The sequence below is a fragment of the Pseudomonas sp. FW305-3-2-15-E-TSA4 genome, assembly GCF_058787295.1.
The window spans coordinates 8,646-65,722 of the sequence record NZ_JBYSZP010000015.1; the positions used below are offsets into that span (position 1 = coordinate 8,646).

Here is a 57,077-nt window from a genome sequence, read left to right on the forward strand (position 1 = left end):
CTGCTCGCGAATGCGATCTGTCAGCCAAAGCGATGGCGACTGACACGCCCTCTTCGCGAGCAGGCTCGCTCCCACATTGGATTTCTGGCAGCCGCCAATCCTGAGTCCACCCAATAACCCTGTGGGAGCTGGCTTGCCAGCGATAGGGCCGTTTCAGCCAACATCATTATCGGTGCCGTCAGCGTTTGCACTGCGCCTGCACCACCTGGCAAGTGTTCGGCGTGCCGCCGGAGCGGCTCGCATAACGCATGCAGTTATTCATCGATTTCTTGCGCGCCATGCTCAAGGTGTCGCCCCAGGCCAAACCGCCTTCGCCGGAAGTGGGCACGGCTTTGGCGTAGCAGTTCGAGCCGTTGGTGGCGTAGCGTTTGCTCGAACAGCCGACTGTCAGCGCCAGGGTGGTGGCGAGCAGGGTAAGTAGCACCCAGGAAGAGCATTGGCGTGCGGTGATTGTGGTCATCTGGGTTCCTCGTTGGGTCATGCGCCTCAATTGCCTCGCCGACAGGCGTTGGGCATTATCCAGCAATCGACATAAGGAAGCGTCCCCAATGCGTGCACCCACACTACACCTGATGTGCGGCAAGATCGCCTCGGGCAAATCGACACTGGCCAAATCACTGGCTGAGGAGCAGCGCGCGCTGGTGCTCAGTGAGGATCAGTGGCTGTCGCGGCTGTATCCGGAGCAGATCAAATCCGTGGCGGATTACCTTCGATGTGCGCGGCAGATTCGCGGCGTGCTGGGGCCGTTGGTGATTGATGTGCTTAGCGCGGGGGTGAGTGTGGTGCTGGATTTTCCGGCCAATACCGTGGCGGATCGGCAGTGGCTGCGAGGGCTGGCGGATACTGCAAAAGTGCCGCATTGCCTGCACTATCTCGCGGTGGATGACGATACTTGCCGCGCCCGGCTACATGCACGCAACGCGCTGGCCGAACATGAGTTTGCGGCGTCGGATGCGGAGTTTGATTTGATCACCCGTTACTTTCAGGTGCCGGAGGTGGGCGAGGGGCTGGAGATTGTCATGCACCGCAATCGGCAACAGGGCTAGTTCCCACAATGATCTCAGTCTGCCAACCTGCTGCATGACCCTGTAGGAGTGAGCCTGCTCGCGATGGGGCCATGTCAGGCATCCCGCACGCTCTGCTGCACAAACCGCTCGATCAACCACCGCGCCGCCGGTCCCGGTGGCAGGTCGGTGCGGTAGATGACGTCGAACGGGTAGATGCCGCTCTGGTACTCCGGCAGGTTCAGCCGCACCAGTCGGCCGGACTGCAAATCTTCCTCGACCATCGGCAACGGCATGTTCCCCCAGCCAATCCCTTCGCGCAGCAGCATGTGCTTGGCACCCAGATCCGCCAGGCGCCAGGTGCGGTTGCTGAGAACGGCGAAGTCGCGATCCTTGGTCAGTTGCGAGCGATCGGACAACACCAGTTGCGTCAGTTCACGCCCGGCCCCCGGTGTGTTCGCTTCACCCGAAGCCAACGGATGATTCGGTGCCGCCACCGGAATCAACTCGACATTGCCGGCACCGATACGCTCGATCGCATCGATGCCTTCGTTCATTGGCCCACTGACGCCAATGATCGCCCCGCGATTGATCACCCGCTCAGTCACTGCCCCCAGCGCCTCCATGTGCAAATGCAGGGCGACGGTGGGAAACGCCTCGCGAAACGACTTCAACGCATCCACCACCCGCTGCGGCGGCAGCATCACGTCCAGCACCACATGCACCTCAGCTTCCAGCCCCTGCAACAGGCCTTTGACCTTGGCGCGCAAGCCATGCACCCCGTTGGCGATGGTGCGTGCCTCGGCCAGTACGGTCCGGCCAGCCTCGGTAAGTTGCGGTTTACGCGTGGTCTGGCGATCGAACAGCGTTACCCCCAGCTGCAATTCCAGGTTGGCCATCGAATAGCTGATCACCGATGTTGCGCGGTGCAGCTTCCTCGCGGCGGCAGCGAAACTGCCCAGTTCCACCACCGTCAAAAACACCCTCAGTTGATCCAGCGTCGGCGTGCCTGGGTCGGAAATCATGGCTGTTTCCTCGTCATATTCAGCGTAGCGATATCCTCGCTGAGGTCTATCAGCTTGTCTATTTTATAGAACGTAATGATCGAAATTAGTCGGCTATTCAGATTAGCTGGCCAGGCGCACCATTTCCTCACTTGGACGATTCATCTCGGATCGCCGCACCTTTGAAGGAAATGCCGTCATGACCACTGCCGCAAACATTGCTCCAACCGCTACTGAACAAACCCGCAATGACGTCACCCAGTCCTCGGCCTCGTTGATCGGGCGCATTCTGCTCAGCGCGATCTTCATCCTCTCCGGTTTTTCGAAACTGGCGGCGCCGGCGATGATGATCGGCTACATCGGTTCGGTCGGTCTGCCGCTGCCGCAAGTGGCGCTGGCACTGGCAATCATCGTAGAAATCGGTGGCGGCCTGGTACTGATCGCCGGCTACCGCACCCGAACCGTCGCCGCTGTGCTGGCCGTGTTCAGCGTGGTCACTGCGCTGGCGTTCCACAACGCCTTGGGCGATCAGAATCAGTTCATCCACTTCTTCAAGAACATCGCCATGGCCGGTGGCCTTCTGCAAGTGGTCGCGTTCGGCGCCGGTCGTTTCAGCCTTGACGCTCGTCGTCACTGATCACGCGCTACCCACTCCAATCGATCGAGGTCTCTCATGAAAGCCATCCGTGTGTACGAATACGGCAACCCCGAAGTGTTGCAACTGGAAGACATCGCCGACCCTGTAGCCGGCGAAGGTGAAGTGTTGATCGAGGTCGCCGGGGCAGGGGTCAACCCGATCGACTGGAAGGTGCTGTCCGGCGCGATGAAAGCGTTCATTCCGCTGCCACTGCCGTTCACCCCGGGCGTTGAAGTGTCCGGCAAAGTAATCGCCACTGGCCCCGGTGTGACCCAATTCAAGCTCGGTGATGAAGTGTTCGGCTTCATCAACATCGTCGGTGGCTATGCGAGCAAAGCCGTGGCCCCGGTGAGCAAACTGGCGCTGAAACCGCAATCCCTCAGCGCCTTGCAGGCTGGTGCCGTTCCGGCCACCGCGCTCACCGCGTGGCAAGCGTTGACCGAGCACGCTGGCGTGCAGCGGCGGCAGAAAGTGCTGATCCACGCCGCAGCTGGTGGCGTGGGCAGCATGGCGGTGCAGATTGCCAAGTATCTGGGCGCCGAGGTCATCGCCACCGCCTCGGCCAGCAATCATGCGTACCTCAAGCAATTCGGTGCAGACTACGTTATCGACTACACCACGCAGGCGTTCGATGAGCTGGTATCTGAAGTCGACGTGGTGCTCGATCTGGTGGGCGGTGACACCCAGAACCGTTCGTTCCGCGTGTTGAAACGCGGAGGCTTACTGATCTCGCCGGTCAGCGCGCCGAGCATCACGCTGGCCAATGACTACGGCGTAACCCCGATCAACTTCGCCACCCGCTCCGACGGTGCGCAGTTGTCGTTGATCGCCGAACTGTTCGATCGCGGCCACCTCACGGTCGACGTCGAAGTGTTCCCGCTGAGCGAGGCGCAACGTGCGCTCGAGAAAAGCCTGAGCCGCCGTGGTCACGGCCGGCTGGTCCTCGATCCCACGAAGTAGTTCGTCGCTCACAATTGCACTGCAGAGACCTTCCTGCTCTTCATCGGGCAAATACTGAAGTCGGGTCAAATGGTCGACCCGGCCTCAGCACGCCATCAGCAAAATCAGCACTTTGCCCGCATCAGGGCAAAACGGTTGGGTGGTGATCAGTCAGTTGGCGCACGACGATCTCCACCGCCTGATCCACGCTGACATTCGCAGTGTCGAGGCAAAGAATCGGCTGCGCCCAGGCTTCATATTCATGATTCGCCACGGAGGACCATGTCGGTGGCGTCAGCCCCATGATGTCTGATTTCCGCTGCTCAACCCGACGACGATGCTCACGTCGATCCGAGCAAATCACTTCGATGTTGAGCAACGGCGCTCCCGAGCGAGCCGCGATGTCGGCCCACGCTTGCCGGCTTTCAGCGACCGGATTAACACAATCAACCACGACACTGTGGCCAGGACGCAGGTTGTTCGCGGCCAACTCGTTGGCGACCCGGTAACCGCTGGTACCCACATCATCCGCCAGAACCCCGGCGTTGCGGATGGCTTGTTCGATCGTGTCGATACGCAGACAGGTTGCATCCAGCCGGGTCGCGAGTGATCTGGCGATGGTGGTCTTTCCGGTTCCCGGCAGGCCGCTGAAGACAATTAGCATTGGCAGTCCTTGTTCGCGGTGGTCCAGGTCGCGTTCAGAAGTGGATGAAGACCTGACTTACAAAGCCCACATCCGAACCAAGGCAAATTGCAGATCCACAGTGACGCATGTCCGGCCATCCACCCATTCATCTTCGCGAAGGCGACGTCCGGTATTGGTTTCGCGCTCGCCTTTGGCGATGACCAGGACGAACAGGCGGGTGGGGCATTCGAAAGAGCGCAACCGATCAACATCAGCCCGCACTGACCAATCGCCTTCCAGGCACTTGGCCTGCGAGACATCGCCCAGGCATTTGATTTCGGCGACCATCCTCGGCGCGCCGTTGTCGTCCAATGAGTACAGGTCCGCTTTGCGTCGGTCGCCTATCGGCAGATCCGTCCAGATCTCGATCTCATCTTCGAACCAGGCTTGCAGACTGATCTGGGCTTGAATCCAATGCTCGCGGCAACTGTTGAGTTGCAGCACTTGCTCAAGATTCTTCTCCATGCCTTGAAAGGCGCGCTCGAACAAACCGAGCCATTGAGCGGTGTCCATTTCACATTTCCTGTGTCAGTCCATTTGGGGGAGGGATTATGGACGGAATCGCCTTCAACCGAAAACTCCACATTCATCACCGAACCCTGTAGGAGTGAGCCTGCTCGCGATAGCGGTATATGTCTGACATTTACGTTGTCTGACCCACCGCTATCGCGAGCAGGCTCACTCCTACAGTGGCTCTCCGGCAGATACGGACAAAAAACGCAGCTCACGGCCCAATCGCGCAGGCATTTGCGTGCGCAGTCGTTCTGTCATATTCGGTATCAGTTGATTGCAGATAGTAGCCAGCCCAACGCTAATTCCAATGAGGCTGCACTGTGTTTCAACGTCTTGTGTGTTCGCTGTCCGTTCTGAGCCTGTCCATCGCCGCTGCCCACGCCGCCGAGCCTTTGGTGCTCGACACGCCGCGTCTGCAAAGCATCGACAACTTCCGTGATGTCGCCGGCCTGACCACTGCGTATTCCACCGCCCACGATGGCACCATGCGTAGCGGCGTGTTTTACCGCTCCAACGCGATCACGCCGTCGGCAGCGGATCTGGCGACCCTCAACAGCCTCGGCATCAAAGCCGTCTACGACCTGCGCACGCCGAGCGAAATCGCCGGCACGCCGGATACGATGCTGACCGGTGCGACCTACCAGAACATCGACATCATCGGCAGCACCACCTCCGGCGCGAACATCACCACCGTGTCGTTCAAAAGCGCCGCCGACGCCATCGCCATGATGGAGCAGACCAACCGCGCCTTCGTCAGCGACGCCGGGATGCGCGGTCAATTCGGCAAGCTGTTCAACGAACTGGCTACCACCGACGGCGCACAATTGTTCCATTGCACCGCCGGCAAGGACCGCACCGGCTGGACCGCCGCTGTGTTGCAGAGCATCGCCGGGGTCGACAATGCGACCATCATGGCCAACTACCTCGCTACCAACGACTACACCGCCGCCCGCGTCGCCGCGACTCTTAAAGCAATGCCGCCAAGCATGGCTTCGGTCTACGCGCCGCTGCTCGGCGTGCAGGCCAGGTACTTGCAGGCCGGTCTGGATGAGGTCACCGCCGAATACGGCAGCATGGACAACTACCTCAAACAAGGCCTCGGCCTGTCCCAGGAAACCATCTACGTGTTGCGCGGCAAACTGGTCGAGTACAACAGCCTACCGGGTCAGGCCGGATTGATCGGCAACGCCGCTGCCGGTGCCGAATTGCTGCGTCAATTGCAGAACAGCAACCTGTCCAGCACCTACAGCGCCTACAACTACTACCTGCAATCGGCGATTGATGCCGGCACCCTCGACGGTGTCGAGTCCCAGGTCGGTGGCCAGGTTCACGCCGACGCCGCCAGCTACCTGCTGCGCCAGAATGCAATGATCGAGCAAGCCGCCGCGTCCTATGCCAGCGGCACCGATCTGAAAGTCGGCCAATACCGTTTGTGGATCACCGCGCTGGCTGGTTACCTCGGCACCGACGGCTCGTCCCACGCCGAAAGCAGCAACGAACACAGCCAGGGCCTGATGGTCGGCCTCACCCAGCGCTTCTCCGAACAACTCAGCGCGCGCGGCGGCTTCGGCTACAGCAAAGGCACCGTCGGCGGCGCGGGTGGCGAGGCCGATACCGACTTCACCTTCTTCAACCTCGGCGCGCGCTACGGCTTCACCAGCCTGGAACGCGGGCTGTTCGTCGACGCCAACGCCAGCGCCGGCTACGTCGATTACGACAGCAAACGCGAACTGGGCGGCGGTCTCGGCGCGGCCAAGGGCGACACTCACGGCAACCTCACCGGCGCGACGTTGGCGCTGGGTTACCGCGCACCGGTCAACGGCATGATCCTCGAACCGAGCCTCGGCGTGCGCATCAGCCACCTCGACCTTAAAGGCTTCAAAGAGAAGGGCAGCGAACTGGCACTCGACATCGACGACAACACCGCCACCCGCCGCAGCGCCGTCGCCAACCTCAACGTGGCATTTGCCCCGGTGGCGATGGGCGCCTGGCAACTGGTGCCGGGCGTACGAGTCGGCTATGAACGCACCCTGGGCAACAACGACGTCAACAGCCAGGGCCACCTGCTGGGCCTCGACATCGAACAACGCGCCGCCTTCGACAACCGCGACCAGTTCAGCGGCGGCGTCAACCTGATGGCCAGTCTCGGCGCGGTCAGCGTCGGCGCAGAAGTCGGTGCCAGCGGAGGCGGTGACAGCTATGGATTCAGCGGCAGCCTCAAGGCCAGTTACGCGTTCTAAAGCAGGGATAACAACGCAAGGTCAAGGATGACCAGAATGCAAAAAGTCCCACCAAACCCGTTGGAACGGCCAACCGCCAATCCTGAGTCCACTGCATATTCCTGTGGGAGCGAGCTTGCTCGCGAAGGCGTCATGTCAGCCAACATCACCATCAACTGACCCACCAGCACTCTTGCCGATAAACCAATCAACCCCGCCCCCTCAGTTGCGCCGGACTGACCCCATACGCCTGCTGAAAATACTGACAAAACCGCCCGACATTACTGAAGCCAAAACGCAACGCCACCTCCGTCACCGACGCCGAATGCCGCTGTCCCAGCGCCTCGAAAGCCCGCTCCAGCCGCACCTGCCGCTGATACGCCACAATCGACGTCCCGACAAACCGCCGAAACCCATCTTGCAACGCGCGCTGACTGACATTGCTCAACCGCGCCAACTCAACCCCACTCACCAACTGTTCGGGATGCGCCTGAATAAACTCCACCGCCAACTTCACATGCCGCGGCGCCACCCTCGGCGCGGGCTGGCGCAACGCCTCGGTAAAATTGTGCGGCCACGCCTCCAGCACCGCATCAATCAACATCTCACGCAACCGCGACGGCATCAGCGTCCCGCTGTTGAGCAACAGATCAAACTCCGTCCCCGTCGCCAGATCAATCAACGCCTTGATCCCCTGGAACGCCGACGTGTGCAGATCCACCACCGGCTCAAACACAATCTTCTGCACAATCGGCCGCCCCAACAACGCCGCCAACCGCTCAGTCAGTTGCCCCCGATTCACCGAAATCCCGTGCTGCGCATGATTGTCGAGAAACCGCATCGAACGGATATCCGCCTTATCAATCGCCAACCCCACCTGCGCCACACCGACGGACTCGGTACGGTGGTTGAACACAATCTTGCCCGCCGTGGGAATCACGAAAGTTATCTCGTCCTGCGGGTCGGGGAAGGTCACGGTGAAATCGCCGTGGTAATGCATGCGACGGAAACTGACGCCATCGTGCCTGCCGTAAACGCCGCCGATAATGATGTTGGAGGGGATCGGCGGGGTGTCGGCGTAGCGATTGCCGAAGAGCCGGGAGAAGAGGGCGCCGAAGTCTTCGGAGTGGAGGTTTTCGGAGCGGAGGATGATTTTTTGGCGGGGGTTTGGGGACACCTTGAGGGCACCTTTGGTTGGGGCTCTTGGATAGGGGGATTGCTAGTCGCAGGGGAGGTTAGCAGCTTGGGGTGACAGGTCTGTGACGGGAATTGAGTCGAGGGAGGGGCCGCATGCTGATGCTGCTTCGTTCGCAACTTGGCCGTGGTCTAAAAAACTATTCAGGGCGCTCATGGAATTCAGCAAAAATATCCGCCATGAAATCCATGAAAACGATGGCTCGCTGAGGCAGCAGCCGATTAGCCAGGTAGACAATTTGGATCGGGACGGGGGGCGCCACGTATTCGTTAAGCAGCAATTGAAGATTGCCACTTCTCAGCCCTTCCTCATAAAGCCATTGCGGCCCCTGCGCGATGCCCAACCCTGCATTGACGTACTCACGGATCGCCTCAGGCGAGTTGACACGCAGTCGTCCGGAGATCGGGACATCCGTATCCTTGAACCGCCAGTTGGTTCCAGTGGATAGAAGGGTATAAATGAGACAGTCGTGTTTCTTCAGGTCATCAGGCGAAGAGGGAGTGCCACGTTTTTCCAAATATGCACGGCTGGCAACGCACACACGCTCGAACCAAGCCAGTGGCCGGGCTCGCATTGCACTGTCCTCCAGGTGACCGATACGAATCGCGAGTTCTACCCCCTCGTCGACCAAATTGACGTAGCGATCATTGATTTGAAGATCGAGCGACAGTTCGGGGTAGCGGCTTAGAAAACTCGCGACGTGCGGTACGATGAACGTGTGAGCCAATGCGGTCGGGCAAGCGACGCGCAGCAACCCGGACGGCGCTACGTTTCCTCTCAGTGAGGACTCGGACTGTTCCACTGAGTCCAGGATACGCCGCGCATCTGCGTAGTACCGTTCACCCTCGGGCGTGAGCATCAGCTTTCGTGTGGATCGGTGAAGCAGCCTGGTTTGCAAATGGTCTTCAAGCGCAGCGACGTAACGACTGACGCTCGGTTGCCCTAGTCCCAGATCACGCCCCGCAGCAGAAAAACTGCCTGTCTCGACAGCGCGCACAAAACAGCTCATCAGTAACAACCGGTCCATCACACCCCAATTCATGCGGATTTCGCATGAGATCTATTCTATTTGTCCATCTTATCAGTGCACTGGCATGAATACATAGTTGCTCTCAGAGGGCCAGTCGTCCATTTGGCGGCCCAAAAAGAGAGGAAATTCAGATGTCCCGTTTACAAGGCAAGCGTACCCTCATCACTGGCGGTACAAGCGGCATCGGTCTAGAGACCGCGAAGCAATTTCTCGCCGAAGGCGCACGTGTGATCGTCACCGGTGTCAATCCTGAGTCCATGGCAAATGCTCAAGCAATTTTAGGTAGCGAAGTCCTGGTGTTGCGCGCCGACTCAGCTAGCGTCGCAGCCCAGAAGGAGCTGGCGCAGGCCGTTCAGTCTCATTACGGGCAACTGGACGTTGCCTTCCTCAATGCTGGCGTATCCGTCTGGAGGCCAATCGAAGACTGGAACGAGGAGATGTTTGATCGCTCCTTCGACATCAATGTCAAAGGCCCTTACTTCCTTCTGCAAGCACTGCTGCCGACCTTCTCTAATCCTGCGTCGGTGGTTCTTAACACCTCGATCAGTGCACATCTGGGCGCCGCGAACTCATCCGTTTACGCCGCAACCAAGGCTGCCTTCCTGAATATGTCGAAAACGCTCTCTGGCGAGCTGCTACCGCGTGGTGTTCGAGTCAATGCGGTCAGCCCTGGTCCCATCGACACGCCGCTGTACGGCAAGGCGGGTATACCCGATGCCTACCGCGAGCAGGTCAATAAGGAGATTGTCGCGACTATCCCATTTGGCCGTTTTGGCACGCCTGAAGAAGTAGCCAAGGCGGTGCTGTACCTCGCGTCGGACGAGTCTCGCTGGACGGTGGGAACGGAAATTATTGTTGATGGTGGTCGCGCGCTTTAACGAAATAGGCGCGTCTTCGAGTCTGTACATCCCGCTTCCTGCCCGGAAGCGGGAGTTGTCGAAATGACAGTGTTGATGTCCATTAGGCAATACCCTCCGTGGCACCAGGCTAGCTAGCGGCCACAGAGGCCTTACGAGTTACTGCATCGGCACAACATTATCCAACGCCTGATTCACCGCCAACTCCCCGAGCATCACCACCTGCGCAATGCCCAGCAGCGTCTTGCGAATCGGCCCCTCAACCAGCGCAGCCACGTCCCCCAACATCACCGTCGCTGAACCCAGCGATTCACTGGCGTTCGCCAGCAGTTCCTCGGTGGCGATTTTGGGGTTGGCGAGGAATATGGCGTTGGGTGTGTAGGGCGTGGCCATGATCTGGCTGGAGGGGTTGAGGTAGTGGTCGAGGGCGCGTTCGGCGGCTTCGCTGAGTTTTCGGGAATCGGGGGATTCGTAGGGGGAGACCGTTTCGGTTTCGGGTGGGTTCGGTGTGACTTTGAACATGATGATGCTCCTGGGAAAACGATTAGGGAGCCATCACGCTTCGCTACCAAACGAAGGGTGGCGGCCATGCACAGGTTGGTAGACCGGCCCAGGAGCCCGGCGCGCCCTAAGACGCCCTACGCATGACCACCATAAAACAGGGACGAGAAATCGACCTCTGCATAAGGGGAGCTATGCGACCTGGAAGTGCCGGGCTACCAAACCCGATCGCTGCTTTTCAGCGACCGACCCACGATAGAACCCGCACTCTGGGCGCACAAGCCGGCGGATTCTGGCGTAGTCGTAGGCAATGGCGCAAGGCGTTGTAGCCTGGGATGACGTAACACTGGGTGTCTTTAAACGGCTCTGGCAAAACCTTAAACACGAGCGAGAAACTGACCGATGCGCGGCTTGAGCATTTCGATCGCGGTGATACGATCGTGGCGCGCCACCCACGCCAAAGCGCAGAATCGATCACCATGAAACCCAGTTTCGAAAAAATCCCCACCGAAGCCACTGCCTCGTGGACACTGCTGAACCGGCGTTTGCCGGAGGCGATTCCGTTCGAATGGCATCACCATCCCGAGTACGAGCTGACGCTGACCTTGAACAGTCGTGGCCATCGCTACATCGGTAATGATGTCGAGCCTTACGATGACGGCGATCTGATTCTGGTCGGACCGAATGTGCCACATAGCTGGTCGTCGGCGGAGCGGGTCGATGCCGGGCAACCGCATGTGGCGTTGGTGATCTGGTTTTCGGCGGCGTGGGCGGAGTCGCTGGTGACGTTGTTTCCGGAAATGGGATCGGTTCGGCAATTGCTCGCGGCGGCGCGGCAGGCGTTGAGTTTCAGTGCGGCAGCGTCGCGGGAGATTCGCCCGCTGATCGAGGCGATGGTCGAGCAGGAGCCGTCCGAGCGGTCGATCGCGTTGCTGGTGGTGTTGAACAAACTGACGCGGGACGTCGATGCCAGGCGAATTCTCTCTGCCTCGGACTCGCAGGCTGGCACTCAGATTGTTGAAGACCCGCGCATCCATCGGGTTCTGGATTACGTGCATGGTCACTACACCGAGGCCATCAGCATTCCCGCGTTGGCCGAGATGGCGTGCGTCAGTGTGTCGGCGTTCCATCGGATGTTCCGCCGTCATACGCGCTGTACGGCGCTGGACTACATCGTGCGGCTAAGAGTCGGACACGCCTGTGCGCTGTTGATGCAGGGGCACTCGACGGTTTCGTTGATTGCCGAGGCAGTGGGGTATTCGTCGCTGGCGCTGTTCAATCGCCAGTTCAAGGCGTTGAAGGGGCTGACACCTTCAGAGTTTCGGCGTCAGCACGGTCATCACTTTCAGTAAGCGGCGCGCCGCTACAACGCCACAATCGTATTAGTCGACGCGGCAAATCAGGCTGCCGCCGCCACCCTCGGAAGTGGTCCCATACCTGCACCAACAATAAGGTCTGCAGGTCCCCCGATGAGCAAATACCAGGCATTCGAGAGCGCAACGCTTCCGGAGAACTACCGCGACAGCATCGTCAGAATGAAACGCACCTTGCGCGCGCAGATCGGCGATGTACAGGGGCTGTTCGCCGAGGTCAGTGAGTTTATTGCCGGCGAAATTGCGTCGATCAAAGCGCAGGAGGCGCAGACCGGGTCGGCCTGGCCGGTGCTGGAGTTCGCTGAGATCGCCGCTGGCACAGTGACTGCCGAGCAACTGGCCTTGATCAAACGTCGCGGTTGTGTGGTGCTCCGCAATCATTTCCCCCGCGAGCAGGTGCTGCAGTGGGACCAGGGCTTGTTGGATTACCTCGACAAGAACCGGTTCGATGCGCTGTATCGCGGGCCGATTGACCAGTTTTTCGGCAATCTTGAGGCGTCGCGGCCGGAAATTTTTCCGATCTACTGGTCGGCGGCGCAAATGCAGCTGCGCCAGCATGAGCGGATGGGCACGGCGCAGGCGTTTCTCAATCGATTGTGGAAGACTCATTCGCACGGCCAGAACTGGTTCAACCCTGATATCAATGCGCTGTATCCGGATCGGGTGCGTCGACGTCCGCCGGGCACACACTCGAAAGGCCTTGGCCCGCACACCGATTCCGGGGCGCTGGAGCGCTGGCTGCACCCGGCGTATCTGAAGGTCTTCGACAAAATCTATAACAACGACTTCGCGGCCTACGACCCGTGGGACGCGGCGTTTCGTACCGAGGTGGATGAATACGCCTACAAGGACACGGTCAAGTGCTCGGCGTTTCGCACGTTTCAGGGCTGGACCGCGCTGTCGGACATGCAGGCCGATCAAGGCGTGCTGCACACCGTGCCGATCCCCAAGGCGATGGCCTATTTGCTGCTGCGGCCGCTGCTCGATGACGTGCCCGAAGACGAGTTGTGTGGGGTGGCGCCGGGCAAGGTGCTGCCGGTGTCGCGGCAATGGCATTCGTTGCTGGTGGAGGGGCTGAGTCCGATACCGGATGTGCAGGCCGGTGATTCGGTGTGGTGGCATTGCGATGTAATCCATAGCGTCGCGCCGGTGCAGAACCAGCAGGGCTGGGGCAACGTGATGTACGTCCCGGCGGCGCCGATGTGTGCGAAGAATCTGCGTTATACGAGGGATGTGTTCAGGGCGTTTGCGCAGGGGGCTTCGCCGAATGATTTTCCACGTGAGGATTATGAGCGGTCGTGGGTGGAGCGTTTTCCGGTGGAGGGTCTGAACTCGCTGGGGCGTGCGGGGCTTGGGCTGGAGTAGGGGAGTTTGGGAATTGGGGCCGCTTCGCGACCCATCGGGATGGTGCGATGTTTCGCTCAATCCTCTCACCACAGGTTTTTTGTTTTGTCTGGTTGAGCGGAGTGCATTTCGGACAGCAAAACGCCCAAGGGTTTGGCTCGTCCTGGATGGTTAGGACGGCGTACTGCCTTGGGCGGGATGGGGGCAGATTAGGTGCGGCCGACGCGGGCGTCAACCGCTCCTTTTCGGTTTGATCAAGCTTTGCTTTCAATCTTGTACGCCCATCGCTTTCGATGATGGGCAACGACGAGCGGAACGATAAAGCTGAAGGGCAAATCGTACAAGCCAGCCACTTCCGCAAGATTTGTAGGCAAATGCGCGGGCGCTTGTAGCCCCAATGTGGGGGTGATAACGGCCTGATATGAGTGGTTTGCCTGTTGGTGGCTGACAACGACGATGGCGGGGGCGGTTCTTGAACTTGCGGCAGCCTCGGGTTATTTGGTGACTGGGCTTACGCCGTCGCGAGCAGGCTCACTCCTACAGTGGATTTTGCAGTGTTCACGAATGTTGTGGCGGGCACCAAACCTGTAGGAGTGAGCATGCTCGCGAAAGGGGCATCCACGGTGTGTGGATTTATTCATCACCATTCTGGACACAGTGTTTGTCCAGCCGACCGATTTTTGCCGTGCGCTTGAACCCCTAACATCGTCTCCACTCCGTGAACAAACACGGTTCCCCACGAGACGGTGAACATCATGAAACTTGCAAAAATCGCTCTTCTTCTGGTCTTCGGTGGTATCGGCGCGCAAGCGTTTGCAGCTGACGAGACCGCGCAAGTCGAGGCCTACAACGCCGCCGCTCAAGCAGACATCGCCCACGTAGTGTCGATCTCCGAAGCGGCCAATCAGTGCGGCGCGGTGCCGGTGCAGATGACTTATGACGACTCGACCGGTGCACGGCATGTCGTGCAATACCAGGTGATGGGTAGCGGTTGTTCCAACGGTTGATGGTCGATGCCGGCGCTGGAGGGTCGACACTCCGGGTCTGCGGCACTAAGCGTTGGCAAGTTCCTTGGCGCCGGCCATGTCTTCATCGGATGCCAGCAGTTGCGGGATGGCGGTTTTCAGGAACTCCACCCAGGTCTTGATTTTGGCGTCGACGAATTTGCGCGACGGGTAGATCGCGAACAGGTTGTATTCCTCCAGGCGGTACTGCGGCAGTACCCGCACCAGCGTTCCTCCGACCAATCCTTCGACGGCTGATGCCAGCGGCTGAATGCCGATGCCCATGCCATTTCTGATCGCCGTGGCCATGCCGTCGGCGGTGTTGATGTGGAAGGGTGAGTCGGGGATATTCTGCGTTTCCATGCCTTGCGGGCCTTCGAACACCCAGTTGTCTGCGGGCATCACCGTGTTGACGATGCGCAGGCAGTCGTGCGCTGCGAGGTCGGCGGGTGTGGCGGGGTGGCCGCGTTTGGTCAGGTACGCCGGTGAGGCGCAGAGGATGCTGTAAGTAGTGCCCAGGCGTTGCGCGACGAAGCCGGAATCCGGCAGGTCGCGGGCGAGGACGATCGACATGTCGTAGCTTTCTTCGAGCAGATCGGGCAGGCGATTGCTCAGGGTCAGGTCGAACATCACCGTGGGGTGAATTTCGCGGTAGCGGGCGATCGCATTGATCACATAGTGGTTGCCGATGGCGGCCATGGCGTGGATCTTCAGACGCCCGACCGGCAAGATCTGGGCGGTGCCGGCTTCTTCATCGGCTTCGCGCAGGTCATCGAGGATTTTTTCGGCGCGCTGCAAATAACGCACACCGGCTTCGGTCAGGGCGAGGCGGCGGGTGGTGCGGTTGATCAGGCGCGTGTGCAGCCGGGCTTCGAGGCTCGAGACGGCTTTGGAGACGTTGGTCGTGGTAGTGTCGAGCACGTCGGCCGCAGCGGTGAAGCTGCCGCTCTGGGCCACGGCGACGAAGCAGCGCAGGGTCTGAATAACGTCCATCGTTGTGCTTGGCTCTGTGGCTGGGATGGCCATTCTAGGGTTTGCCGTGGGGAGTGTTGCAAATGTTTGCGAATGAGGGCGGGCGCATGGCGGGTGAAGGGCTTGAAGATATTCTGGCGCCGGGGCTGTCGGTGGTGTTCTGCGGAATCAATCCGGGATTGCTCGCGGCGGCGTATGCGGCGTTGACGGGGCAGAAGGTGGTGGCGCCAGCGTCGAAAATCTAAACACCACCACTGCGCAAAAAGTTGCGCAGTTGCTTCGCCAATTTCACCCGAGAATTCCCTTCAAGCCTCTCTAAACCAAGCCCTCCAGCCAAGTGCGCAAGAAGTTGCACAGTACTGCGCAACTTCTTGCGCACTTTTTTCTGTTTATCGAAGTTTAAAATGCCGGAACGCGAAGGTAATGCCGCCAACCCATTGATCCGAAATGGCTAGATGATGGCTGGCACGGAATTTGATATCCGAGCAGGTACCCGGGCAGGCAATGGTGCCTGTCGGTTGTGTTTTTTCAGGCAAGGAGAGCATCCCCATGGCAACACCAGCGTACATGTCCGTCACTGGCGAAAAACAAGGTCTGATCACTGCCGGCGCGTTCACCGCCGACTCCGTGGGCAACACCTTCCAGGAAGGTCACGAAGACCAAGTCATGGTTCAGGCCTTCACCCACGACGTGATTATCCCGCGTGATCCGCAATCCGGTCAGCCAACCGGTCAGCGCGTGCACAAGCCAGTGGTCATCACCAAGGTCTACGACAAGGCTTCGCCTCTGCTGCAAGCGGCGCTGACTTCCGGCGAGCGCATGAGCGAAATCGTTATCCAGTGGTACCGCACTTCGGCTCAAGGTACCCAGGAGCACTACTACACCACCAAACTGGAAGACGCGATCATCGTCGCTATCAACAACAAAATGCACAACTGCCAGGACCCGTCGAACGCCCACTTCACCCACCTGGAAGAAGTGCAGTTCACCTACCGCAAAATCACCTGGACCCACGAAGTCTCCGGTACTTCGGGCTCCGATGACTGGCGTGCTCCAGTCGTTTAATCGCGACTGATGGTTGTACCACCCCGGCCAGTGCGGCTGGCCGGGGCGGCTTTGACCTACAGAATTTTTTGCGTGCGCCACGCTTCATGGAATGGCGCCCGTCGCAGCATTGCGCGAGGAACAAGGGATGTTCTCACCGGCCAATCAGCCTCATTTCAAACTGACCATCGATGGCGCGGACAGCGATTTCCAGGTGCTGTCGTTCACCGGGAAAGAGGCGCTCAACACCCCCTTCGAGTTTGAGCTGGAACTGGTCAGTGAGAAAGCCTCGATCAACCTCGAAAGCCTGCTGCACAAACTTGTGTTCCTGCAGCTGTCGCCCAGCGGCACGGGGATTCACGGGCTGATCTACAGCATCGCCCAGGGCGAGGCCGGCAAGCGCCTGACCCGCTATAAAATCTCCCTGCGCCCGCAGCTGGCGTACCTCGCGCATCGGGTCAACCAGCGCATCTTCCAGCAGATGACCGTGCAACAGATCATCAGCAAGGTGCTGGAAGAACACGGCATTCTCGCCAGTGACTATCACTTCCAACTGAGCGCGATTTACCCGGAGCGCATCTACTGCGTGCAGTACGACGAAAGCGATTTGCATTTCGTCCAGCGCCTGTGCGAGGAGGAGGGGATTCACTACCACTTCCAGCACACCGCCAGCGGCCACAAACTGATGTTCGGCGATGATCAGACGGTGTTCCCGAAACTGGCGCCAGTGGCTTATCAGCAGGACTCCGGACTGGTCGCCGATCAACCAGTGGTCAAGCGTTTCGGCCTGCGTCTGGCGACCCGCACCAGCCGCACCACACGACGTGATTACGACTTCGTCAAACCGAAGATCGAGCTCGAAAGCGATGCCAAGAGCAGCGCTCAGCCGGATCTGGAGGATTACGATTACCCGGGGCGTTTCGTAGATCGCGAGCGCGGCAAGCACCTGGCCAATCGCGCACTGGAGCGCCATCGCAGCGACTATCGTCTGGCCGAGGGCAACAGCGATCAGCCGATTCTGGTCAGCGGGCATTTCCTCGCCCTCACCGAACATGCCAACCCGACCTGGAACGATCTGTGGCTGCTGACCGAGATCTTCCACGAAGGCAAACAGCCGCAAGTGCTCGAAGAGTCGGTGACCAGCGACACCACCGATAACAAGGACGATTTCCACCAGGGCTACCGCAACCGCTTCAACGCGATCCCGTGGGACGTGCCGTACCGGCCGCCGCTCGATCACCCGAAACCGAAAGTCCTCGGCACCCAGAGCGCCGTGGTCTGCGGCCCCGAGGGCGAAGAGATCTACTGCGACCAGTACGGTCGGGTGAAGGTGCAGTTCTTCTGGGATCGCGAAGGCGAGCACGACGACAAGACCAGTTGCTGGATGCGCGTGGCCTCAAACTGGGCTGCCGAAACCTTTGGCGCGATCAACATTCCGCGGGTCGGCATGGAGGTGTTGATCACCTTCCTCGAAGGCGATCCCGACCAGCCGCTGATCACCGGTTGCCTGTACCACGGCGCGAATCTGCCGCCGTACAAACTGCCGGACTTCAAGACCCTGGCCACGGTCAAGAGCAAGGAATACAAGGGCAGCCGCGCCAACGAACTGCGCATCGACGACACCACCAGCGAGATCAGCATCGCGCTGCGCAGTGATCACGGCGCCAGTGCGATCAACCTCGGTTACCTGACCCACCCACGCCCGAGCGGCGGGCAGCCGCGTGGCGAAGGTTTCGAGTTGCGCACCGATCGCCATGGCGCGGTGCGTGCCGGCGCCGGCCTGCTGATCACCACCGAGCCGCGCCCGAACGAGTCCAAGCACCACAAAGACCTGCCGGAAACCGCCGAGCGCCTCGCCACCGCCAGCGATCAGCAAGACGGTTTCGCCACTCAGGCCAAAGAGCTTCAGGCCCAGGAGGCTGGTGATCAGGACGATGTGGCCAAGGCGTTGCACGCGCAGCATCAAGGCGTGCTCGGCAGTGGCCCGGCGAACATGACTGCCAATGAATTCCCTGAATTCACCGAGCCGCATCTGGTGCTCGCCAGCCCCGCCGGTATCGCCCTGACCACGCCGCGCTCCAGCCACATCGCCACCGGCGAACACCTGGCGCTGAGCAGCACCGGGCACACCAGTTTTTCCATTGGCAAACGCCTGCTGGCCAGTGCCAGCCGTGGCATGCGTCTGTTCGTGCAAAGCATGGGCTGGCGTCTGGTCGCGGCGTCCGGCGACATCGACGTCAAGGCCCTCAAGGACAGCATCAACCTGCTGGCCAAACTCAACATCACTGCCAACGCCGACCGCATCACCATCACCGCCAAGACCGAACTGGTGATCCAGGGCGGCGGCAGCGCGACCACCTACAACGCCGGCGGCATCACCCACGCCACCACCGGCCCGTACACCGCGCACGCGGCGAACTTTGCCTACACCGGGGCGAAAAGTCTGGCCGGCGTATTCCCGGAACCGCCGAAACCGGGCAAGGGCAATCTGGAATTGTTCAACCAGTACGCCGGGCGCCAGGGCATCAAGGAAGGCGATTACGAAGTCATCGACGCCCTCGGCAAAAGCATCAAGGGCAAGCTTGACGCCAAGGGTTTCGCCAGCGTCGCCGGCGCCGCCCCAGGCCCCGCGCGTGTGTTGTTCGGCAAGGATCCGGCGGACACCTGGAGTGAGGGCAGCTACATCGGCAAAGCGGAGTGGCCGCTGAAACCGCCAGCCGCAGAAGACGTACCGAGCCAGGTGCAGGCGATGGTTGCGCAGGTTCTGCCGAACAAGAACTGGGACATGCTGGAGAAGGGCAAGGAACTGGCGCAGAGCGGCATGGGCGCCATGCAGACCGCACAGGGCGCGATGCAGACGGCGCAGCAGGTGAAAGGGGCGGTGCAGGGCGGGGTGGCCGGGTTGCCGAAACTTGCCAGTGCGGCGCTGCCGAGTGCATCGAGCATCCTCGGCGCAGCGAGCAAGGCAGGGAAACTGCCAAGCCTCCCGGCCCCGTCCTTGCCCAAACCATCGCTTAAGACGCCTGGCCTGCTAAATGGGGAGGTGCTCTCATGACTGAGACAGCCGTTGCCAAGAAGCGCGAGCCGCAGGTCGCTATCGTTCCGCTCAACACGCTGGACGTGCAGGACGTAGGTCGTGGTGCTGCCCGGTTTGATGCCTGGCTGCGATCCATCAGCGGTGGTGTCGTCACGCTCGATCGAATCAAAGGAGTTGCCGGGTCGCTGCCGGTTGTCGGCAACATCATGGCGCTGGTCGATGCGCTGGGCGATATCGTCACGCTTACCAGAAGCAAGCAGCGGGAGTTGCTTGATTGGGTCAGCCTGGGGATCAACCTGATCGGTGTTTTACCTGCGCCTCCGACGATGGCAGCTGCTCGTATGAGTTTGCGCCCGACCTTGTTTCTGGTACGTCAGGAATTGCGTAACAGCGTCAAGATGCTGTTGGGCGATTCAATGATCGAAGTGCTGGTCGGGCATTTGAACGCGACAATCGTCGGCACGATCGATGACTTCGTGAAACAGGCTCAAGGCAAACTCTCGGGCATTCTCGCCGATGCAGGAAAACTGGGCGAAAGCGCAGTCACCGAAATTGCCAAGGGTCTTGAGGCCGTTGTAAATGGCAAGCTTGATTCAAAAGGCGATGCGCGCGCGGCTGGACAAAAAATCACGGCGGCGGGCAATCAACTGCTCAGCGATCCCAAAGCGGCGATCAGTAATATCTTCGGGGCGGCATTCAGTGCCTACAAAGCCGTGGGTAAAGGGGTTGCCAACAGCGCGGCGAAGAATCTTCTGCCGGATCAGGCCAAAAAACTGGTGATGACGCACACCGGCTCATTGAGAGCGATGGGGCCTGAGATCAAAACCCAATTGAGCAAGTTGGGTGACCCGGGAACGCGTCATTCGATTGGTTGGTTGTTGCAAATGCTCAGCGGTGCTGTGGTGACGTGGCGCAAGCGTCGTGGGCATGGACAGAGTGCCAGCGTTAAACCCAACGCCACCAGTAAGGCGCAGAACAAGGCAGGTGAAGGACGACTCGAGGCCAGCAGCCATCAGGCTCCTGCTAACGCCAACGCCAATGGCAAAAAAAATGGTGCTTGTGCAGGTACTTGCAACAGCATCAGTTTTGCGTTGGGATCCGAGTCACTGAGCCATACCGATTTCAGCCTGCCGGGTCCATTTCCTGTCGAGTGGGTGCGCACCTACAGCTCCCGGTTCGATGCTTTTGACAATGGCGAATTAGGGGCACGGTGGGTAACAGAGTTTACGACCCGATTCGACTGCAAGGACGATGGACTGGTTTTTTTTGGAGCCGATGGTCGTAGCATCGATTTCCCCCTGCCCAAGCCAGGCCTCTTTCACTATGACCCCGTTGAAAATCTCACGCTGGTTCGTTCCGCTGAGGATCAACTGCTCGTTTGCTTCGGTTTCGAGCGCAAGGAAACCTATGTCCGTCGTGGTCGTTCCTTTTGGCTGACGGATGTCAAAATGCGCAGTGGTGCCGGGCTGATGCTGCATTACGAGCATCGTCATGGGGACGCCCTCGTATTATCCGACCTGATCACCTATCAAGGTGACGTCACGCAAGTCCACTTGCACGTCGGAACGCTGCTTGATGATCAAGGACGCTTGACCGGTCTCTGGGAGATTCGTGACGGCGCGCCTGTGCGGCAATTGTGTCGTTACCAATACGACCTCCATGGCAACTTGATCCAGGCGCAGGATGAAAACGGTGCGGCCTGGAGTTATCAGTATCAGCATCACCTCCTGACTCGGTATACCGATCGCACCGGCCGCGGTTTGAATCTGCAGTGGGATGGCCAAACATCGCACGCCAGGGCTGTGCGCGAGTGGGCGGATGACGGCAGTTTCGATACTCGCCTTGAATGGGACGAAAACATTCGTCTGACTTACGTCACTGATGCCCATGGCAACGAGACTTGGCATTACTACGACATCAAGGGCTATACCTACCGGATTCGCTATGCCGATGAACGTTCAGAGTGGTTCTTTCGCGATGATGCGAAGAACGTGATTCGTCACGTTCATACAGATGGCACCACCGATCGCTACAGCTATGACGAGCGCGGTAATTTGCTCGAGCACATCAGTCCTGACGGCAGTGTCGCTCACTACGCCTACGATGATCTCAACCAACTGATCAAGGTCAGTGATGCAGAAGGCGGTCAGTGGCAACGAGCTTACGACGACGCCGGCAATCTGGTGGAGTCGGTCGATCCGCTTGGCAACAAGACGGAGTACGCCTATGACAAAGCAGGTCAGTTGATCGCTATCAAGGATGCAATTGGCAACGAGAAAACGCTTGAGTACAACGTTGCCGGTCAGCTTCTCAAATATACCGATTGCTCTGGCAAGACCAGCGAGTGGGAATACAACGATCGCGGTCAGATGATCTACTTTACCGATGCAGCGGGGCAAAGCACCGAGTATCAGTACAAGGCCGGGCATGTCGCCTTGATAACGCATCCGGATAAAACCGAGGAGCGATTCGAGCGTGATGCCGAAGGGCGTCTGCTCGCTCATGTTGACGGTCTGGATCGCTGTACGACGTGGAGCTATAACGCGGCCGGTCTGGTTGCCGAGCGAGTAGACGCCTGCGAGCAAACGCTTCGTTACCGTTGGGACCTGCTAGGACGTTTGATAGCACTCGAAAACGAAAACGAGCAGCGCACCCGGTTTCACTATGATCCTGTCGGAAGATTGCTTGAGGAAAAAGGCTTCGACGGTCTTGCCACCCGCTATCAATACGACGCTGAGAGCGGGCGGTTGGCGAGCGCCATCAGCGGTGAGCGCATCATTTCGATGGCGTTTGACCCAATGGGGCGGCTTGTTGAACGCCATGCGAGCCTGGGCAATGCGACTCAAAGCGAATCCTTTGCGTATGACGGTAATGGCAACATGGTTTTGGCCACGAACGACCAGAGCCGGTTGCTGTGGTTCTATGATTCGGCCGGTAATCTGATCAGAGAGCACCAGCATTATCAGGATCTGGATACACCGCTCGTTGCCATCTGGAGGCATGAGTACGATGCCCTCAATCAGTGTGTCGCCACGACTCGTCCGGATGGCCATCGGGTGAGTTGGTTGACGTACGGCAGTGGGCATTTGCTCGCGTTAAAACTGGATGATCACGAACTGGTCGGCTATGAGCGAGATGATTTACATCGCGAAGTCGCTCGTTATCAAGGGAATCGCCTGCGCCAGACGCAAAAGTGGGATCCGGCAGGGCGGCTACAGGAGCAACTGCTCGGTCGAAGCGACGACAATTCGACGTTGCTCAAACGCCAGTACCAATATGATGCGGTCGGCCAGTTGACCGAGCTGAACGATACTCGTCGCGGATCGCTTACCTACCGTTATGATCCGGTCGGGCGACTGATCAGCGCAGCAAGTCGCCTCGGCGTTGAAAACTTCGCGTTCGATCCTGCCAGCAACCTGCTCGACGAGAAGGTGACAGAAGTGCGCCGGCCTCTTGATCAGGCCCCGGCACGTAGTCGGTTGGTAGACAATCTTTTACGCGAATACGTCGGTACTCATTACGAGTACGACGATCGTGGCAACCAGACATTGCGTTGGCATAATGGTCAACGCAGTCGATTGCAATGGGACCTGTTCGATAGGTTGGTGCATTTTGAGGATGATCGTCTTTCGGTCAGATACGCCTACGATGCCTTGGGTCGCCGGTTGTATAAGCACTCGACAGCCCATTATGTGAACCGTCCTGAAGCAGGTTCGCACTGGAATAAAAATGAGCAGGGGCGCATTCAGCGCTTGCTTGGCTGTGGTTTGACCTTGTACGGGTGGGACGGGGACAACCTTTCCTGGGAAAGCAGTCCAGCCCCTATTGATGGGGGGACAGGTCGCACCGTCCATTACGTTTATGAACCCGGCACATTCGTACCGGTGGCTCAAGCCCTCACACACGCCTCGATTGATCTGTTGAGTCAGCCTGAATATGTCGGCGGCGACAATCTTGAAGATGATCCGCTGTGGAGTCACGCTCCTGAAGCACAACCGTTCGATGCCCTGGCCTGGTATCAGTGTGACCATTTAGGCACACCATTGGAACTTACCGATCAAGACGGTGAGATCGCCTGGAGCGCTCAATACAAAGCGTGGGGGCAGGTGAAAGAACAGACATCAGCCTCGGCAGTGCGGCGCGGGCTGACTAATCCCATTCGTTTCCAGGGTCAGTACCACGATCACGAAACAGGCTTGCACTACAACCGCTACAGGTACTACGACCCCCATGTAGGTCGCTTCATCTCGAAAGACCCGATAGGTCTGATGGGCGGTATCAACCTTCATCAATACGCGCCTAACCCGACGCAGTGGGTGGATCCTTTAGGTCTGGTCAGAAAACCGCCATCCAAGCGCGCGCTGAAGGACGGTGCTGGAGCCTCCGCTAAAGACATCGCTGCGAGCAAGGTCGGCGGCGGTAGTCGGAAAGGACAAGCGGCATGTCGCAAAAAACTTATTGCCAAAAGCAAACCGGTGGGTGTGTACAAGTGCTGGCGGTGCGGGCATACCTCTAGCAATCCTGATGACATGCACTTGGGGCATAAGAATGTGGCGACCTCAAATGGGGGCAACCTTGCCGATGTCAACGTAGATCTTGAGGGCGCTTCGTGTAACCTGAGTGCGGGAAATAGCGGTTACGTGAAAGAAGGGATGTCGTGTGTCGAACGTGGAAGTTGTGGAGCGCCATATGGACGATAAAGAATTGCCTGTACTGATTCAGGTGTTTGTATCAGATGACGATGGCCCTGTATTCGAGGAGCTCCCTGCAATCGCGATGGGGCAGGATACTTATCAGCTGCTGTCCTCACCTGGTCTTGCGTTGAATTTAGCTCGAGGTGACATCATCTCGATAAAAAACAAAAACACTCACGCTGAAGTCCTGAAGCGCGGAGGAAATTTTTGTATTCATATTTACGCCGACTACATCCCCGAGGACGTCATTGCACAACTGGAAACTGATGTTGGCAATGAACTGGGTGGAACGCTGGATGGCGTTTTCGAAGGCAACCTGTCACTGGCTGTGCCGTCAAGCAATGGCATGGACAGCATCAATGCGTTTTTTGATCGGTTCCGCGAGAAAACCGGACTCGAATGGTATTACGCCAATATCTATAAAAACATTGATGATGAAGATGATGAAACGCTGCTCAATTGGTGGTTGCAGAGCTGACTGATAGACCAGCAGACGGCAGGTTCACGAGACCAGGATCAAGTCAAAGGAGTGACAACATGAAAGACGCCATTCGCTTGGGCGACGCCACCACCCACGGTGGCAAGGTGCTCGAAGCCTTCTCCCAAACCGATCTCAACGGCAAGCCTGTTGCCGGAGTCGGTCACAAGGTCAGCTGTCCACTGTGCAAAGGGGTTTTCCCGATTGCAGAGGGCAGCAGCACCTACACCGTTGATGGCACGCCCATCGCTCTGGACGGTATGAAAACCGCTTGCGGCGCTGCGCTGATTGCAAGCGGCCCGAAAGGGGCTGTGATCAGTTGAATCAACATGTACCGCATCGGCATATACCGGGCATCACCTGATGTTTGTTGCATGAGTGTTGGCAGGCCCAGGCCATCAATCATTTCTTTAAAGTCTCGAACTATCTTACGGATGAGATGCAGTCATGACGACTGAAACGCCTGTCGCGAAAGTACGTGAACCTCAAGTGGCGATCGTTCCGCTCAACACCATTGACATCAAGGATGTCGGACGCGGTGCAGCCAGATTCGATGCCTGGCTGCAATCGATCAGTGGTGGAGTAGTCACTCTTGAGCGCGTCAAGAACGTTGCCGGAGCGTTGCCGGTGGTGGGCAACATCATGGCCTTGGTGGATGCGCTCGGAGACATTGTTGTCCTTGCCAAAAGCAAGCAACGCCAGATTCTGGACTGGGTCAGCCTGGGTATCAATCTGATCGGTGTTTTACCGGCGCCACCCACAATGGCCTCGGCGCGTATGACCTTGCGTCCGACCTTGTCGCTGGTGCGTCAAGAACTTCGTAACAGCGCCAAGATGCTGCTGGGCGATTCGCTGATCGAAGTCCTGATCGGACATTTGAATGCCACCATTGTCGGTACGATCGATGACTTTGTAGAGCAGGCCAAGCCGAAGCTGGCTGAAATACTCGACAACGGCGGCAAGCTTGGCCAGAACGCGGTCAACGAAATCGCCAAGGGCCTGGAAACGGTCGTCAACGGCAAGCTTGATGCAAAAGGCGACATGAAGTCGGCGAGTGCCAAGATGAGTGCGGCCGGAGGTCAGTTGTTGCATGACCCCAAGGCAGCCATCAGTAATATTTTCGGCGCAGCCTTCAGCGCCTACAAGGCTGCCGGTAAAGGTGTTGCCAACAGCGCGGCAAAGAACCTGTTGCCGGACAGTGCCAAGGCTTTGGTGCTGAGCAATACCGGCATGCTTCGTACTATGGGTGTGGAGTTGCGCACTCAAATGAACAAGCTGGGTGATCCGGCTGTTCAGCATTCAATCGGTTGGCTGCTGCAGATGCTGGCAGGTTCTGTCATGAGCTGGCGCAAGCGTCGAGCACATGGTCAAGGGGCCAGCGTCAAGCCGGATACTACTTCAAAGACTCAGCACAGGGCTGGAGAGGGGCGGCTTGAAGCCAGCAGCCAACAAGCGCCAGCGACGCATAACTGCAAAACATGTAAAAACGGCGTCATGCCGGGCACGGTGCATAGCATCAGTTTTGCCCTGGGCTCTGAATCGCTGAGCCATACGGATTTCAACCTGCCTGGTGCATTCCCTCTCGAGTGGACACGCACCTACTGTTCGCGTCTGGATGCGTATGACGCCAGCGAGATGGGCGCCCGCTGGATTACGTCGTTGACTACCCGTTTTGACTGTGTTGGCGGGAGTCTGGTGTTCCATGACGCTGATGGTCGCAGCCACGACTATGTGCTGCCCGAGACAGGGCAGACTCACTACGATGCCATTGAAAACATGACGCTGGTACGGGTGACCGATGACCAGCTTCTGTTGTGCAGAGGGTTTGAACGCAAGGAAACCTATCTGCGTCGTGGACAACGTTTCGTGCTGGTCGGCGTGGTTTTGCGCAACGGTGCGGGAATCATGCTGCACTACGAGCATCGCCACGAAGGAATGCCGGTGCTGTCCGACCTGATTACCTATCAGGGTGATATGGCCGACGTCAGATATCACCTCGGCACCCTGCTTGATGAGCACGGTCGCGTAAAGGGGCTTTGGCTGATCAGCGACGGTGTTCCTCAGCGTCAACTGTGTGCCTATCACTACGACAGTGTCGGTGATTTGATTCAGGCTCAGGACGAGAACGGGGCGGCGTGGAGCTATGAGTACCAGCATCATCTGATCCGTCGTTACACCGATCGGACCGGACGGGGCATGAATCTGGAATGGCAGGGCACAGGCGCTGATGCGCGGGCCGTTCGCGAGTGGGCGGACGACGGCAGTTTCGACACGCGCCTTGAGTGGGACGAGAATATTCGCCTGACCTATGTCACCGATGCGTACGGTAACGAAACCTGGCACTACTACGACATTCTTGGTTATACGTACCGCATTCGCCATCCGGATGAACGTTCCGAATGGTTGTTCCGTGACGAAGCGAAAAACCTGATTCGACACGTACATGCTGACGGCACAACTGATCGCTTCATCTACGACGCGCGTGGCAACGTCGTCGAACATTTGCGTGCCGACGACAGCGTGCTGCATTTTGCCTACGACGATCTGGATCAACTGATCAAGACCAGCGATGCAGAAGGGGGGCAGTGGCAGCGTGCTTATGACGATCATGGCAACCTTGTGGAAGCAGTCGACCCCCTTGGTAACGTAACGGAGTTTGCCTACAGCGTGGCAGGGTTGCCGACAGCGATCGAAGACGCCGCCGGCAATGAGAAGAAGCTCGACTACAACGATGCCGGTCAACTGATCGAGTATGTCGACTGCTCAGGAAAGACCAGGGCCTGGGAGTACAACGAACTCGGACAGATGATCTGTTTTACCGACGCGGCCGGCCAGAGTACCGAGTACGGGTATCGACTGGGCCAGCTGGCCTGGATCAGGCACCCGGACAAGACCGAGGAGTATTTTGAACGAGACGCTGAAGCCCGGTTGCTCGCGCACACGGATCGTCTTGGCCGCTGCACTACCTGGAAATATACAGCTGCCGGTCTTGTAGCCGAGCGCATCGATGCTGATGAGCATACATTGGTCTACCGCTGGGATCGTCTCGGGCGCTTGCAGGCGCTGGACAACGAAAACGAGAGCCGGGCGCATTTCCTCTACGACCCGATAGGTCGCCTGCTGGAGGAAAAGAGCTTTGATGGTCGTATCACCCGCTATCGGTATGATTCTGATACGGGCCATTTGAGTCATATCGTCAACGGCGAGCGTGTGATTTGCGTGAGCTTTGATGCCATGGGACGCCTGATTGAGCGGCGCGCCAGTCAAGGTGAGAAATCGCAAAGCGAGCGCTTCATTTATGACGGTAACGGTAACCTGATCGAAGCCGCCAACGCAGACAGTCGTTTACAGTGGTTTCACGACCTGGCCGGCAATGTGCTGCGCGAGCATCAGCATTACCTTGGGCTGGACCAGCCCCCGGTAGTTGGTGTGTGGCAGCACGAGTACGATGTGCTCAACAATCGGGTCGCGACAGTTCGTCCGGACGGGCACCGTGTCAGCTGGCTCACCTATGGCAGTGGTCATTTGTTGGGGCTACGCCTGGACGAGCACGAGCTGATTGGCCTGGAGCGCGACGACCTTCATCGTGAGATTGTCCGGCATCAGGGCAACCACCTGCAGCAGACGCAAAAGTGGGATTCTGCCGGTCGTTTGCAGGAGCAGGTGCTGGGACGCAGTGAGGACGGTGCGACGCTTGTCAAACGGACATATCAATACGATGCCGCTGGTCAACTGACTGCGATCAACGATACCCGAAGAGGCGCGATTTCATACCGTTACGATCCTCTCGGTCGACTGTTGGAAGCAGCGACACGACAGGTGGTTGAAACATTCACCTTTGACCCGGCCAGTAATCTGCTTGATGAAAAGGCGAGTGAAATTCGACGACCACTGGACCGGTCTCCGCGCCAGGAGAGGCAGGTAGACAACCTGCTACACGAGTACGAAGGTAATCAGTTCACATACGATGAGCGCGGCAACCTGGTCGAGCGTCTGCAAAACAATCAGCGGAGCTTCCTGCAATGGGATCTGTTTGACCGTTTGGTGCGATTTGAAGATCAACGCTTGTCGGTTGAATTCGCCTATGACGCTCTTGGACGTCGTCTTCACAAAAACTCTGTCGCCCATTCCAAGGGGCGTCCCGAGGCGGGGTCGCACTGGAACCGGAACGAGCATGCACGCATACAGCGAGAGTACGGCTGTGGCTTCACGCTCTACGGCTGGGACGGTAACCGACTTGCCTGGGAAAGCAGTGCCGCGCAACTGGATGGCGGTGCCGGACGCACGGTGCACTACATTTTCGAGCCCGGTAGTTTCGTTCCTGTAGCACAGGCCATACGACATGCCCCGATTACACTGACGAATCAGTCTGAGTATCAGGGAGAGTACAGCCTGGATGACGATCCGTTGTGGAATCGCAAGGTCACGGTTCAGCCAATTGACGTTTTGCTCTGGTATCAGTGCGATCACCTGGGTACGCCTCAGGAACTGACCGACTCTGAGGGGCAGTTGGTCTGGACGGCTCAGTACAATGCATGGGGGGCGATATCGGAGCAGCAATCGCAATCGGCCCGACAAAGTGATGTGAGAAATCCTATAAGATTTCCGGGGCAGTACCATGATCATGAGACCGGGCTGCATTACAACCGGCATCGTTACTATGACCCGGCGGTGGGTCGATTCGTCAGCCAGGATCCGATCGGTTATGCGGGCGGTCTGAATTTCTACACCTATGGTCCGAACCCTACAGGGTGGGTGGATCCGATGGGCCTGACGGGGGTCGATGTCTATCGGGCCATGAAAACCGACGAAAGAGGAAAGCCCATTGCTGACTCGACCGCGCGTGGCCTAGGGGTACGTCCTGTGGATATTCCAGTTGATAAAGATGGGAACGTTCATCCCAATACCGGTGGGATGTCCGTAGCGCCGGATACTCCGCAAAACCTGCCGGATCATCGGCGCCCCTCCACGTTACCCGGCGGAACCGGCAAAGACAGCGCCTGCAAATTGAATACCGCTTCACTTCCGGAAAGTCTTCGTTACGTGCAAGACAAAAAAACTCACGGAACCATTCAGCCTAGTAAGGCCATGCCACTTTCTGATTACCAGAAGGCACTAGGGTCGACGGCTGAGCATTGGGAGAAACAATGATGAAAACGCTTGATAAACCGTTGGACGATGAACTGTCCGGCGCATTGAGGAGGGGGGATGATCTTCTTTCGATACGGGAAATCCTGCTGAAGTATCGAGATAAGGGTTTTTCGGCTATATCGGTTAATGAACTGTTGGGGTCAATGCGCGGTGATGCCGATGAAGCGTTGGAGGATCGGATTCTGGAGGTGATGGATATCGTTACCGGGTTTTGTGCGCCAGCTCTGGAAGTCTGGTAAACGGCGGTTTTGGAATTGAGAAGTTCACTGGAAATCTGGGGAATGAGCATGAAAAACACTGCTGTGATCCTTGCACTGACCGCCACTTTCGGCCTCTGCGCCCTGGCCCGCGCAGAAGCGCCAGATCCCGCTACCCTGAAAAGCATGTATGACAGCGGTCGCAACATGTCGGGCCTGATCAAGCATTGCGTCGACAAGGGCTACCTGAAAGCGGACAGCACGGAAAACGCCAACAAGATGGTGGCGTTCGTTGCGAATATGCCGGGCGCGTTCGACAAGGCTGATGGCGACAAGAACGAAAGTCTCGGTCGCAAAGGCGAAGTGTTGGCCGACGGTCAATACAAGAGTCTGCAAGGCAACCTGCCGCCGGATCTGAGCCTCAAGCAATGGTGCGAGCAAGCGGATCAAGGGATGCGTGAGGGGCTCAAGCAAGTCGGCTTGTAAACTACATCGAAGAGAACACTTGCCATGAAATCCGAAATACCACCCACCGACGCTTCGGCACTCATCGACGCTCGAATCGCTGAACTGGCCGATTGGCGTGGTGCCATCCTCGGCGAGATTCGCAAGGTTATTCATCAGGCCGATCCCAAGGTGGTGGAGGAGTGGAAGTGGCGCGGCGTTCCGGTGTGGTCGCGGGGCGGGATCATTTGCACCGGGGAGACCTACAAGACGGCGGTGAAGATGACCTTCGCCAAGGGCGCGGCGCTGGCTGATCCTGCGGGGTTGTTCAACGCCAGCCTTGAGGGCAACACCCGCCGGGCGATTGATTTTCATGAGGGCGACACGGTCGATGAGCAGGCCTTGAAAGCGCTGATTTGCGAGGCGATTGCGCTGAATCTATCGAAGTGAATCGTGGCGTTTGCCTTGGCTCAGAAATAACTGGCTGTTTTAAAACAATTTTTTTTGCACTCAGGGCTTCCCAGATCAAAAAAAGGTTGGTAAATTGCGGCCCATTCTCGCAGAGCTTGTTACAGAGCTTGAGATACAGGGGCGTCGCCAAGCGGTAAGGCAGCAGGTTTTGATCCTGCCATGCGTTGGTTCGAATCCAGCCGCCCCTGCCATATTCAGAAAAAACGCCAGTCCGAAAGGGCTGGCGTTTTTTTATGCGCGCGATTTGTGGCTGGGGCTGACAGTTGCCTGAGCCGGAGCGGGGGACTGATGTAAACTGCCCGCGCGAAAGTCCCGGCGGGTTATTGGCCGGCGACCCTCAATCTCTCCAGACAAGAGACTTTCATGGCTAATCAAGACCTCAGCTTCACCCCTGATCCGGATGCAGATTCGATTTCCTCCGACGTCGTCGGTTTCAACGGCATTCTGGTTTCGACCCAGATCCCGACCCGCGCCGACGGCAGCCTGGAGCTGGGCGATATCACCCTGCAAAGCGAATGCACCCTGCAGGCGCTGAAAGTGGCGCTGGAGCGGGCCGGCAGTTCGATGGATCGCGTGATGCACCTGACCATCTACCTCACCGACATGGCCGACCGTGCGGCGTTCAACGAAGTCTACAAGCGCTTCTTCGCCAAGCCATGGCCGGTGCGCGCCGCTGTGGGCGTGGCGTCGTTGGCGGTGGAAGGCATGCGCGTGGAAGTCACCGCAATGGCCGCCAAGGCCTGACCGCCCCCTGTAGGAGTGAGCCTGCTCGCGATAGCGGTAAATCAGCCACCATCAACGTTGACTGTGCCACCATCATCGCGAGCAGGCTCACTCCTACAGGAGACTCTCGTGTCGGATTGGAGCGAGGTCATCTGCCACTTGGCAGCACAGGCGTGCCGCTCGGGCGTTTCGCGGCTACAATGCGCGCCTTAACCGTGACAGCCTGACTAAAAAAACTATGTCCTTGCCCAAGCATCATCTGGAATTGCTCAGCCCCGCCCGTGACGTGGCGATTGCCCGCGAGGCGATCCTGCACGGCGCCGATGCCGTGTACATCGGTGGCCCGAGCTTCGGCGCGCGCCACAACGCCTGCAACGAGGTGAGCGAAATCGCCGAGCTGGTGGAATTTGCCCGCCGTTATCACGCGCGCATTTTCACCACCATCAACACCATCCTGCACGACAACGAACTGGAGCCGGCGCGCAAGCTGATCCACCAGTTGTACGACGCCGGCGTCGACGCGCTGATCGTCCAGGACCTGGGCGTGATGGAACTGGACATTCCGCCGATCGAGCTGCATGCCAGTACCCAGACCGACATCCGCACGCTGGAGCGGGCGAAGTTCCTCGATCAGGCCGGTTTCTCGCAACTGGTACTGGCCCGTGAGCTGAACCTGAAAGAAATCCGCGCCATCGCCGACGAAACCGATGCCGCCATCGAGTTCTTCATTCACGGCGCACTGTGCGTGGCGTTCTCCGGGCAGTGCAACATCTCCCACGCGCAGACCGGGCGCAGCGCCAACCGTGGCGACTGCTCGCAGGCCTGCCGTTTGCCGTACACCCTCAAAGACGAAAAGGGTGGGGTGATCGCCTACGAAAAACACCTGCTGTCGATGAAGGACAACAACCAGAGCGCCAACATCCGCGCGCTGGTCGAAGCCGGTGTGCGTTCGTTCAAGATCGAAGGTCGCTACAAGGACATGGGCTATGTGAAGAACATCACCGCCTATTACCGCCAGCGCCTCGACGACGTACTCGAAGACCGCCCGGACCTGGCCCGCGCCTCCAGCGGCCGTACCGCGCACTTCTTCCTGCCGGACCCGGAAAAGACCTTCCACCGTGGCAGCACCGACTACTTCGTCACCGATCGCAAGATCGACATCGGCGCGTTCGACTCGCCGACCTTCACCGGCCTGCCAGTGGGCACCGTCGAGAAAGTCGGCAAGCGTGACATGCAGGTGGTGACGCAGGAACCGCTGTCCAACGGCGATGGCCTCAACGTGCTGGTCAAGCGGGAAGTGGTGGGTTTCCGCGCCAACATCGCCGAGCCGAAGGGCGAGTTCGAAGAAGACGGCGAGAAGCGCTACCGCTACCGCGTCGAGCCGAACGAAATGCCCGAAGGCCTGTACAAGCTGCGCCCGAACCATCCGCTGAACCGCAACCTCGACCACAACTGGCAACAGGCACTGCTGAAGACCTCCGCCGAACGCCGCGTGGCCCTGAGCTGGGTGGCGCGTCTGCGTGAAGAGCAGCTGGAACTGACTGCCACCAGTGAAGAGGGGATCAGCGCCAGCGTGACCCTGAACGGCCCGTTCGGGGTGGCCAACAAGCCGGAGCAGGCGCTGGAGCAATTGCAGGATCTGCTCGGCCAGCTCGGCACTACCCAATATCACGCCATCGACGTGAAACTGGAGGCACCGCAGGCGTTCTTCATCCCGAACTCGCAGCTCAAAGCCTTGCGCCGTGAAGTCATCGAAGCGCTGACCGCCGCCCGCGTTGCGGCGCACCCGCGTGGCAGCCGCAAGGCCGAAACCACGCCGCCGCCGGTGTACCCGGAGTCGCACCTGTCGTTCCTGGCCAACGTCTACAACCAGAAGGCACGCGACTTCTACCACCGTCATGGCGTGAAGCTGATTGATGCGGCCTACGAGGCGCACGAAGAGGCCGGTGAAGTGCCGGTGATGATCACCAAGCACTGCCTGCGTTTCTCGTTCAACCTGTGCCCGAAACAGGCCAAGGGCGTGACCGGTGTGCGCACCAAGGTCGCGCCGATGCAGCTGATTCACGGCGACGAAGTGCTGACCCTGAAGTTCGACTGCAAGCCGTGCGAGATGCACATCATCGGCAAGATGAAAGGCCACATCCTCAACATGCCGCAACCGGGCAGCGTGGTCGGCCACATCAGCCCGGAAGACCTGCTGAAAACCATCCCGCGCGCGCCACACTGAGTGACGGGCGGGCGTGGCGCTACGGTGTCACGCCTGCGCGGGCTCTCGCTCCGCCAGCTCTTCGAGCAGGTCGGCTGACGGCACAAAGAACAGCCCCCCGGTGACTGCCGTGCTGAAGTCCAGCAAACGGTCGTAGTTGCCGACGGGTTTGCCGACAAACATGTTCTCCAGCATCTGCTCGATCGGTTCCGGCGAGCGCGCGTAACCGATGAAGTAGGTGCCGAATTCGCCAGCCCCCGGGCGGCCGAACGGCATATTGTCGCGCAGGATTTTCTGCTCCTGGCCGTCCTTGGTGATGGTGGTCAGGGCGCTGTGGGAATTGCTCGGCTTGACCTCCTCACCGAGTTCGATGTCGGCCAGCTTGGTGCGGCCGATCACTTTCTCCTGAGCCTCGACGCTCAGCGCATTCCACGCCTCCATCTTGTGCAGGTACTTCTGCACCAGCACATAACTGCCGGATTCGAACGCCGGGTCTTCGTTGCCGATCAGGGTGAAGTGGTCTGCCTTGCGGCCCACCGGGTTCTCGGTGCCATCAACGAAACCGATGATGCTGCGCATGTCGAAGTAGCGGAACCCCTGCACCTCATCCACCACGGTGATCGCGCCATTGAGCGCGCTGCACAACTGGGTTGCCAGTTCGAAACACAGATCCATCTGGTCGGCACGGATGTGCAGCAGGATGTCGCCCGGCGTCGCAACGGCGCGACGGCCCTCGACGCCGAACTCGCGGAACGGATGCAGCGAGGCCGGGCGTGGACTGCCGAACAGGGCGTCCCAGGCGCTGGCGCTGAAACCGCAGACACATGACAAGTTGCCGTTGGGCACACGTTTGCCGACCGAACGGGTGAGGGCGGCGATGTCGCCGCACCAGCCGCGCACCTGACTGGCGGCGTCGCTGCCGGGCAGCAGCGTGGCGACGATGAAGATCGCGCTGCTGGTGATCGGGTTGCAGATCGCTTGTGGCTCGGGGGTAACCATTGATGAGGTCATAGTCGGTTCCATATGCGCGGGGCCAAGGTCGGCGCTCAGTATGAAACCAAAAACGTTTCATCGGTATCTCAGAAACGCCCCAGTCGATAGGCATCCATCGTCGGCAAGCCGGAATTGGCCGAGGGTGACGCCAGTTGCGCAATCATCTGCGCAGTCACCGCCGCCTGCGTCAGCCCCAGATGCTGATGCCCGAACGCGAGCAGTACCTTGCCGTCGCAGACCTTGTCGATGATCGGCAGCGAGTCCGGCAGCGACGGACGAAAGCCCATCCACGGTATTGCGTCTTCAGCGTTCAAATCACGGCGGAACAAACCTTTGCTCAAGCGATGCAATTGCCAGGCGCGCTCCATGAACGGCGGGCGCTGCAGGCCGGCGAACTCCACCGTACCGGCCAGGCGCAGGCCGCCGGTCATTGGCGTCATGATGAACTTGCGCTCCAGCGAGGTAACGGCGAACGGCAGTCGCTCGGGCTCGTGGGGCAGCATCAGGTGATAGCCGCGCTCGGTGTCCAGCGGCACGCGTTTACCGGTCAGCGCAGTGGTGAGCTTCGCCGAATGCGCGCCACAGGCGATCAGCACCTGCCGCGCGGTGAAACGCCCCTGATCGGTGATCAGCGACACGCCATGCGCCTGCAACTGGCCGCCCTGAACTTCCTGCTGGAAAAACTGCACGCCGGCCGTTTTGGCCGCGCTCGCCAATTCGCACACCACCTGATACGGGTCGAGAAAATGCCCGGTGCGCGGGTAGAACAATCCGCCCTGAATCTGTTCGCTGAGCTGTGGCGCGCTTTCTCGCACGGCGCTGGCCGACCAGAAGTCCACCGGCACCTGTTGCTGGCGCATGCGCGCCTGCAAGGCTTCGACGGCGGGTCGCGATTCGGCGCGCTCGAACACTAGCAGCGAGCCGTCCTCCTTGAGCAGGTCGGGGCGGGCGATGCTGTGCAGCAGGCGCTTCCAGGCGTTGAGGCTGCTTTCGTTGAGCGCGCGCAAACCGGCCACGGTGCGCTGAAACGGAGCTGGGCGCAGGTTCAGCAGCAGGCGGCTGAACCACGGCACGGCGCACGGCAGGTACTTCCAGTCCAGGCGCAGCGGCCCCATCGGGTCCATCAGCATTGCCGGCAGGCGCTTGAGGATCGACGCATCGGCAATCGGAAACACCTGCTCGGTGGCCAGATGCCCGGCGTTGCCGAACGAGGCGCCATGACCGGGCGGCTGCTTGTCGATGACCACCACCCGTTTACCCTGACGCGCCAGTTGCAGGGCGCAGGCGACGCCGATGATGCCGGCGCCGATCACCGCGATGTCGGCGTTGTCCGTTGTAAGGTTGTCGGGCATGTTCAGGCTTCCCTCTGACCGTCGAGCAAGCGTCGCAAGTGCAGCGGATTCGCCTGTTTCAGCGGCGGCGGCAGCAGGCTGTCGGGAAAATCCTGATAACACACCGGCCGCAGGAAACGCAGGATCGCCGCCGTGCCGACCGAGGTGCTGCGCGAATCCGACGTTGCCGGGAACGGCCCGCCATGCACGATCGCATCGCACACTTCGACCCCGGTCGGCCAGCCGTTGACCAGCAGACGTCCAGCCTTGCGTTCCAGTGTCGGCAACAAGGCCCGGGCGTGATCCAGATCGGCGTCATCCAGGTGCAGGGTGGCGGTCAACTGGCCTTCGAGGTGTTCGCAGACCTGACGGATTTCATCGTCGTTGGCACATCGCACGATCAGCGACGCCGAGCCGAATATTTCACCTTGCAGACGCACATCAGCGAGGAAGTCCTGCGCCTGAGTGACGAACAACTGCGCCTGACACTGGTTCGGCCCTTCAGTCGCGAGACCGCTCGCCACGCGTTGCGCCTGAGGATGTTCGGCCAACGCGGCGACCGCGCTTGAATAGGCGCGGAAAATCCCCGGCGTAAGCATGGTCTGCGCCGGGCTGCGCTGGACCCCTTCGGCGGCAGCGGCGATGAAACTGTCCAGTGCCGGCCCTTGGCGAGCAATGACCAGCCCGGGATTGGTGCAGAACTGCCCGGCGCCCTGAGTCAGCGAGGCGACAAAGCCCTGCGCCAACGCTTCGCCCCGTGCGGCAAGCGCTGCGGGAAACAGCAGCACCGGATTGATCGAACTCATTTCCGCATACACCGGAATCGGTTGCGGCCGCGCTTGCGCCGCTCGGCTCAGGGCGAGGCCGCCACTGCGCGAGCCGGTGAAGCCCACCGCCTTGATGCGCCAATCGCTGACCAACGCAATGCCGACCTCATTGCCGGAACCGAACAGCAGCGAAAACACGCCCTCAGGCAATGCACACTTTTTCACCGCGCGAGCCAGCGCCTGGCCGACCAGTTCACTGGTGCCGGGATGCGCGCTGTGCGCCTTGACGATCACCGGGCAACCGGCGGCCAGCGCCGAAGCGGTGTCGCCGCCCGCCACGGAGAACGCCAGCGGAAAGTTGCTGGCGCCGAACACGGCCACTGGCCCCAGCGCGATCTGCCGCTGGCGCAAATCAGAACGTGGCAGCGGCTGGCGCTGTGGTTGTGATTGATCGACGCGAACGTCCAGCCACTCGCCAGCACGCACTGTGCGGGCAAAGGTGCGCAGTTGCCCGCAGGTGCGTCCGCGTTCGCCCTGGATACGGGCGCGTGGCAGGCCGGTTTCGGCCACGGCACGGTCGATCAGCGCATCGCCAAGGGCTTCGATCTCATTGGCGATGGTTTCGAGAAATTCGGCGCGAGCTTTGAGGGAGGTCTCGCGATAACGATCAAAGGCTTGCCACGCCAGTGCGCAGGCCTGTTCGACATGTTCTGCAGTGCCACCGGCATAGGCCGGTTGCAGCACCGCGTCGGTGGCGGGATTGATCGCATGGATCGCTTCACGGCTGCCGGCAATGGCTTGGCCGCCGATCAACATGTGGCCTGTCAGAGTCATGACGCTTCCTTGAAAAACAGGTGAAGCCCCGGTATCACACCGGGGCAGGGGCTGCGGTCAGGCGAGGTTCTGTTCGGCGGACCAGTTTTTGTACCACTGACGGAACAGCGCGTACTGGGTCTCGGCGTAACGACGCTGGGCATCGCTGAGGGCGTCGGTTTCGTTGAAGTGCAGGGCGTATTCGCGGTCGCCGTTGAGCACCATCAGATGCTTGTAATACAGCACCAGATCGCAGCCTTCATCGAACGACGACAGCACCGCCAGCGCCGCTTCCAGTTCGCGCGCCAGACGCCGGGCCTTGGCGTCGCCCTTGGCCGCTTGCTTGCTCAGCGCCACCAGTTGCAGCACTTCGCGGGGCAGGGCGTTGCCGATACCGGTGATCGCGCCGGTGGCGTTGCAGTTGACGAAACCGTGCACCACTTGGGTATCGACACCGACCATCAGGGTCACGGCATCGTCCTGCGAGGTGATGTTTTCGGCGGCGTAGCGCAAGTCGGCGCCACCGCCGAACTCCTTGAAGCCGATCAGGTTCGGGTGTTCACGGCGCAGTTCGAAGAACAGGTCGGCGCGGGTGGCGAAGCCGTAGTAGGGACTGTTGTAGATCACCGCCGGCAGGTTCGGCGCGGCGTTGAGGATCGCGGCGAAGTGGGCTTTTTGCGCGGTGGCCGAAGCACCACGGGACAAGACGCGCGGAATCACCATCAGGCCATGGGCGCCGACTTTCGCCGCATGTGCAGTGTGGGACACCGCTTCACGGCTGTTGACCGCGCCAGTGCCGACGATGGTCGGTACCCCGGCGGCCACCAGACGCGCCACGCCTTCCTGACGCTCGGCCTCGGTCAGCAGCGGCCAGTCGCCCATCGAGCCGCAGTAAACCACCGCGCTCATGCCGATATCGATCAGCTCGCGACCCTTGGCCACCAGTGCGTCGAAGTCGGGTTTACGCGCGGCGGTGCACGGGGTCATCAGTGCGGGAATGCAGCCAGTGAAGATGTTATCGCTCATTGTTGTAGCTCCTCGGGACATTCATTCAAGTCGAAAAAAACGGGGCAGGTCAGATGCCCCACGCGAAAGGGTCCTGCTCGTCGATCAGCAGGGTGGCGTCGGCGGTCATGTAGGCGCGGCCGGTAATGAAAGGGCGCACGCGTTCGCCATGCCATTCGAAGCGGCCTTCGAACTGGCTGCCGGTGATGCTCGCTTGCGTCCAGACCTGGCCTTCGGCGAGTTTGCCGTCAGCGGCCAGGCAGGCGAGTTTGGCGCTGGTGCCGGTGCCGCAGGGCGAGCGGTCGTAGGCTTTGCCCGGGCACATGACGAAGTTGCGGCTGTCGGCGTGGGCGTCGTCGGCAAACAGTTCGACGTGATCGATCAGTGCGCCGTCCTCGCCGTGAACGCCTTGGGCCTCAAGGGCCTTGAGCATCGCCCAGGTGTAATCGGTGAGGGCTTCGACGTTGCTCATCTGCAGGTCCTGGCCGTGTTCGGAAACCAGGAAAAACCAGTTGCCGCCCCAGGCGACGTCGCCGAACACCAGACCGTAGCCGGGCACGTCCACCGGCACCTGTTCGCGGTAGCGCCAGGCCGGGACGTTGCCCACGGTCACCGCGCCGTCCTCGTGCAGGGTGGCGCTGACCGGGCCGACCGGGGTGTCGATCTTGTGCACGCCCGGTTCGATCTGCCCCAGGTAATGCAGCGAGTTGACCAGGCCGATGGTGCCGTGGCCGCACATGCCGAGATAGCCGGCGTTGTTGAAGAAAATCACCCCGCAGGTGGCATCCGGCGACACCGGCGCGCAGTACAGCGCACCGACCAGCACGTCGTTGCCACGGGGCTCCAGCAGGCAGGCGCGGCGCCATTGATCGTGGCCCTCGCGCAAGGCATCGCGCTTCTCGGCCATGCTGTTGCCGGGCAGCTCGGGGAAGCCTTTCATCACCAGGCGCGTGGGTTCACCGCCAGTGTGGGAATCGATGATGTGCAGTCGTTTCATGGTTCGTCCCTTGAGTGAAGGTCAGGCGTGAGCAGGGCGCTGGCCCGTTGCCGAATGGGTGGAGGATTCAGCGGCTTCGCTTTCGTCGTCCTCGGTTTCCAGACGAATCAGGCGTGCCGGTACGCCGGTGGCCGCGCCCCAGTAGTAGATGGCCAGCGCGCAGACCGCGACGATCACCGTGTCGAACGGATGGCTGAGCACGCCGATGCCGCCGAAACTGCCGAGCTTGGAGAGGACGATGGTCACCGCGTAGAAGCCGATCAGCCACGCCGAAGAGCGCACTTGCTGGCCCAGATTCAGGTGCGCGGTCGGCACCATGCGCCCGCACAGCAGGTAGATGACAAACATCAGGATTTGCAGGCCGAGCAACCACGACACGGTGCCCCAGCCCGACCAGTAGACAATCAGCGCGGCGATGATGAACGACAGCGGCCCAAGCACGCTCATGCCCTTGACCCGGAACGGACGCGGCATGTCCGGCGCGTTACGGCGCAGTGCGGCCACCGTCACCGGGGCCACGGCGTAGCTCAATACCAGCGCGGCGGAGACCACGTTGATCAGCGCTTCCCACGACGGGAACGGCAGGGTCCAGAACACCGACAGGCCAAAGGTCAGCCACAGCGCCGGGCGCGGGATGCCGGATTTTTCGTCGATGCGGGTGAAAATCTTGAAGAACGTCCCGGTCTGCGCCCAGCCGTAGATCACCCGTGGCGTGGCGTTCATGTAGATGTTGCCGCAGCCGCTGGGCGAGATCACCGCATCGGCCACCACCAGATACGCCAGCCAGCCGACGCCCAGCGCCAAGGCGATGTCGCGATACGGCAGGGCCAGTTCCTTGGCGACGCCGGCCCAGCCATTGGCGAGCATTTCGGTCGGGATGCCGCCGAGGAAAGCGGTTTGCAGCAACACGTAGATCGCGGTGGACAGCAGCACCGACAGGATCAGCGCAATCGGGATCGTGCGTTGCGGGTTCTTCACTTCACTGGCCACGGAAATGATCGGCGTCAGGCCCAGATAAGCAAAGATCACCCCACCCGCCGAGACCGCCATTTCAATGCCGGACAGACCGAACGGCGCAAAGCCGTGCACTTCGAAATTGGCCGGTTTGAAGAAGGTGAACAGCACGCCAATCACCAGCAGCGGCACGATGAACTTGAATACGCTGACCAGATTGTTGGCCATGGCGAAGGTCTTCACGCTGCGGTAATTGAGCAGGAAAAACAGGCACAACAACCCGAACTGCACGAACCAGCCAAGCACGGTCGGGTCGCTGGAGCCGACCTTGGTCAACTCGGGAAACCACGCCGCCGCATATTGCCGCGAGGCGACTACTTCGATCGCCACCAGGCTGGAAAACGCGATCAGCGTGATGAAGCCCATCAGGTAACCGAGCAGCGGGCCGTGGGAGTAAACCGGGTAACGCACCACGCCACCGGCACGGGGCAGCGCGGCGCCCAATTCGCAGTAGACAATGCCCAGCAGCAACACGGCGAAACCACCGAGCAGCCAGGAAAAGATCCCTGCCGGGCCGGCGATGGCCGACACGTGACTGGCGGCGAACAACCAGCCCGAACCGAAGATCGCCCCCAGTCCGATGAACGTAAGGTCTATCAGTGAAAGTTGTTTCTTGAACTTGCCTTGGCCTGTCATAGCGTCGCCTTCTTGTTGGTTGTTGGAGGGGCGTGCAGTGGCGCTACAGTGAACTGATCAGGCGATGGGCGATTGATGTTTTTTGCCGGTGACGATGACGAAATCAGCACAGTGGCCAAGGGCAAAGGCCCGGCTCGACAGGCTGTCAGCCATGGGGCAATCTGCGTGCAAGTGATAAAACCGAGTGGGGAGTGAGAGGTATGCCGCAGAACGCGTTTGCGATCCTGAGCCAGCACAACGAAGCGAGCCGACCGCAATGCCTCGACGATCTGCTCGCCGGTATGGCGCTGCTGTTGCCGATGCTCGACGTGATTCCCAACGCGGCGATCTTCATCAAGGATCTGCAGGCGCGCTATGTCATGGCCAACCAGACGCTGGTGCAGCGCTGCGGTTTGAAAGACCTGCGACCGTTACTGGGCAAGACCAGCGCCGAGGTGTTTCCGGCGCAATTGGGCCCGGGCTATACCGAGCAGGATCGGCGGGTGCTTGAAGAAGGGTTTGTGCTGGAAGATCAACTGGAGCTGCATCTGTACGGCAGCCGTGAACCGGGCTGGTGCCTGACGCACAAGCGTCCGCTGTACAACCGGGATAATCGGATCATTGGCCTGGCGGGAATTTCCGTCGACTTGCAGACCGCCAGCGAAACCCATCCGGCGTATCAGCGGCTGGCGGCGGTGGACGAGTACATCCGGGCAAACTTCAATCAGCGCGTCAGCCTGAGCGAACTGACGCGCATCGCCGGAATTTCAGTGGCGCAACTGGAGCGCTACTGCAAGCGCGTGTTCCACCTGACGCCGCGGCAGATGATCCAGAAAGTCCGTCTTGAGCACGCGCATCGGCTGTTGCACGGCGAGTTGCCGATCACCGAAGTGGCGCTGCAGTGCGGCTATACCGACCACAGCGCGTTCACCCGGCAGTTCAAGGCTTCCACCGGATTTACCCCGCGCCAGTATCGCTTGGCGACAACGCCCTGAGGCTTGCGCGTCAGGCCTTGACCCAGCGCTGCCGGCTCCAGGCACTCAGCGAATCCACGCCCAGCACCAGAATCAGCATCGCCAGAATCACCGTGCTCGCCTGCGCTTCCTGAAACAGGCTGAGGCTGACATACAGCATCTGCCCCAAACCGCCGGCACCGACAAAGCCCAGCACGCTGGCCATGCGAATGTTGTTTTCCCAGCGATACAGGCAATACGCGAGCAATTGCGGGGCAAGGTTGGGCAGGGTGCCATAGCAGAAGGCGAGCACCGGGTTGCCGCCCTGCAAACGGATCGCTTCGGCCGGTTTCGGCGGGGTGTTTTCCAGCGCTTCGGCGAACAACCGGCCGAGCACGCCGGCGGTGTGCAGGGCCAGCGCCAGGGTGCCGGCGTTCGGGCCGAGGCCGGCGGCGAGCACCATCAGTGCCGCCCACACCAGTTCCGGAATCGCCCGCAGACCGTTGAGCAACAGGCGCGAAGCGCTTTGCAGCGGCCAGCCGAAACGTCCGGCGGCGGGCAGCGCGAGGAGGATGCCGAACACCGCCGCGAGCAGGGTGCCAAGGGCCGACATGGCGAGGGTTTCCAGCGCGCCCTTGAGGATCGCCTGCAAATGCGTGGCGCTCAGGTCCGGGCTGAGAAAGCGCTGCGCGTAGGCACCCATCTGCTTGAGGCTGGTGGCGCTGCCGAGTTCACCGAGATCGAGTTCGAGGTAACCGAACGAGGCGATGACCGCGACGCCAATCGCGACGATCAGCAACAGATTGATCAGGCGATTCATGTCAGCCTCCAGCGCAGCAGGCGGCTGAGTTGGTCGGCGCCGAGCACCAGAATCAAAAAGGTCAGCAACATGCTCGCCACTTCACCGCTGGCGAACATGCGCAATGACAGGTCGATCTGTTGGCCGAGGCCTCCGGCGCCGACAAATCCCATCACCACCGACGCACGAATCGCGCACTCCCAGCGATACACCGTGTACGACAGCAGCTCGGCCGCGACATTCGGCAGAATCCCGTAGGCGAACGCCGCGAGCCGCCCGCTGCCGGCCTGCATCAAGGCGTGCGCCGGGCGTTGGTCGGTGGATTCGAAAATCTCCGCGTAGACCTTGCCGAGCATGCCGCTGTAGGTGATGGCGATTGCCAGCACACCGGCCGCCGGGCCGAGGCCCACGGCACGCACAAACAGCAGCGCCCAGACAATCTCGGGCACGCTGCGCAAGAAGATCAGCAGCCCGCGCACCGGCCAGCGCAGCAAGCTTCCGACCCGACTGGGAATGCCGCCGCGGGACGCGGCGGACAACGACAGTGCGCGACTGGCAATCAGGCTCGCCGGTACCGCCAGCAGCAGTGCGAGGGCCATGCCGGCGGTGGCGATGGCCAGGGTTTGCAGGGTCGCCTTGAGCAGCAACTGGAGAAAATCGTGGTCATGCGCCGGTGGCCAGAATCCGGAGATGAAGCGGCCCATTTCGGTCTGGCTGTCGCTGTGCAGCAGCACGCCAAGGTCCAGTTCGCTGAGCTGGATGCCCGGCCACAGCAAGGCAAGTGCCAGCAGGGTCAGCAGTAATCGCGGCGCGGCGGCCGGGTCGCGTGAATCGGCCCTCAGCATCGCGGGATCTGCACAATCAGCGGCGCATTGGGCGTCGTCGGGCTTTGCAATTGCTCGTTGGCGTACAGCGTGTCGAGCATCTCGCGGCTGACCTGTTCGGCCGGGCTGTCAAACAGGATCTGGCCGTCGCGCAAACCGATGATGCGCGGAAAGTGCGCCAGCGCCAGTTCCACTGCATGCAGGCTCGCTACCAGCGTGACGTTATGCGTCCGCGCGTGCTGCGAGAGGATCGACAGGGTGTGCCCGGCCAGCACCGGGTCCATCGCCGACACCGGTTCGTCCGCCAGCAGAATCTCCGGTGCCTGATACAGCACCCGGGCAATGCCTACGCGCTGCAATTGGCCGCCGGACAATTGCTGGCAGTAAGCGAAGAGTTTGTCGCCCAGATCCAGTCGTGCCAGGGCCGCACGGGCGCCGGGAATATCCGTCGGGTGCAGCAGATTGAGCAGGCTCTTGCCTAAACTCCACTGGCCGAGTTTGCCGGCCAGCACCGCCGTTACCACGCGCTGGCGCGGCGGCAGCGGTGGGGCTTGATGCACCAGGCCGATGCGCGCACGCAGGCGTTGCCGTTGACGGGCCGAGAGATGCCAGGGACGTTCGCCCAGCACCTCGATTTCACCGCTGCTGGGGCGCAACGCGGTGGCCAGCAGGTTCAACAGACTCGACTTGCCAGCCCCGGAAGGACCGATGATCGCCACCTGCTCGCCGGCGCCAATCTGCAGGTCGATGCCGCGCAGCGCATCGACCCCGTTGGCGTGGTGCAGAGTGCCTTGTTTGAGGCTCAGGGTCATTTCAACAGATCGGCAGCGCGAGCAGCTTCCTCGATACCCTTGTAGTTTTCGGGCTTGGTGTCGATGAAGCGGCTGGCAGCCTGCAGATCAAGAATCTTCTTCTGCTCGGGGTTGGCCGGGTCGAGGTCGAGGAAGGCTTTCTTGATCTTCGCCGCCAGCGCCGGGTCTAGGGTGCCGCGCACGGTCCAGTTGTAATCGAAGTAGGCCGGGGTGGTGGCGAACACGTGGACCTTGCTGGTGTCGACCTTGCCCGCGTCCACCAGTTTCTGCCAGACGCTGGCGTTCAGCACTCCGGCATCGACCTTGCCGGCCTGAACCCAAGCCACGGTGGCATCGTGCGCGCCGGAATAGGCAACGCGGCTGAAATAGGCTTCAGGCTTGATGTTGTCGTTCTTCAGCATGAAGTAACGCGGCATCAGGCTGCCGGAGGTGGACGACACCGAGCCGAAGGCAAAGGTTTTGCCCTTGAGGTCGGCCAGGCTCTTGACGTTCGGGTCGGCGGTAATGAATTTGCTGGTGAACTGCGCATCCTGCTCGCGCTGCACCAGCGGGACCACCGGGGTGGTGGCGTCGGTCTTCAGGCGTGCCTGAACAAAAGTGAAACCGCCCAGCCAGGCCATGTCGAGGCGGTCGGTCGCCAGCGCTTCGACCACGGCCGGATAGTCGGCCACGGGAACGAACTGCACTTTCATGCCCAACTGCTGCTCCAGGTACGCACCGAGCGGCTCGAACTTGCGCAGCAATTCGGTCGGGGCTTCATCGGGAATCGCGCTGACCCGCAACACATCGGCGGCATGCGCCACCAGAGCAGAAAAAGACAGGGCCAGACCAGCAGTCAGTGCCAGGGTTCGTTTGAGCATGGAAATCTCCGTTTCATGAGCGTCGCATTCTAAGCGCCGCCGGGCGCGGTGTCGCGCGCGGGCGCTCAATCAGGTTAGACGAAACGGCGAGGTTATACGCAGCCGCGCTGTCAAAGGCCAGCAGCGGTGTCCGACGATGTTTTACCCCGGATTACGATCATGGGGTTTCCGGGAGTCTGGCGATCACCTTGATCTCGAACTGAAACCCGGCCAGCCAGGTCACGCCCACCGCAGTGATCGTCGGATACGGTGCGCTGCCCCAGAACTCCGGTACCACTTCCCAGATGGTTTCGAAGGTCGATTGTGGATCGATCATGAACACCGTGACGTCCACCGCGTCGGCGAAGCTGCAACCGGCGGCATCGAGGATCGCATTGAGGTTATTGAACGCCAGGCGCACCTGGTTCTGCAGATCCGGCTCGGGCGAACCATCTTCACGGCTGCCGACTTGCCCCGAGACGAACAGAAAACCGTTGGAACGAATCGCTGGCGAATAACGATGGCGCTCGTAAAGCGCATGGCGGGCTGGCGGGAAAACGACGTCGCGCTGGGTCATGGGTGTCTCCATCATTGTTTGGTGGTTGTTGATGGAGTGACTGTAGGGGCTTGCGCAGTGGCGATAAACGCGCAAGCTTGGCGTTCACTGTTTGCAGATTCCAAACAATCCGAGGGTGCAAAGTGGACCGTTTCGATGCAATGCAGGCGTTCGCCCGGGTGGTCGAGGCGGGCAGTTTTACCAAGGCCGCCGAGACCTTGCACATGAGCAAGACCACCGTGACCCAACTCGTGCAGCAACTGGAGGCACGGCTGCGGGTCAGGTTGCTCAATCGCACCACGCGCAAGGTCAACGTCACTGCCGATGGTGCAATCTATTACGAGCGAGTGATCAAGCTGTTGGCCGATATGGACGACGCCGAAACCAGTCTGTCCGGCGCCTCGGCATTGCCCAGAGGACGCTTGCGCGTAGATGTGCCGAGCCCGCTGGCGAGGCTGATTCTGGTGCCGGCATTGCCTGAGTTTCATGCGCGTTATCCGGACATTCAGATCGATATGGGTGTCAGCGACCGCATCGTCGATATCATCGATGAGAACGTCGATTGCGTGGTGCGCGGCGGCGAATTGCTTGATCAGTCACTGATGGCGCGGCGGGTGGCCGATCTTCAGCTCGGGGTTTTCGCCGCGCCGGATTATCTGGCCCGCGCTGGCACGCCGCAGCATCCACGCGAGCTGGAGGACTCGCATCATCGGGTGGTCGGTTTTCTCTGGGCGCGCACCGGCAAACCCGTGCCTTACGCCTTGCGCAATGGCAGCGAACACCTGCAGATCAAGGGCCGCCACGTGCTCGCCGTCGATGACGGCAACGCATACCTTGCGGCAGGTCTGGCCGGCATGGGCGTGCTGTGGTTACCCAGGTACATGTCGCACGCGCATCAGACTCGGGGTGAGTTGGTGCCGCTGTTCGAGGACTGGCAACTCGAGCCGATGCCGCTCTACGTGGCGTACCCGCCGAACCGGCATATCAGCCAAAAGCTAAGGGTATTTATCAATTGGATCGTGGAATTGATGGCGCACCATGGCAATGGCCCGGAACTTGCTGAGCCGCGCTCCGGGACTGTCAAATAACTAACGAATAACGCCAACCATGACAGTCGCTTGCTCTGGATGCACCGCTATTCACTCAAGGAGCGTCACCCGTCATGAATATGTATATCGATATTGTCGGTGCGTGCAATTTAAGCTGCCCTTCGTGCCCGATGGGCAACTCGGAAAACGTCAACTTCAAGAAAGCCATGCAAGTCGACATGTTCCGCAAGATCGTCGAGAAGGCCCGCAACGAAGGAGTCGAGACGATCTTTCTGTACAACTGGACCGAGCCGTTGATCCACCCGCGAATCGGTGAGTTTGTCGAGATCATCAATGCCGCCGGTTTGCAGAGCGGTATCAGTTCCAACTTGAACCTGGCCAAGAACATGGAAACCGCCATGCTGGCCAACCCGTGGTTCTTCCGTATTTCGTTGTCCGGGTTTTACCAGGAGACTTACCAGCAGGGGCACGTGGGCGGCGACATTGAAGTGGTCAAGGCCAACATGATCAAACTGCATGAACTCAAGCAGCAACATGGCTTGAGTACGCGCATCGAGGTTTACTACCACCGTTATCTGGACAACATGGAAGAAGAAGGGCTGATGCGCGAATTCAGCCAGAGTCTGGGTTTCGAGTTCTCCACCGGGTATTCAGTGATGATGCCGCTGGAGAAAACGCTGGCGCTGATCGAGCGCGACCCTTCGGTGACGGATACCGATCATGAAACCCTGAAAAGGCTGGCGCTGCCGCCCTTCGACGATCTGGTCAATCTGGTCCGTCAATATCCCAAGCAAGCGTGCTCGCTCAAGGATGACTGGCTGGTGCTCGACTGCAACGGCAATACCGTTTTGTGCTGTTCCGTTTTCAATCAGACCGAATACCAGGTCGGCAAGTATCTGGACATGCCTCTGGCGCAATTGACCGGCCTGAAGTCCACCCAGAAAAATTGCGTCGACATGTGCAATCGCTGCGCAAAAAACGGCTTGCACATCTACTCGACCCAATCCAATCGGGGGCCGCTGGAAAGTCACGCCGTCAACCGCATTATCGACTTCCAGCGGCGCACGATCATGGGGCTGCCGGTCGAAAGCGAAAAGCTTGGGCGAACCGGCGAAGTCAGTGCGGAGAACTTCGACGAAGCGCAATACCTGCATATGAACCAGGACGTCAAAAACGCGATTTCCACGGGCGCGTTCACCAGCGGTTATCAGCATTACGTGCTGTTCGGTCGTCTGGAAGGCCGGCTCGGTGCGGGTTATCTCACGGTCGTCTGACCGTGCGGATCAGGTCCCGCCAATTCAGTTGCCACAAGCGTGATTGACTCTTTGGCCCATCAAGCCAACTATCGGCGCATAACAACATGACCGATGGGCCAGACCTTGATCGAACGACGTCAATTCAGCGGAGGCATGAAGGGCAAAAACCTCCGCTATCTGAATGAGCAAGCCGCCGAGACCCGCATCACCCGCACCGGTTTCCTGTTGCTGGAACACTTTTCGCTGCCGGCCTTCACCCAGGCGCTGGACACGATCATCACCGCCAACCTGTTGCGCGCCGGACTGTTCAGCTCGCGCACGTTCGGACTGGGCGAGGGTGAAGTGATCAGCGATCTGGGGCTGGTGATTCGCCCGGATGCGCGGATTGACGCCGCCAGCCTTGCGGATCTGGACTTGCTGGTGGTGTGTGGCGGCTACCGCACCGAGCTGAAGGCCAGTGAAGAGTTGATCAGCCTGCTGCGCGCGGCGGCGGAGCGCGGGGTCAGTCTGGCCGGTTTGTGGAACGGTGCGTGGTTTCTCGGCCGCGCCGGGCTGCTCGATGGTTATCGTTGCGCGATCCACCCGGAACACCGTCCGGCACTCACGGAAATTGCCAAGGCCACCCAGGTCAGCAGTGAACCTTATGTGATCGATCGCGACCGGCTCACCGCGTCGAGCCCGTCCGGGGCTTTCCATATGGCGCTGGACTGGATCAAGAGTCTGCACGGCAAGGCGCTGGTCGAAGGCATCGAGGACATTCTGGCGTTCGAGGAATCGCGGTATCGGCGGATCAAACCGGATGAAAACCTCTGCGTCAGTGCACCGTTGCGCGAGGTGGTCAAGCTGATGGACGCCAACCTCGAAGAGCCGCTGGAGCTGGAGCAACTGGCGGTGTACGCCGGTCGCTCGCGGCGACAACTGGAGCGTTTGTTCAAGGAGCAACTGGGCACCACGCCGCAGCGCTATTATCTGGAACTGCGCATTACCGAAGCCCGGCGCCTGTTGCAGCACACCGAGCTGTCGCAGATGGAAGTGCTGGTGGCCTGCGGTTTCGTTTCGCCGAGCCATTTCAGCAAGTGCTACAGCGCATTTTTCGGTTATCGCCCGTCCAGGGAAAAACGCCTGGTCAAATAGACCGAGGCGTTTTCTGCCTTCGACCTCAGAGGTGATCGGCGTCTATCACCGCCTGAGCAAACGCCTGCGGATCTTCCTGCGGCAGGTTGTGGCCGATGCCGCCGTTGATCAGGCGGAACTGGTACTTGCCGGTGAAACGCTTGGCGTAATCCTCAGGCGCCGGGTGCGGCGCGCCGTTGGCATCGCCCTCGAGGGTGATGGTCGGCACGCTGATGGATGGGGCGCTGGCGAGTTTCTGCTCCAGCGCCGCGTATTGCGGTTCGCCCTGCACCAGGCCCAGACGCCAGCGGTAGTTGAACACGGTGATTTCGACGTGATCGGGGTTTTCCAGCGCTTTGGCGCTGCGGTCGAACGTGGCGTCATCGAAGGCCCATTTCGGTGAGGCGAGCTGCCAGATCAGCTTGGCGAAGTCGTGGGTGTTTTTACGGTAACCGTCCCGGCCACGGTCGGTGGCGAAGTAGAACTGATACCACCACTGCAATTCGGCCTTGGGCGGCAACGGATTTTGCCCGGCAGCCTGATTGCCGATCAGGTAGCCGCTGACTGACACCAATGCCTTGACTCGCTCCGGCCACAGCGCCGAGACGATATCTGCCGAGCGCGCGCCCCAGTCGTAGCCACCGAGCACCGCTTGCTTGATGTTCAGGGCATCCATGAAGTCGATCACGTCGCTGGCCAGCGCTGCAGGCTGGCTGTTGCGCAGTGTCTGATCGGAGAGGAAATGCGTGTCGCCATAACCCCGCGCATACGGCATCAGCACCCGATACCCCTTGGCGGCGAGCAACGGCGCGACCTCGTCATAACTATGAATGTCGTACGGCCAGCCGTGCAGCAGAATCACCACCGGCCCCTGCGCCGGGCCGGTTTCGGCGTAGGCCACATCCAGCAGCCCGGCCTTCACATGCTTGAGCGGGCCGAACGGCGAGGGCGCGGAATAGCTGACGTTGTGGTCGCCGGTTGCCGGCTGCGCGGCGGCGGCCGTTGGCATTTGCGTCGCCGCCAGCGCGCCGAACAGCGCCACGGCGAGGATGTTCGTGCGGCTGAATGCTGCGTTTTTCATGCTGAAGACTCCTTGGCAATCCTGTCGAGGGGCAGGTGCGGGCTGAGCCCGGCAAACCTTGCAGGCATTTGAACGCCGGCACGTATCTGGCCTATGTCGAAAAAGCGCGGTGATTCAAGTTCATGTATCGCCGGGGCATCTGTACACACTGTGATACACAGCCGGTGTGCTTTGTATGGCCGTGTATCCAGCTCTGCACGTGATACACGGCGAGACCAAACGCGGGTTTTTCGACACATCGCCGCTACACCCGGCAGTCACAGTGCAGGCCTTCACACCATGACTGTCGAGAGGGCATTTGCATGCAACGCACACTGATTCTGGCCACTGTGGCCGCACTGGTTTCATTCACCTGCCTGGCGCAGGCGGCAGACGCTCAGGCCATGAGCTGGCAGCAGGGCTTGAGCCGTACCGACCTGATTCGTCAGGACCTGGGCGCCGCGGATCGCGAGGTGATACAGGCACGTATCGATTTCGAACCGGGTGTCACCGCGCCGCGGCATGCGCATCCGGGTGTCGAAGTGGCGCACGTGCTCAGCGGCACGCTCGAGTATCAACTGGAGGGGCGGCCGGCGGTCACGCTAAAGGCCGGTGACTCGCTGTTCATCCCGGCAGGCGTGGCCCATGTGGCGAAGAACGTCGGCCAGGACCAAGGCGTGGAACTGGCGACCTATGTGGTGAAAAAGGGCCAGCCGCTGCTGCAGCTGAAACCGTGATCGGGCTTATCTGGCGCGCAGCAACTTGCGGTAATCCACTGGCGAAATCCCGCGGGCCTGACGGAAGGAATGGCTGAAAGAACTGGCCTGCGAGTAACCCAGCATCAGGGCGATGTTCATGATGCTGGTCTCGGTGCGGCGCAGGTAATGGTCGGCCAGTTCCATGCGCATGGTTTCCAGCACCTGATTGAAGTTTTCCCCTTCGGCCGCCAGTTTGCGCTGCAAGGTGCGCGGCGAAATCGCCAACTGCCGGGCCAGACTTTTCAAGCTGAAATCGCCGGTCGGCAATTGCTCGGTGAGCAGCGCGCGCAATCGATCTGTGACCGAAAACGCCGGATACGACAGGCACAACTGCCAGTCGGCCTCCAGCAGCATGCTGCGATGCATGCGCGGGTCGGCGCCCTGGATCCGCGTTGAGAGCGTCGACTCGGCAAACACCAGCGCATTGCAACCGGCCTCGAACTGCACCGGACAACCAAAGAAGTGTTCATACAGCGCCGGTTCGCCTACCGCCGAATGCATCATCCGCACTTCCAGCATCGGCTGATTACTCGCGATCAACCAGCGGCCGAACGCTGCCCAGCCGACCATCAGCGCTTCCTGATGCAGGGCGCAGTAAGGCTCCAGCTCGCTGATGCGTTGATCTTCGAGGGTCACGCGGCCGTCGCCGATGACGATCCGGGTCTGACTGGACGGACTGTCGTAAACGATCTTGCCGAAACGCAGAATCATGTTCAGCGACTCGCCCAGTGTCGCGCTGGTCATCAGCACATAACCCAGCACGCCATAGGTGCCCGGGCGCACGGCGGCGCCGACCAACAGGCCGAAATGCGGCAGGTTGCTGCTGAGCGCCGCCAGTTCCAGCAAGGCACGCAGTTGGCGCATGGGAATGCGCACGATCGAGTCGGACAACTGCTCGCGTGAGAGTCCGGTCTGCTGCAACAGCCAGTCGCCATCGCAGCCGTATTGTTCGGCGACATCAAGGACGTGGTTAACGAAGGCAGCGCTGGAAGTGGCGGGTCGCATGGGGGGAGGGGAAGTCCGGTAATCCGGTGATCTTGCTTTTCCGAAAGGTGAAGAAAGCGACGTCGCCAAGGCGCGCGGCGTCAATAGACCCTACATGCGCCCGATCACCGGAATACCGGTGCCAGTGACGGCCGACGCTTGTTCCGAGATCAGAAACAGAATGACCGCCGCCAGTTGTGCGGGCGTCACCCAGCGCTGGTGCTCGGCGTCGGGCATGGCTTCACGGTTTTGCGGGGTGTCGAGCACGCTCGGTAACACGGCATTGACCGTGATGCTCATGTCCTTGAGTTCTTCGGCGAGGCTTTCGGTCAGGCGCAAAACGCTGGATTTCGACGCGGCGTAAGCGCCCATGCCCAGCCCGGCCTTCGCCGCCATGCTCGATCCGATATTGACGATGCGTCCCGCCGAGGATTGCAGCAGCAATGGCAGCAAGGCTTTGCTGGCGTTCAATGCGGTTCGAAGGTTCAGCGAGTAGAGCCGATCCCAGGCCTCTATCGCACTGCCCAGCAACGGCTCCCACGCATAGCCGCCGGCGCCGTTGACCAGGGCGTCGAGGCGTCCGAAATAGCGGTTGATCTGGTGAGCGACTGCCTGGCAATCGGCAAGGGAGGTCAGATCGATGCCGGACAGGACCAGTCGATTGTGGGAACTGGGCATCGCCATCGTCGCCTGATCGATCAGCACCAGATCCGCGCCCTGGGCTGCGGCCATGTCCGCCAGGGTCTCGCCGAGATTCCCCAGGGCGCCGGTAATCGCCACAACGCGCCGTGAGAGTGACTGAGTCATCAAGAGTCCTTTCCTTTTTAAGGGCGCATACTCTAATGATATCGGTGGCCCGTGGCATGCTTTTGGATGTCAACTTGTTGTGCAAAAGTGCCAAAATTTTATGCTTGGCAACACATCACGAAAGGGTCGTGAAACAGGCGTCAGAAAGTTGGCTTCTGACGGTGGGCGCCAAGCGGATTCTGAAAGCCTGGCGATGGTTTGGTCTGGCATTCTTGTCGCTGTTTCGCCAAGCGCTAAGCCTGTCCTGAAGTCTTTAGCACGCTTTTTCCGGACGACGCAGCGCAAATCGGAAGTATGTCTTTTTTGCGCGACATAATCTGTTGCTGCAGCAAGCCAGTGGTGCTTGTATCCTTGCGCGCGACAAGGACACGCGGCTGCAGTCATCGAGTCGGTCGACCCGCCGCAGGAACGGAAACCGGACTTTCCCAAAGGTAGTAATGTGAAGCGTGATACCCGCCTGGTTGTGCTTTTGTTGTTGGTGATCGGTTGTTCCCTCGGGTCACTGACGGTGTGGAAAGTGCTGGCCTCTCGAGAGCGCGCACTGGAGGAGGTAAACGTTCATGGCCTGAACCTGACCCAGGCGCTGGCGACTTATTCCGAAGGGATCGTTCGCCAGAGTTCGTTGCTGCTGCTCGGGATCGTCGAACGTCTGGAAACCGAAGGCAGTGGCCCCGCGCAGATCCAGCGTCTGAGCGCACTGGTCAATCGCCAGGAACCGCTGATGCCGCAGCTCAGCGGCATCACCATCTACGACAATCAGGGCCGTTGGCTGATGTCCTCCAACCGACCGATTCCGGCCGGGGCCAACAGCAGTGATCGTGTTTATTTCATACATCATCGTGACGACCCGAGCCGCGAGACCTTTATCGGTCCGCCGATCCAGAGTCGCTCCAATCAGGAGTGGGTGATCACCGTCAGCCGCCGTTTCAATGATGCGCACGGCGAGTTTGCCGGGGTGGTGGCGGTGACCCTGGGTATCGAAAACTTCCTGCGCCTGTTCGGCAAGATCGACGTCGGGCAGGACGGGGCCATCGGCTTGTCCTACACCGACGGTACGTTGCTGGTGCGCTATCCCTTCCGCGAGCAGGACATGGGCCGCAATTTTTCCAAGTCGCCCATCTATGAGAAGTATCTGGTCGATCGATCGGTCGGCACCGCGTCATTTACTTCCAGCCTCGATGGCGTCGAGCGGCTCTATGCCTTCCGCAAGAGCGACCGGCTGCCGCTGATCACCACCGTCGCCCTCGGCAAACGCGAAGCCCTTGCTGCGTGGCGCATGGAGGCCTGGCTGTCGGCAGTGGTGGTCGCGGGGTTGCTGGGGCTTACCGGGCTCATCGGCTGGTTTCTGATTCTCGATATTCGCAGGCGTACCAGGGCTGAAGATCAATTGCGCGGGACGCAGCAGCAGTTGCTTTCCTCCAATCGTCAGCTTGAGTTACTGGCGATGAAGGACGCCCTGACCGGCCTGGCCAACCGGCGCTGCTTCGATGAAAGCCTCGCCATGGAAGCCCGGCGCGCACAACGTGACGGCACGACGCTGGCGTTGCTGATGATCGATATCGATTACTTCAAGCTGTTCAACGACTCGTTCGGGCATGTCGCCGGCGATGCCTGCCTGCAGAAGGTCGGCACAATCCTCGAAGGTTGTGTGCGGCGCCCGTCGGATCTGGTGGCGCGTTACGGCGGCGAGGAGCTGAGCGTGATCATGCCGGCCACCGACAGTGACGGTGCTGCAGTGGTCGCGCAGTTGATCCTCGAACGCTTGGAGCAAGCGAACATCGCACACCCGTCCAGCCCATTCGGCCGGCTGAGTGTGAGTATCGGCATCGCTACGGCCTCGGGGGCCCAACTGCAATCCTTGCAAGGGTTGATCGAGGTCGCCGATCAGGCGCTGTATAACGCCAAGACGCTGGGGCGTAACCGGTTTGTGAAGTGATTGGTGGGCATTAATCCGATAGATCGCCGTCGGGCTGACTTTCACGCCGGGCGGCGAACCCGCTGGGTGTCTCTTGATGGCGGACACCCAAACTGGCGACTGAATTGCGACGGGCTTTCGTAGCCCACTCGATAGCAGGCACTCGCCCCATCCAGCCCTTCGCCGAGCTCGCAGCCCGCGCTATCTCGGATGATTTGCGCCAGAAAACGGACAAGATCCGCGTCACGGTGGTGTGCCCGGGCGTCGTCGAGTCATTTATCGAGGCCGCAACGAAAACCATCTGTCGCGCCGTCAGTCGCCGCCGCTGAACACTCCAGAACCGCAGCCCTCTACCGACTTACAAGTCCGGGGGTAATGACCATGAGCGACATTCGCAAAGAGCAGGCGTTGGCCGCCTGGCGAAAATTACTGGAAGAGCCAGAGATCCGTATGGACGCCGAGGATCAATACGACGAGTTGCTGAAAATGGCCGACACCATGGAGCAGGAAGGGCTGATTACAGCAACAGAATGGCGCCAGTTGGTGCGCAAGGCCGGCGCGAGGTTCGCCCAGGCCACCGAGGGGCTTTCGGGCGGAACCTGAGAATTTGGCGGGGCAGGGCGCAGAGCGACGGTGCCGCATTGACAGCGGCAACTGTTGTTAATAGGAATCTGTATTAATTGCGAATAATTTTGTATAGCATGCGCGGGAGTTTTTTGGCGGATTCACCCCCTGCATTGGCCTATTCGTAAAGGTTTCCCTCTCCATGCGTCGAACCCTGCTTTCCATTTGTGTGCTGCAAGCATTGTCGCCTGCCTCATGGGCTGATCAAACGGGGGCATCACCCTCAACGCTGGAGCTGGACGCTACCGATGTCATCGGTACGGCGAATTACGAAAGGGCGGACGGCCCGGTGCAGGGTTATCGCGCGACGCGCTCGGCCAGCGCCACGCGTACCGACACCTCGATCCATGAAACTGCGCAATCGATCAGTGTCGTCTCGAAGGATGCGGTCGAAGATCTGGGCGCCACCCGATTGCAGGACGCGCTGGACTACGCCGGCGGCGTGGGGCGGGCGAACAACTTTGGTGGTCAGGGTCTGACCACGTTTACCGTGCGTGGCTTCACCACCGGCGAGTTCTATCGCAACGGTTTCCCGATCAACCGCGGCTATCCGAACATGCCGGATGCCAACACAATCGAACGCCTCGAAGTGCTGCGCGGCCCGGCCACCATGCTCTACGGTCGAGGTGATCCTGGCGGCACCTTCAACGTGGTGTCCAAGCAGCCGTTGCCTGAAAGCAGCGTCACCCTGGGCAGCCAACTCAACGATCAGGGCATGAAACGCGGCACGCTTGACGCTTCCGGCCCGCTCGACGAAGAAGGGCGTCTGGCCTATCGCTTGAACGTTGTGGGCGAGGGCGGCGATACTTTCCGCGATCATGTCGAAACCGAGCGCTACGGCATCGCACCGGTGCTCACCTGGCAGGCAACCGACGCGACCAAGCTGATTTTCGAAGGCGATTTCATGCGCAACAACGCGCCTCTGGATCGCGGCCTTACCCGTTACGCAAAACAGACGGGAACCGCTTCGCGCGACAGTTTTTTCGGCGAAAAAGACGCTGGCAAACTGCATAACGACAACAACATGGCGCAACTGCGTTTCGAGCACATGCTCAATGACGACTGGACCCTGGGCGGCGGTTTCCAGTGGCTCGACGGTTCGCTCAAGGGCAACGCAATCGAGGCCAATGGCATTGCCGATGACGGCCGCACTTTGGGGCGCAATTTCAACTATCGCAAGCTGGAGTGGACCGACAAGGATACCCAGCTCAACCTGACCGGGCATTTCGATACCGCGGGTTTGCAGCACACATTGCTCACCGGCATCGAGTACGAGGATTACGACTACAAGTCGATCATCCAGCGCTCCAGCGGCGCCGTCGGTGCGTACCCGATCGACATCTTCGACCCGGTCTACGGCCAGCCGCGCCCGGCGCTCACCCGCACGCCGACGCACGACAAGGAAAACCTCAAGACGTATGCCGCGTTCGTGCAGGATCAGGTGGCGTTGACCGATAAACTCAAGGTGTTG

The 57,077-nt window shown here is 60.1% G+C and carries 49 protein-coding genes, 1 tRNA gene and 3 pseudogenes (1 of these 53 only partly in view); 30 read left to right on the plus strand and 23 right to left on the minus strand.

The genetic code is table 11. From position 1 onward, the window contains the following. Positions 1-178: 178 nt before the first annotated feature. Positions 179-460, minus strand: a complete 282-nt coding sequence (locus AC3WMV_RS20290) for a hypothetical protein (RefSeq protein WP_027613788.1) — start codon at positions 458-460, stop codon at positions 179-181. A gap of 88 nt (positions 461-548) precedes the next feature. On the opposite strand from AC3WMV_RS20290, the gene AC3WMV_RS20295 reads away from it, so the two are divergent. Further along, positions 549-1,046, plus strand: coding sequence for a P-loop nucleotide/nucleoside kinase family protein (locus AC3WMV_RS20295; RefSeq protein ID WP_103367605.1), 498 nt, complete (start codon positions 549-551; stop codon positions 1,044-1,046). Positions 1,047-1,120: 74 nt separating this feature from the next. On the opposite strand, the gene AC3WMV_RS20300 is transcribed toward AC3WMV_RS20295, so the two are convergent. Next, positions 1,121-2,029, minus strand: coding sequence for a LysR family transcriptional regulator (locus tag AC3WMV_RS20300; RefSeq protein ID WP_103367604.1), 909 nt, complete (start codon positions 2,027-2,029; stop codon positions 1,121-1,123). Positions 2,030-2,207: 178 nt separating this feature from the next. Here AC3WMV_RS20300 and AC3WMV_RS20305 point away from each other — a divergent pair, with 178 nt between their 5' ends. Both AC3WMV_RS20305 and AC3WMV_RS20310 read left to right on the plus strand, forming a co-directional pair. After that, positions 2,208-2,645 carry a DoxX family protein gene (locus AC3WMV_RS20305; protein ID WP_103367603.1) on the plus strand — a complete coding sequence of 146 codons (438 nt, stop codon included), beginning with the start codon at positions 2,208-2,210 and terminating at the stop codon, positions 2,643-2,645. Between the two features lie 36 nt (positions 2,646-2,681). Beyond that, positions 2,682-3,605: an NADP-dependent oxidoreductase gene (locus AC3WMV_RS20310; protein WP_103367602.1), complete on the plus strand. Its 924-nt coding sequence runs from the start codon at positions 2,682-2,684 to the stop codon at positions 3,603-3,605. Between the two features lie 121 nt (positions 3,606-3,726). Here AC3WMV_RS20310 and AC3WMV_RS20315 read toward each other — a convergent pair whose 3' ends face one another. Next, positions 3,727-4,248 (minus strand): P-loop nucleotide/nucleoside kinase family protein, encoded by a 522-nt coding sequence (locus AC3WMV_RS20315; protein WP_103367601.1) that lies wholly within the window; start codon positions 4,246-4,248, stop codon positions 3,727-3,729. A 57-nt stretch (positions 4,249-4,305) separates the two neighbouring features. Continuing rightward, the gene (locus tag AC3WMV_RS20320) at positions 4,306-4,782 is read right to left on the minus strand and encodes a hypothetical protein (protein WP_103367600.1); all 477 of its coding nucleotides are present in this window, start codon (positions 4,780-4,782) and stop codon (positions 4,306-4,308) included. Positions 4,783-5,102: 320 nt separating this feature from the next. On the opposite strand from AC3WMV_RS20320, the gene AC3WMV_RS20325 reads away from it, so the two are divergent. Then, on the plus strand, positions 5,103-7,022 hold the full coding sequence (locus AC3WMV_RS20325) for a tyrosine-protein phosphatase (RefSeq protein ID WP_103367599.1): 1,920 nt from the start codon (positions 5,103-5,105) through the stop codon (positions 7,020-7,022). A 187-nt stretch (positions 7,023-7,209) separates the two neighbouring features. On the opposite strand, the gene AC3WMV_RS20330 is transcribed toward AC3WMV_RS20325, so the two are convergent. Next, positions 7,210-8,178: an AraC family transcriptional regulator gene (locus AC3WMV_RS20330; protein WP_103367598.1), complete on the minus strand. Its 969-nt coding sequence runs from the start codon at positions 8,176-8,178 to the stop codon at positions 7,210-7,212. A 157-nt stretch (positions 8,179-8,335) separates the two neighbouring features. Next, a complete protein-coding gene (locus tag AC3WMV_RS20335; protein ID WP_178085225.1) occupies positions 8,336-9,223 on the minus strand; it encodes a LysR family transcriptional regulator in 888 nt (295 codons plus the stop codon). 134 nt (positions 9,224-9,357) lie between these two features. Between AC3WMV_RS20335 and AC3WMV_RS20340 the strand changes: the two genes are divergently transcribed. Then, entirely contained in the window at positions 9,358-10,104 is a 747-nt protein-coding gene (locus AC3WMV_RS20340) for an SDR family oxidoreductase (protein ID WP_103367596.1), read from the plus strand. Between the two features lie 138 nt (positions 10,105-10,242). On the opposite strand, the gene AC3WMV_RS20345 is transcribed toward AC3WMV_RS20340, so the two are convergent. Next, entirely contained in the window at positions 10,243-10,605 is a 363-nt protein-coding gene (locus tag AC3WMV_RS20345; protein WP_096796885.1) for a DUF6124 family protein, read from the minus strand. A 458-nt stretch (positions 10,606-11,063) separates the two neighbouring features. Between AC3WMV_RS20345 and AC3WMV_RS20350 the strand changes: the two genes are divergently transcribed. From AC3WMV_RS20350 to AC3WMV_RS20360, 3 genes are all read left to right on the plus strand, one after another. Beyond that, complete coding sequence (locus AC3WMV_RS20350) at positions 11,064-11,936, plus strand: helix-turn-helix domain-containing protein (protein WP_103367595.1); 873 nt, start codon at positions 11,064-11,066, stop codon at positions 11,934-11,936. Positions 11,937-12,053: 117 nt separating this feature from the next. Beyond that, complete coding sequence (locus AC3WMV_RS20355) at positions 12,054-13,322, plus strand: DUF1479 domain-containing protein (RefSeq protein WP_103367594.1); 1,269 nt, start codon at positions 12,054-12,056, stop codon at positions 13,320-13,322. A gap of 734 nt (positions 13,323-14,056) precedes the next feature. Continuing rightward, complete coding sequence (locus AC3WMV_RS20360) at positions 14,057-14,308, plus strand: DUF2790 domain-containing protein (protein ID WP_027613803.1); 252 nt, start codon at positions 14,057-14,059, stop codon at positions 14,306-14,308. Positions 14,309-14,353: 45 nt separating this feature from the next. On the opposite strand, the gene AC3WMV_RS20365 is transcribed toward AC3WMV_RS20360, so the two are convergent. After that, positions 14,354-15,298 carry a LysR family transcriptional regulator gene (locus AC3WMV_RS20365; RefSeq protein WP_103367593.1) on the minus strand — a complete coding sequence of 315 codons (945 nt, stop codon included), beginning with the start codon at positions 15,296-15,298 and terminating at the stop codon, positions 14,354-14,356. A gap of 86 nt (positions 15,299-15,384) precedes the next feature. Between AC3WMV_RS20365 and AC3WMV_RS20370 the strand changes: the two are divergent. The 13 genes and pseudogenes from AC3WMV_RS20370 to AC3WMV_RS20430 form a co-directional block, all read left to right on the plus strand. Next, positions 15,385-15,471: pseudogene (locus tag AC3WMV_RS20370) on the plus strand (G/U mismatch-specific DNA glycosylase); the annotation flags it as partial. Positions 15,472-15,826: 355 nt separating this feature from the next. After that, entirely contained in the window at positions 15,827-16,342 is a 516-nt protein-coding gene (locus tag AC3WMV_RS20375) for an Hcp family type VI secretion system effector (RefSeq protein WP_027613808.1), read from the plus strand. A gap of 127 nt (positions 16,343-16,469) precedes the next feature. Next, the gene (locus tag AC3WMV_RS20380; RefSeq protein ID WP_103367592.1) at positions 16,470-19,376 is read left to right on the plus strand and encodes a type VI secretion system Vgr family protein; all 2,907 of its coding nucleotides are present in this window, start codon (positions 16,470-16,472) and stop codon (positions 19,374-19,376) included. Continuing rightward, positions 19,373-24,058 carry an RHS repeat-associated core domain-containing protein gene (locus AC3WMV_RS20385; RefSeq protein WP_103367591.1) on the plus strand — a complete coding sequence of 1,562 codons (4,686 nt, stop codon included), beginning with the start codon at positions 19,373-19,375 and terminating at the stop codon, positions 24,056-24,058. Before AC3WMV_RS20380 ends, AC3WMV_RS20385 begins: the two co-directional genes overlap by 4 nt. Next, positions 24,048-24,530 carry a DUF4265 domain-containing protein gene (locus AC3WMV_RS20390; protein WP_103367590.1) on the plus strand — a complete coding sequence of 161 codons (483 nt, stop codon included), beginning with the start codon at positions 24,048-24,050 and terminating at the stop codon, positions 24,528-24,530. The genes AC3WMV_RS20385 and AC3WMV_RS20390 overlap by 11 nt, the downstream gene beginning before the upstream one ends. Positions 24,531-24,589: 59 nt before the next feature. Further along, on the plus strand, positions 24,590-24,853 hold the full coding sequence (locus AC3WMV_RS20395) for a PAAR domain-containing protein (protein ID WP_097089969.1): 264 nt from the start codon (positions 24,590-24,592) through the stop codon (positions 24,851-24,853). Positions 24,854-24,977: 124 nt separating this feature from the next. Continuing rightward, positions 24,978-29,681 carry an RHS repeat-associated core domain-containing protein gene (locus AC3WMV_RS20400; RefSeq protein ID WP_103367589.1) on the plus strand — a complete coding sequence of 1,568 codons (4,704 nt, stop codon included), beginning with the start codon at positions 24,978-24,980 and terminating at the stop codon, positions 29,679-29,681. Continuing rightward, a complete protein-coding gene (locus AC3WMV_RS20405; RefSeq protein WP_256214455.1) occupies positions 29,681-29,920 on the plus strand; it encodes a hypothetical protein in 240 nt (79 codons plus the stop codon). The genes AC3WMV_RS20400 and AC3WMV_RS20405 overlap by 1 nt, the downstream gene beginning before the upstream one ends. A 48-nt stretch (positions 29,921-29,968) precedes the next feature. After that, complete coding sequence (locus tag AC3WMV_RS20410) at positions 29,969-30,364, plus strand: hypothetical protein (protein WP_097090104.1); 396 nt, start codon at positions 29,969-29,971, stop codon at positions 30,362-30,364. Between the two features lie 24 nt (positions 30,365-30,388). Further along, complete coding sequence (locus AC3WMV_RS20415; protein WP_103367588.1) at positions 30,389-30,772, plus strand: DUF1801 domain-containing protein; 384 nt, start codon at positions 30,389-30,391, stop codon at positions 30,770-30,772. A 137-nt stretch (positions 30,773-30,909) separates the two neighbouring features. Beyond that, positions 30,910-30,984 (plus strand) — tRNA-Gln (locus tag AC3WMV_RS20420). 172 nt (positions 30,985-31,156) lie between these two features. Next, on the plus strand, positions 31,157-31,537 hold the full coding sequence (locus tag AC3WMV_RS20425) for a RidA family protein (RefSeq protein ID WP_003224376.1): 381 nt from the start codon (positions 31,157-31,159) through the stop codon (positions 31,535-31,537). Positions 31,538-31,754: 217 nt separating this feature from the next. Then, positions 31,755-33,743: a peptidase U32 family protein gene (locus tag AC3WMV_RS20430; RefSeq protein WP_103367586.1), complete on the plus strand. Its 1,989-nt coding sequence runs from the start codon at positions 31,755-31,757 to the stop codon at positions 33,741-33,743. A 27-nt stretch (positions 33,744-33,770) separates the two neighbouring features. Here the strand turns inward: AC3WMV_RS20430 and AC3WMV_RS20435 are convergent, their stop codons facing one another. The 6 genes from AC3WMV_RS20435 to AC3WMV_RS20460 form a co-directional block, all read right to left on the minus strand. Further along, a complete protein-coding gene (locus AC3WMV_RS20435) occupies positions 33,771-34,733 on the minus strand; it encodes a Dyp-type peroxidase (RefSeq protein ID WP_103367585.1) in 963 nt (320 codons plus the stop codon). 68 nt (positions 34,734-34,801) lie between these two features. Beyond that, complete coding sequence (locus AC3WMV_RS20440; RefSeq protein WP_103367584.1) at positions 34,802-36,067, minus strand: NAD(P)/FAD-dependent oxidoreductase; 1,266 nt, start codon at positions 36,065-36,067, stop codon at positions 34,802-34,804. 2 nt (positions 36,068-36,069) lie between these two features. After that, the gene (locus tag AC3WMV_RS20445) at positions 36,070-37,647 is read right to left on the minus strand and encodes an aldehyde dehydrogenase (NADP(+)) (protein WP_103367583.1); all 1,578 of its coding nucleotides are present in this window, start codon (positions 37,645-37,647) and stop codon (positions 36,070-36,072) included. Positions 37,648-37,704: 57 nt separating this feature from the next. Beyond that, positions 37,705-38,652: a dihydrodipicolinate synthase family protein gene (locus AC3WMV_RS20450; RefSeq protein WP_103367582.1), complete on the minus strand. Its 948-nt coding sequence runs from the start codon at positions 38,650-38,652 to the stop codon at positions 37,705-37,707. A 49-nt stretch (positions 38,653-38,701) separates the two neighbouring features. Next, on the minus strand, positions 38,702-39,628 hold the full coding sequence (locus tag AC3WMV_RS20455) for a 4-hydroxyproline epimerase (RefSeq protein ID WP_103367581.1): 927 nt from the start codon (positions 39,626-39,628) through the stop codon (positions 38,702-38,704). A 21-nt stretch (positions 39,629-39,649) separates the two neighbouring features. Next, positions 39,650-41,278 carry an APC family permease gene (locus AC3WMV_RS20460; protein WP_103367580.1) on the minus strand — a complete coding sequence of 543 codons (1,629 nt, stop codon included), beginning with the start codon at positions 41,276-41,278 and terminating at the stop codon, positions 39,650-39,652. Between the two features lie 200 nt (positions 41,279-41,478). On the opposite strand from AC3WMV_RS20460, the gene AC3WMV_RS20465 reads away from it, so the two are divergent. Further along, positions 41,479-42,252, plus strand: coding sequence for an AraC family transcriptional regulator (locus AC3WMV_RS20465; RefSeq protein ID WP_103367579.1), 774 nt, complete (start codon positions 41,479-41,481; stop codon positions 42,250-42,252). 10 nt (positions 42,253-42,262) lie between these two features. On the opposite strand, the gene phnE is transcribed toward AC3WMV_RS20465, so the two are convergent. The 5 genes from phnE to AC3WMV_RS20490 all read right to left on the minus strand — a co-directional run bounded on the left by phnE (position 42,263) and on the right by AC3WMV_RS20490 (position 46,061). Further along, on the minus strand, positions 42,263-43,030 hold the full coding sequence (gene phnE / locus AC3WMV_RS20470) for a phosphonate ABC transporter, permease protein PhnE (RefSeq protein ID WP_103367578.1): 768 nt from the start codon (positions 43,028-43,030) through the stop codon (positions 42,263-42,265). Then, complete coding sequence (locus AC3WMV_RS20475) at positions 43,027-43,854, minus strand: PhnE/PtxC family ABC transporter permease (protein ID WP_103370548.1); 828 nt, start codon at positions 43,852-43,854, stop codon at positions 43,027-43,029. Before AC3WMV_RS20475 ends, phnE begins: the two co-directional genes overlap by 4 nt. Then, on the minus strand, positions 43,848-44,645 hold the full coding sequence (locus AC3WMV_RS20480; protein WP_103367576.1) for a phosphonate ABC transporter ATP-binding protein: 798 nt from the start codon (positions 44,643-44,645) through the stop codon (positions 43,848-43,850). Before AC3WMV_RS20480 ends, AC3WMV_RS20475 begins: the two co-directional genes overlap by 7 nt. After that, positions 44,642-45,505, minus strand: a complete 864-nt coding sequence (locus AC3WMV_RS20485; protein ID WP_027613823.1) for a putative selenate ABC transporter substrate-binding protein — start codon at positions 45,503-45,505, stop codon at positions 44,642-44,644. Before AC3WMV_RS20485 ends, AC3WMV_RS20480 begins: the two co-directional genes overlap by 4 nt. Before the next feature lie 157 nt (positions 45,506-45,662). Next, positions 45,663-46,061 carry a RidA family protein gene (locus AC3WMV_RS20490; protein WP_103367575.1) on the minus strand — a complete coding sequence of 133 codons (399 nt, stop codon included), beginning with the start codon at positions 46,059-46,061 and terminating at the stop codon, positions 45,663-45,665. 122 nt (positions 46,062-46,183) lie between these two features. Here AC3WMV_RS20490 and AC3WMV_RS20495 point away from each other — a divergent pair, with 122 nt between their 5' ends. From AC3WMV_RS20495 to AC3WMV_RS20505, 3 genes are all read left to right on the plus strand, one after another. Continuing rightward, positions 46,184-47,128 carry a LysR family transcriptional regulator gene (locus AC3WMV_RS20495; RefSeq protein WP_103367574.1) on the plus strand — a complete coding sequence of 315 codons (945 nt, stop codon included), beginning with the start codon at positions 46,184-46,186 and terminating at the stop codon, positions 47,126-47,128. Positions 47,129-47,202: 74 nt separating this feature from the next. Beyond that, positions 47,203-48,363, plus strand: coding sequence for a radical SAM protein (locus AC3WMV_RS20500; RefSeq protein ID WP_027613826.1), 1,161 nt, complete (start codon positions 47,203-47,205; stop codon positions 48,361-48,363). A 93-nt stretch (positions 48,364-48,456) separates the two neighbouring features. Beyond that, positions 48,457-49,479, plus strand: coding sequence for a GlxA family transcriptional regulator (locus tag AC3WMV_RS20505; protein ID WP_103367573.1), 1,023 nt, complete (start codon positions 48,457-48,459; stop codon positions 49,477-49,479). Between the two features lie 25 nt (positions 49,480-49,504). Here the strand turns inward: AC3WMV_RS20505 and AC3WMV_RS20510 are convergent, their stop codons facing one another. Beyond that, on the minus strand, positions 49,505-50,539 hold the full coding sequence (locus AC3WMV_RS20510) for an alpha/beta fold hydrolase (RefSeq protein WP_103367572.1): 1,035 nt from the start codon (positions 50,537-50,539) through the stop codon (positions 49,505-49,507). Between the two features lie 302 nt (positions 50,540-50,841). Here AC3WMV_RS20510 and AC3WMV_RS20515 point away from each other — a divergent pair, with 302 nt between their 5' ends. Beyond that, positions 50,842-51,255 carry a cupin domain-containing protein gene (locus AC3WMV_RS20515; protein ID WP_103367571.1) on the plus strand — a complete coding sequence of 138 codons (414 nt, stop codon included), beginning with the start codon at positions 50,842-50,844 and terminating at the stop codon, positions 51,253-51,255. A 6-nt stretch (positions 51,256-51,261) separates the two neighbouring features. On the opposite strand, the gene AC3WMV_RS20520 is transcribed toward AC3WMV_RS20515, so the two are convergent. Then, positions 51,262-52,281, minus strand: a complete 1,020-nt coding sequence (locus AC3WMV_RS20520) for an AraC family transcriptional regulator (RefSeq protein ID WP_027613830.1) — start codon at positions 52,279-52,281, stop codon at positions 51,262-51,264. Positions 52,282-52,371: 90 nt separating this feature from the next. After that, the gene (locus tag AC3WMV_RS20525) at positions 52,372-53,067 is read right to left on the minus strand and encodes an SDR family NAD(P)-dependent oxidoreductase (protein ID WP_027613831.1); all 696 of its coding nucleotides are present in this window, start codon (positions 53,065-53,067) and stop codon (positions 52,372-52,374) included. A 439-nt stretch (positions 53,068-53,506) separates the two neighbouring features. On the opposite strand from AC3WMV_RS20525, the gene AC3WMV_RS20530 reads away from it, so the two are divergent. Next, positions 53,507-55,003, plus strand: a complete 1,497-nt coding sequence (locus tag AC3WMV_RS20530; protein WP_103367570.1) for a sensor domain-containing diguanylate cyclase — start codon at positions 53,507-53,509, stop codon at positions 55,001-55,003. Between the two features lie 41 nt (positions 55,004-55,044). Here the strand turns inward: AC3WMV_RS20530 and AC3WMV_RS20535 are convergent. Further along, positions 55,045-55,170, minus strand: a pseudogene (locus tag AC3WMV_RS20535) (AraC family transcriptional regulator CmrA); the annotation flags it as partial. Between the two features lie 3 nt (positions 55,171-55,173). Between AC3WMV_RS20535 and AC3WMV_RS20540 the strand changes: the two are divergent. The 3 genes and pseudogenes from AC3WMV_RS20540 to AC3WMV_RS20550 form a co-directional block, all read left to right on the plus strand. Continuing rightward, positions 55,174-55,257 (plus strand): annotated as a pseudogene (locus AC3WMV_RS20540) (oxidoreductase); the annotation flags it as partial. Positions 55,258-55,363: 106 nt separating this feature from the next. Then, a complete protein-coding gene (locus tag AC3WMV_RS20545) occupies positions 55,364-55,585 on the plus strand; it encodes a hypothetical protein (protein ID WP_027613838.1) in 222 nt (73 codons plus the stop codon). 163 nt (positions 55,586-55,748) lie between these two features. Continuing rightward, positions 55,749-57,077, plus strand: partial view of a TonB-dependent siderophore receptor gene (locus AC3WMV_RS20550; RefSeq protein WP_103367569.1) — the 5' portion only. Its footprint extends 798 nt past the window's final position; the window shows 1,329 of its 2,127 coding nt (coding positions 1-1,329); the start codon lies at positions 55,749-55,751; the stop codon falls past the right edge of the window.

Excerpts from the sequence above, each read along its gene's own strand:
- AC3WMV_RS20395 (WP_097089969.1), top strand. The coding sequence starts at position 24,590 with ATGAAAGACGCCATTCGCTTGGGCGACGCCACCACCCACGGTGGCAAG.
- AC3WMV_RS20440 (WP_103367584.1), bottom strand. The coding sequence starts at position 36,067 with ATGCCCGACAACCTTACAACGGACAACGCCGACATCGCGGTGATCGGC.
- AC3WMV_RS20425 (WP_003224376.1), top strand. The coding sequence starts at position 31,157 with ATGGCTAATCAAGACCTCAGCTTCACCCCTGATCCGGATGCAGATTCG.
- AC3WMV_RS20300 (WP_103367604.1), bottom strand. The coding sequence starts at position 2,029 with ATGATTTCCGACCCAGGCACGCCGACGCTGGATCAACTGAGGGTGTTT.
- AC3WMV_RS20405 (WP_256214455.1), top strand. The coding sequence starts at position 29,681 with ATGAAAACGCTTGATAAACCGTTGGACGATGAACTGTCCGGCGCATTG.
- AC3WMV_RS20305 (WP_103367603.1), top strand. The coding sequence starts at position 2,208 with ATGACCACTGCCGCAAACATTGCTCCAACCGCTACTGAACAAACCCGC.
- AC3WMV_RS20505 (WP_103367573.1), top strand. The coding sequence starts at position 48,457 with ATGGGCCAGACCTTGATCGAACGACGTCAATTCAGCGGAGGCATGAAG.
- AC3WMV_RS20410 (WP_097090104.1), top strand. The coding sequence starts at position 29,969 with ATGAAAAACACTGCTGTGATCCTTGCACTGACCGCCACTTTCGGCCTC.
- AC3WMV_RS20445 (WP_103367583.1), bottom strand. The coding sequence starts at position 37,647 with ATGACTCTGACAGGCCACATGTTGATCGGCGGCCAAGCCATTGCCGGC.
- AC3WMV_RS20290 (WP_027613788.1), bottom strand. The coding sequence starts at position 460 with ATGACCACAATCACCGCACGCCAATGCTCTTCCTGGGTGCTACTTACC.
- AC3WMV_RS20400 (WP_103367589.1), top strand. The coding sequence starts at position 24,978 with ATGACGACTGAAACGCCTGTCGCGAAAGTACGTGAACCTCAAGTGGCG.
- AC3WMV_RS20310 (WP_103367602.1), top strand. The coding sequence starts at position 2,682 with ATGAAAGCCATCCGTGTGTACGAATACGGCAACCCCGAAGTGTTGCAA.
- AC3WMV_RS20430 (WP_103367586.1), top strand. The coding sequence starts at position 31,755 with ATGTCCTTGCCCAAGCATCATCTGGAATTGCTCAGCCCCGCCCGTGAC.
- phnE (WP_103367578.1), bottom strand. The coding sequence starts at position 43,030 with ATGAATCGCCTGATCAATCTGTTGCTGATCGTCGCGATTGGCGTCGCG.
- AC3WMV_RS20360 (WP_027613803.1), top strand. The coding sequence starts at position 14,057 with ATGAAACTTGCAAAAATCGCTCTTCTTCTGGTCTTCGGTGGTATCGGC.
- AC3WMV_RS20320 (WP_103367600.1), bottom strand. The coding sequence starts at position 4,782 with ATGGACACCGCTCAATGGCTCGGTTTGTTCGAGCGCGCCTTTCAAGGC.
- AC3WMV_RS20355 (WP_103367594.1), top strand. The coding sequence starts at position 12,054 with ATGAGCAAATACCAGGCATTCGAGAGCGCAACGCTTCCGGAGAACTAC.
- AC3WMV_RS20490 (WP_103367575.1), bottom strand. The coding sequence starts at position 46,061 with ATGACCCAGCGCGACGTCGTTTTCCCGCCAGCCCGCCATGCGCTTTAC.
- AC3WMV_RS20385 (WP_103367591.1), top strand. The coding sequence starts at position 19,373 with ATGACTGAGACAGCCGTTGCCAAGAAGCGCGAGCCGCAGGTCGCTATC.
- AC3WMV_RS20485 (WP_027613823.1), bottom strand. The coding sequence starts at position 45,505 with ATGCTCAAACGAACCCTGGCACTGACTGCTGGTCTGGCCCTGTCTTTT.
- AC3WMV_RS20525 (WP_027613831.1), bottom strand. The coding sequence starts at position 53,067 with ATGACTCAGTCACTCTCACGGCGCGTTGTGGCGATTACCGGCGCCCTG.
- AC3WMV_RS20435 (WP_103367585.1), bottom strand. The coding sequence starts at position 34,733 with ATGACCTCATCAATGGTTACCCCCGAGCCACAAGCGATCTGCAACCCG.
- AC3WMV_RS20365 (WP_103367593.1), bottom strand. The coding sequence starts at position 15,298 with ATGGACGTTATTCAGACCCTGCGCTGCTTCGTCGCCGTGGCCCAGAGC.
- AC3WMV_RS20465 (WP_103367579.1), top strand. The coding sequence starts at position 41,479 with ATGCCGCAGAACGCGTTTGCGATCCTGAGCCAGCACAACGAAGCGAGC.
- AC3WMV_RS20390 (WP_103367590.1), top strand. The coding sequence starts at position 24,048 with ATGGACGATAAAGAATTGCCTGTACTGATTCAGGTGTTTGTATCAGAT.
- AC3WMV_RS20475 (WP_103370548.1), bottom strand. The coding sequence starts at position 43,854 with ATGCTGAGGGCCGATTCACGCGACCCGGCCGCCGCGCCGCGATTACTG.
- AC3WMV_RS20340 (WP_103367596.1), top strand. The coding sequence starts at position 9,358 with ATGTCCCGTTTACAAGGCAAGCGTACCCTCATCACTGGCGGTACAAGC.
- AC3WMV_RS20545 (WP_027613838.1), top strand. The coding sequence starts at position 55,364 with ATGAGCGACATTCGCAAAGAGCAGGCGTTGGCCGCCTGGCGAAAATTA.
- AC3WMV_RS20460 (WP_103367580.1), bottom strand. The coding sequence starts at position 41,278 with ATGACAGGCCAAGGCAAGTTCAAGAAACAACTTTCACTGATAGACCTT.
- AC3WMV_RS20315 (WP_103367601.1), bottom strand. The coding sequence starts at position 4,248 with ATGCTAATTGTCTTCAGCGGCCTGCCGGGAACCGGAAAGACCACCATC.
- AC3WMV_RS20480 (WP_103367576.1), bottom strand. The coding sequence starts at position 44,645 with ATGACCCTGAGCCTCAAACAAGGCACTCTGCACCACGCCAACGGGGTC.
- AC3WMV_RS20295 (WP_103367605.1), top strand. The coding sequence starts at position 549 with ATGCGTGCACCCACACTACACCTGATGTGCGGCAAGATCGCCTCGGGC.
- AC3WMV_RS20335 (WP_178085225.1), bottom strand. The coding sequence starts at position 9,223 with ATGGACCGGTTGTTACTGATGAGCTGTTTTGTGCGCGCTGTCGAGACA.
- AC3WMV_RS20455 (WP_103367581.1), bottom strand. The coding sequence starts at position 39,628 with ATGAAACGACTGCACATCATCGATTCCCACACTGGCGGTGAACCCACG.
- AC3WMV_RS20510 (WP_103367572.1), bottom strand. The coding sequence starts at position 50,539 with ATGAAAAACGCAGCATTCAGCCGCACGAACATCCTCGCCGTGGCGCTG.
- AC3WMV_RS20500 (WP_027613826.1), top strand. The coding sequence starts at position 47,203 with ATGAATATGTATATCGATATTGTCGGTGCGTGCAATTTAAGCTGCCCT.
- AC3WMV_RS20515 (WP_103367571.1), top strand. The coding sequence starts at position 50,842 with ATGCAACGCACACTGATTCTGGCCACTGTGGCCGCACTGGTTTCATTC.
- AC3WMV_RS20375 (WP_027613808.1), top strand. The coding sequence starts at position 15,827 with ATGGCAACACCAGCGTACATGTCCGTCACTGGCGAAAAACAAGGTCTG.
- AC3WMV_RS20450 (WP_103367582.1), bottom strand. The coding sequence starts at position 38,652 with ATGAGCGATAACATCTTCACTGGCTGCATTCCCGCACTGATGACCCCG.
- AC3WMV_RS20380 (WP_103367592.1), top strand. The coding sequence starts at position 16,470 with ATGTTCTCACCGGCCAATCAGCCTCATTTCAAACTGACCATCGATGGC.
- AC3WMV_RS20350 (WP_103367595.1), top strand. The coding sequence starts at position 11,064 with ATGAAACCCAGTTTCGAAAAAATCCCCACCGAAGCCACTGCCTCGTGG.
- AC3WMV_RS20345 (WP_096796885.1), bottom strand. The coding sequence starts at position 10,605 with ATGTTCAAAGTCACACCGAACCCACCCGAAACCGAAACGGTCTCCCCC.
- AC3WMV_RS20520 (WP_027613830.1), bottom strand. The coding sequence starts at position 52,281 with ATGCGACCCGCCACTTCCAGCGCTGCCTTCGTTAACCACGTCCTTGAT.
- AC3WMV_RS20415 (WP_103367588.1), top strand. The coding sequence starts at position 30,389 with ATGAAATCCGAAATACCACCCACCGACGCTTCGGCACTCATCGACGCT.